48 protein-coding genes, 1 tRNA gene and 4 pseudogenes (2 of these 53 cut by a window edge) are annotated in these 57,671 nt (G+C 66.0%); 15 read left to right on the top strand and 38 right to left on the bottom strand.

All coding sequences use genetic code 11. The features are described 5' to 3' along the window. On the bottom strand, positions 1 to 380 hold the 5' portion of the coding sequence (locus ACFQDH_RS15870) for a serine/threonine-protein kinase (RefSeq protein ID WP_382403382.1). The gene continues 715 nt to the left of window position 1, outside the view; the window shows 380 of its 1,095 coding nt (coding positions 1-380); its start codon is at positions 378 to 380; its stop codon lies beyond the left edge, outside the window. A gap of 341 nt (positions 381 to 721) precedes the next feature. On the opposite strand from ACFQDH_RS15870, the gene ACFQDH_RS15865 reads away from it, so the two are divergent. From ACFQDH_RS15865 to ACFQDH_RS15835, 8 genes are all read left to right on the top strand, one after another. Further along, the gene (locus ACFQDH_RS15865) at positions 722 to 1,894 is read left to right on the top strand and encodes a cytochrome P450 (protein ID WP_382403381.1); all 1,173 of its coding nucleotides are present in this window, start codon (positions 722 to 724) and stop codon (positions 1,892 to 1,894) included. 37 nt (positions 1,895 to 1,931) lie between these two features. Then, the gene (locus ACFQDH_RS15860; RefSeq protein ID WP_382403380.1) at positions 1,932 to 3,062 is read left to right on the top strand and encodes a glycosyltransferase family 4 protein; all 1,131 of its coding nucleotides are present in this window, start codon (positions 1,932 to 1,934) and stop codon (positions 3,060 to 3,062) included. Positions 3,063 to 3,092: 30 nt separating this feature from the next. After that, a complete protein-coding gene (locus tag ACFQDH_RS15855; protein WP_382404880.1) occupies positions 3,093 to 3,686 on the top strand; it encodes a mechanosensitive ion channel in 594 nt (197 codons plus the stop codon). A gap of 157 nt (positions 3,687 to 3,843) precedes the next feature. Continuing rightward, a complete protein-coding gene (locus ACFQDH_RS23950; RefSeq protein WP_465253880.1) occupies positions 3,844 to 5,067 on the top strand; it encodes an aconitate hydratase in 1,224 nt (407 codons plus the stop codon). Continuing rightward, entirely contained in the window at positions 5,019 to 5,807 is a 789-nt protein-coding gene (locus ACFQDH_RS23945) for a hypothetical protein (RefSeq protein WP_465253879.1), read from the top strand. Before ACFQDH_RS23950 ends, ACFQDH_RS23945 begins: the two co-directional genes overlap by 49 nt. Before the next feature lie 760 nt (positions 5,808 to 6,567). Further along, entirely contained in the window at positions 6,568 to 7,392 is an 825-nt protein-coding gene (locus ACFQDH_RS15845; RefSeq protein ID WP_382403379.1) for a TOMM precursor leader peptide-binding protein, read from the top strand. Beyond that, positions 7,389 to 8,636, top strand: a complete 1,248-nt coding sequence (locus tag ACFQDH_RS15840; RefSeq protein WP_382403378.1) for a YcaO-like family protein — start codon at positions 7,389 to 7,391, stop codon at positions 8,634 to 8,636. Before ACFQDH_RS15845 ends, ACFQDH_RS15840 begins: the two co-directional genes overlap by 4 nt. A gap of 12 nt (positions 8,637 to 8,648) precedes the next feature. Further along, positions 8,649 to 9,473, top strand: a complete 825-nt coding sequence (locus tag ACFQDH_RS15835) for a SagB/ThcOx family dehydrogenase (protein WP_382403377.1) — start codon at positions 8,649 to 8,651, stop codon at positions 9,471 to 9,473. 60 nt (positions 9,474 to 9,533) lie between these two features. On the opposite strand, the gene ACFQDH_RS15830 is transcribed toward ACFQDH_RS15835, so the two are convergent. The 26 genes and pseudogenes from ACFQDH_RS15830 to ACFQDH_RS15710 all read right to left on the bottom strand — a co-directional run bounded on the left by ACFQDH_RS15830 (position 9,534) and on the right by ACFQDH_RS15710 (position 39,355). Further along, positions 9,534 to 10,817, bottom strand: a complete 1,284-nt coding sequence (locus ACFQDH_RS15830) for an IS110 family RNA-guided transposase (RefSeq protein WP_382399183.1) — start codon at positions 10,815 to 10,817, stop codon at positions 9,534 to 9,536. A gap of 403 nt (positions 10,818 to 11,220) precedes the next feature. Further along, positions 11,221 to 11,619, bottom strand: coding sequence for a VOC family protein (locus ACFQDH_RS15825; protein ID WP_382403376.1), 399 nt, complete (start codon positions 11,617 to 11,619; stop codon positions 11,221 to 11,223). Then, complete coding sequence (locus tag ACFQDH_RS15820; RefSeq protein ID WP_382404879.1) at positions 11,619 to 12,212, bottom strand: zinc-binding dehydrogenase; 594 nt, start codon at positions 12,210 to 12,212, stop codon at positions 11,619 to 11,621. The genes ACFQDH_RS15825 and ACFQDH_RS15820 overlap by 1 nt, the downstream gene beginning before the upstream one ends. Positions 12,213 to 12,385: 173 nt before the next feature. Then, positions 12,386 to 12,613, bottom strand: a pseudogene (locus ACFQDH_RS15815) (NADP-dependent oxidoreductase); the annotation flags it as partial. 122 nt (positions 12,614 to 12,735) lie between these two features. Further along, on the bottom strand, positions 12,736 to 13,485 hold the full coding sequence (locus ACFQDH_RS15810; protein WP_382403375.1) for an aminoglycoside adenylyltransferase domain-containing protein: 750 nt from the start codon (positions 13,483 to 13,485) through the stop codon (positions 12,736 to 12,738). Positions 13,486 to 13,771: 286 nt separating this feature from the next. Next, complete coding sequence (locus tag ACFQDH_RS15805) at positions 13,772 to 15,094, bottom strand: SMODS domain-containing nucleotidyltransferase (RefSeq protein WP_382403374.1); 1,323 nt, start codon at positions 15,092 to 15,094, stop codon at positions 13,772 to 13,774. Continuing rightward, complete coding sequence (locus ACFQDH_RS15800) at positions 15,091 to 16,266, bottom strand: SAVED domain-containing protein (RefSeq protein ID WP_382403373.1); 1,176 nt, start codon at positions 16,264 to 16,266, stop codon at positions 15,091 to 15,093. Before ACFQDH_RS15800 ends, ACFQDH_RS15805 begins: the two co-directional genes overlap by 4 nt. Positions 16,267 to 16,586: 320 nt before the next feature. After that, a complete protein-coding gene (locus ACFQDH_RS15795; protein ID WP_382403372.1) occupies positions 16,587 to 17,312 on the bottom strand; it encodes a uracil-DNA glycosylase family protein in 726 nt (241 codons plus the stop codon). Between the two features lie 716 nt (positions 17,313 to 18,028). Then, positions 18,029 to 18,682 (bottom strand): pyridoxal-phosphate dependent enzyme, encoded by a 654-nt coding sequence (locus tag ACFQDH_RS15790; RefSeq protein WP_465253878.1) that lies wholly within the window; start codon positions 18,680 to 18,682, stop codon positions 18,029 to 18,031. Positions 18,683 to 18,806: 124 nt separating this feature from the next. Beyond that, positions 18,807 to 18,914: pseudogene (locus ACFQDH_RS23940) on the bottom strand (cysteine synthase B); the annotation flags it as partial. A gap of 144 nt (positions 18,915 to 19,058) precedes the next feature. Then, positions 19,059 to 19,751 (bottom strand): NYN domain-containing protein, encoded by a 693-nt coding sequence (locus ACFQDH_RS15785; RefSeq protein WP_382403371.1) that lies wholly within the window; start codon positions 19,749 to 19,751, stop codon positions 19,059 to 19,061. A 251-nt stretch (positions 19,752 to 20,002) separates the two neighbouring features. Beyond that, positions 20,003 to 21,565: a hypothetical protein gene (locus ACFQDH_RS15780; protein WP_382403370.1), complete on the bottom strand. Its 1,563-nt coding sequence runs from the start codon at positions 21,563 to 21,565 to the stop codon at positions 20,003 to 20,005. A gap of 116 nt (positions 21,566 to 21,681) precedes the next feature. Further along, complete coding sequence (locus tag ACFQDH_RS15775) at positions 21,682 to 22,032, bottom strand: hypothetical protein (RefSeq protein WP_382403369.1); 351 nt, start codon at positions 22,030 to 22,032, stop codon at positions 21,682 to 21,684. 475 nt (positions 22,033 to 22,507) lie between these two features. Beyond that, positions 22,508 to 24,268, bottom strand: a complete 1,761-nt coding sequence (locus ACFQDH_RS15770) for a DEAD/DEAH box helicase (protein WP_382404878.1) — start codon at positions 24,266 to 24,268, stop codon at positions 22,508 to 22,510. A gap of 198 nt (positions 24,269 to 24,466) precedes the next feature. Next, a complete protein-coding gene (locus tag ACFQDH_RS15765; protein WP_382403368.1) occupies positions 24,467 to 25,375 on the bottom strand; it encodes a pentapeptide repeat-containing protein in 909 nt (302 codons plus the stop codon). 96 nt (positions 25,376 to 25,471) lie between these two features. After that, positions 25,472 to 25,615, bottom strand: a pseudogene (locus ACFQDH_RS15760) (pentapeptide repeat-containing protein); the annotation flags it as partial. A gap of 26 nt (positions 25,616 to 25,641) precedes the next feature. After that, entirely contained in the window at positions 25,642 to 26,442 is an 801-nt protein-coding gene (locus ACFQDH_RS15755; protein WP_382403367.1) for a pentapeptide repeat-containing protein, read from the bottom strand. 17 nt (positions 26,443 to 26,459) lie between these two features. Next, positions 26,460 to 29,555, bottom strand: a complete 3,096-nt coding sequence (locus ACFQDH_RS15750) for an NHL repeat-containing protein (RefSeq protein WP_382403366.1) — start codon at positions 29,553 to 29,555, stop codon at positions 26,460 to 26,462. A 66-nt stretch (positions 29,556 to 29,621) separates the two neighbouring features. After that, a complete protein-coding gene (locus ACFQDH_RS15745) occupies positions 29,622 to 31,823 on the bottom strand; it encodes an eCIS core domain-containing protein (RefSeq protein WP_382403365.1) in 2,202 nt (733 codons plus the stop codon). 85 nt (positions 31,824 to 31,908) lie between these two features. Beyond that, on the bottom strand, positions 31,909 to 32,283 hold the full coding sequence (locus tag ACFQDH_RS15740) for a hypothetical protein (RefSeq protein ID WP_382403364.1): 375 nt from the start codon (positions 32,281 to 32,283) through the stop codon (positions 31,909 to 31,911). Between the two features lie 404 nt (positions 32,284 to 32,687). Beyond that, entirely contained in the window at positions 32,688 to 34,130 is a 1,443-nt protein-coding gene (locus tag ACFQDH_RS15735; RefSeq protein WP_382403363.1) for a flavin-containing monooxygenase, read from the bottom strand. After that, on the bottom strand, positions 34,127 to 36,400 hold the full coding sequence (gene cofG, locus ACFQDH_RS15730; RefSeq protein WP_382403362.1) for a 7,8-didemethyl-8-hydroxy-5-deazariboflavin synthase CofG: 2,274 nt from the start codon (positions 36,398 to 36,400) through the stop codon (positions 34,127 to 34,129). The genes ACFQDH_RS15735 and cofG overlap by 4 nt, the downstream gene beginning before the upstream one ends. A gap of 52 nt (positions 36,401 to 36,452) precedes the next feature. Beyond that, positions 36,453 to 37,760, bottom strand: coding sequence for an exo-beta-N-acetylmuramidase NamZ family protein (locus ACFQDH_RS15725; RefSeq protein ID WP_382403361.1), 1,308 nt, complete (start codon positions 37,758 to 37,760; stop codon positions 36,453 to 36,455). A 146-nt stretch (positions 37,761 to 37,906) separates the two neighbouring features. Further along, positions 37,907 to 37,980 (bottom strand) — tRNA-Val (locus ACFQDH_RS15720). Positions 37,981 to 38,066: 86 nt separating this feature from the next. Next, a complete protein-coding gene (locus ACFQDH_RS15715) occupies positions 38,067 to 38,480 on the bottom strand; it encodes a TIGR02611 family protein (RefSeq protein ID WP_382403360.1) in 414 nt (137 codons plus the stop codon). Positions 38,481 to 38,524: 44 nt separating this feature from the next. Beyond that, positions 38,525 to 39,355 (bottom strand): aminotransferase class IV, encoded by an 831-nt coding sequence (locus tag ACFQDH_RS15710; RefSeq protein ID WP_382403359.1) that lies wholly within the window; start codon positions 39,353 to 39,355, stop codon positions 38,525 to 38,527. 126 nt (positions 39,356 to 39,481) lie between these two features. Between ACFQDH_RS15710 and ACFQDH_RS15705 the strand changes: the two genes are divergently transcribed. After that, positions 39,482 to 40,000 carry a MarR family winged helix-turn-helix transcriptional regulator gene (locus tag ACFQDH_RS15705; protein WP_382403358.1) on the top strand — a complete coding sequence of 173 codons (519 nt, stop codon included), beginning with the start codon at positions 39,482 to 39,484 and terminating at the stop codon, positions 39,998 to 40,000. 48 nt (positions 40,001 to 40,048) lie between these two features. Here ACFQDH_RS15705 and ACFQDH_RS15700 read toward each other — a convergent pair whose 3' ends face one another. Beyond that, positions 40,049 to 40,825, bottom strand: a complete 777-nt coding sequence (locus ACFQDH_RS15700; RefSeq protein WP_382403357.1) for an enoyl-CoA hydratase — start codon at positions 40,823 to 40,825, stop codon at positions 40,049 to 40,051. A gap of 31 nt (positions 40,826 to 40,856) precedes the next feature. Continuing rightward, complete coding sequence (locus ACFQDH_RS15695) at positions 40,857 to 41,915, bottom strand: enoyl-CoA hydratase/isomerase family protein (RefSeq protein WP_382403356.1); 1,059 nt, start codon at positions 41,913 to 41,915, stop codon at positions 40,857 to 40,859. 180 nt (positions 41,916 to 42,095) lie between these two features. On the opposite strand from ACFQDH_RS15695, the gene ACFQDH_RS15690 reads away from it, so the two are divergent. Further along, positions 42,096 to 42,341: an antitoxin gene (locus tag ACFQDH_RS15690; RefSeq protein ID WP_382403355.1), complete on the top strand. Its 246-nt coding sequence runs from the start codon at positions 42,096 to 42,098 to the stop codon at positions 42,339 to 42,341. Positions 42,342 to 42,388: 47 nt separating this feature from the next. Here ACFQDH_RS15690 and ACFQDH_RS15685 read toward each other — a convergent pair whose 3' ends face one another. The 4 genes from ACFQDH_RS15685 to ACFQDH_RS15670 form a co-directional block, all read right to left on the bottom strand. Next, a complete protein-coding gene (locus tag ACFQDH_RS15685) occupies positions 42,389 to 42,592 on the bottom strand; it encodes a hypothetical protein (protein WP_382403354.1) in 204 nt (67 codons plus the stop codon). Positions 42,593 to 42,677: 85 nt separating this feature from the next. Further along, positions 42,678 to 43,289, bottom strand: a complete 612-nt coding sequence (locus ACFQDH_RS15680) for a hypothetical protein (RefSeq protein WP_382403353.1) — start codon at positions 43,287 to 43,289, stop codon at positions 42,678 to 42,680. 218 nt (positions 43,290 to 43,507) lie between these two features. Next, a complete protein-coding gene (locus ACFQDH_RS15675) occupies positions 43,508 to 44,701 on the bottom strand; it encodes a 4-hydroxybenzoate 3-monooxygenase (RefSeq protein ID WP_382403352.1) in 1,194 nt (397 codons plus the stop codon). A gap of 70 nt (positions 44,702 to 44,771) precedes the next feature. Next, positions 44,772 to 45,557, bottom strand: a complete 786-nt coding sequence (locus tag ACFQDH_RS15670; protein WP_382403351.1) for an IclR family transcriptional regulator — start codon at positions 45,555 to 45,557, stop codon at positions 44,772 to 44,774. A 34-nt stretch (positions 45,558 to 45,591) separates the two neighbouring features. On the opposite strand from ACFQDH_RS15670, the gene pcaH reads away from it, so the two are divergent. The 4 genes from pcaH to pcaDC are packed head-to-tail and all read left to right on the top strand — an operon-like array spanning position 45,592 to position 49,367. Beyond that, on the top strand, positions 45,592 to 46,386 hold the full coding sequence (pcaH, locus tag ACFQDH_RS15665) for a protocatechuate 3,4-dioxygenase subunit beta (protein ID WP_382403350.1): 795 nt from the start codon (positions 45,592 to 45,594) through the stop codon (positions 46,384 to 46,386). Between the two features lies 1 nt (position 46,387). Then, the gene (gene pcaG, locus ACFQDH_RS15660) at positions 46,388 to 46,945 is read left to right on the top strand and encodes a protocatechuate 3,4-dioxygenase subunit alpha (RefSeq protein ID WP_382403349.1); all 558 of its coding nucleotides are present in this window, start codon (positions 46,388 to 46,390) and stop codon (positions 46,943 to 46,945) included. Further along, positions 46,945 to 48,189 carry a lyase family protein gene (locus tag ACFQDH_RS15655; RefSeq protein ID WP_382403348.1) on the top strand — a complete coding sequence of 415 codons (1,245 nt, stop codon included), beginning with the start codon at positions 46,945 to 46,947 and terminating at the stop codon, positions 48,187 to 48,189. The genes pcaG and ACFQDH_RS15655 overlap by 1 nt, the downstream gene beginning before the upstream one ends. Then, positions 48,186 to 49,367, top strand: coding sequence for a bifunctional 3-oxoadipate enol-lactonase/4-carboxymuconolactone decarboxylase PcaDC (pcaDC, locus tag ACFQDH_RS15650; RefSeq protein ID WP_382403347.1), 1,182 nt, complete (start codon positions 48,186 to 48,188; stop codon positions 49,365 to 49,367). Before ACFQDH_RS15655 ends, pcaDC begins: the two co-directional genes overlap by 4 nt. 4 nt (positions 49,368 to 49,371) lie before the next feature. On the opposite strand, the gene ACFQDH_RS15645 is transcribed toward pcaDC, so the two are convergent. The 3 genes and pseudogenes from ACFQDH_RS15645 to ACFQDH_RS15635 all read right to left on the bottom strand — a co-directional run bounded on the left by ACFQDH_RS15645 (position 49,372) and on the right by ACFQDH_RS15635 (position 51,903). Beyond that, the gene (locus tag ACFQDH_RS15645) at positions 49,372 to 50,022 is read right to left on the bottom strand and encodes a CoA-transferase (protein WP_382403346.1); all 651 of its coding nucleotides are present in this window, start codon (positions 50,020 to 50,022) and stop codon (positions 49,372 to 49,374) included. Beyond that, positions 50,019 to 50,714 carry a 3-oxoacid CoA-transferase subunit A gene (locus ACFQDH_RS15640; RefSeq protein ID WP_382403345.1) on the bottom strand — a complete coding sequence of 232 codons (696 nt, stop codon included), beginning with the start codon at positions 50,712 to 50,714 and terminating at the stop codon, positions 50,019 to 50,021. Before ACFQDH_RS15640 ends, ACFQDH_RS15645 begins: the two co-directional genes overlap by 4 nt. After that, positions 50,711 to 51,903, bottom strand: a pseudogene (locus ACFQDH_RS15635) (thiolase family protein). Before ACFQDH_RS15635 ends, ACFQDH_RS15640 begins: the two are co-directional and overlap by 4 nt. Before the next feature lie 70 nt (positions 51,904 to 51,973). Between ACFQDH_RS15635 and ACFQDH_RS15630 the strand changes: the two are divergent. Next, positions 51,974 to 52,855, top strand: a complete 882-nt coding sequence (locus ACFQDH_RS15630) for a LysR family transcriptional regulator (RefSeq protein WP_382403344.1) — start codon at positions 51,974 to 51,976, stop codon at positions 52,853 to 52,855. On the opposite strand, the gene ACFQDH_RS15625 is transcribed toward ACFQDH_RS15630, so the two are convergent. After that, positions 52,836 to 55,625, bottom strand: coding sequence for a helix-turn-helix transcriptional regulator (locus tag ACFQDH_RS15625; RefSeq protein ID WP_382403343.1), 2,790 nt, complete (start codon positions 55,623 to 55,625; stop codon positions 52,836 to 52,838). The genes ACFQDH_RS15630 and ACFQDH_RS15625 overlap by 20 nt on opposite strands. A 45-nt stretch (positions 55,626 to 55,670) precedes the next feature. After that, a protein-coding gene (benC, locus tag ACFQDH_RS15620; protein WP_382403342.1) for a benzoate 1,2-dioxygenase electron transfer component BenC crosses the window boundary here: on the bottom strand, positions 55,671 to 57,671 show its 3' portion. 705 nt of this gene lie beyond the right edge of the window; 2,001 of the gene's 2,706 nt are visible here — the last part of the coding sequence; its start codon lies beyond the right edge, outside the window; its stop codon occupies positions 55,671 to 55,673.

Raw genomic sequence — 57,671 nt, 5'->3', positions numbered from 1 at the left:
AGCGCGTCCCCGATCTGGCTGAGCAGGTCGAGGGTCCGCGACACCTCCAGCTGCCCGCGATCCAACAGCTGGGCAAGGTTGCGACCATCGACGAGCCGCATGTCCAGATAGAGGCGACCATCGATCTCGCCATACCCATGGATCGGTATGACGTGCGGGTCGGTCAGCCGAGCGACGATCGCCGCCTCACGCTGGAAGCGCGCCCGGTATTCCTCATCCGCCGCCGTCGCCGGGTGCATGACCTTCAAGGCGACGTCCCGTCCCAGCCTCGTGTCCGTGGCACGAGCGACCTGGCCCATGCCACCAGTGCCGATGACCTCGTGCAGGACGTAGTGCCCGAAACGCGCCGGCGGACGTGGCGGCCGCTCCTCGCCCGTCATGACGGCACACCTCGGCGCGGGACTGATGCAACGATCACGGCGCCACATTAACTGCCCCGCCTTGGTCGCTGTCACAGCGTGCGCGTGCCGCACCGCGAACAACGACTTCGTCGGTTACCGTTGACCTGTTGTCCGCCTTGACACAGGTATCGTGACCAGGCTGCGCGGAGACCCGCGGGCCGCTACCGCGGGGACAGCATCCACCGTATTTCCAGGAGACGAACCACAGTGAACGCGACGACATCGATCCGTCGGTGGGTCGCCCAGCGACTGCTGTCAACTGCCGCAGCAGGCCGCTCCTCGGGGCTGGCAGGTATCTCAGCGCTACCCAAAAGCTGACCATGCCGTTGCGGCGCAACGGCATGGATCCGCTCCCCGAGCTCGGGCAGCTGCGCGACCACGACCCGGTGCAACGCCTGCGCCGGGTGTTCGGCATCAACGTGTGGCTCGTCAGCGGCTACCACGAGGCCAAGGCCGTGCTGGCCGACACCAAGAGCTACAGCACCGACATCCGACCGATGCTCGGCATGGGAAGTGATGTGAAGATCGGCGGCCTCGGCTTCACCGACCCGCCCGAGCACAGTCGACTGCGCAAGATCCTGACACCGGAGTTCACCGTGCGCCGCCTCGCGCGGTTGCAGCCGTTCATCGACGAAGTCGTCGCCGCGCGGCTGGACGCCATGGAAGCGGGCGGCCCGGTGATCGACCTGGTCAACGACTTCGCGTTCCCGATCCCGTTCCTGGTCATCTGTGAGTTGCTCGGCCTGCCCGTCGAGGACCGCGAGCACTTCCGCAAGCTGGGACACGCCCGTTTCGACGTCACCAACGGCGGCATAGGCGTCTTCGGAGCGATGAGCGAGTCCCGCGAATTCCTGCAGGACGCCGTCCGTCGGCAGCGCCTGGAGCCCGGCGACGGCCTCATCGGCCAGATCATCCGTGAGCTCGGCGACGACGTCAGCGACGAGGAGCTCGGCGGCCTGGCCGACGGGGTCTTCACCGGTGGCTACGAGACGAGCGCCAGCATGCTGTCGCTGGGCACCTTGGCTCTCCTTCGTGACCGGGACAGCTACGCACGGGCCGGCCAACGCGAGCACGTCGACTCGGTCGTGGCGGAGTTGCTGCGTTACCTGTCGGTCGTGCAGATCACCTTCCCGCGATTCGCCAAGGAAGACCTGACTCTCTTCGGCAAGCCGATCAAGAAGGGCGACGTCGTCGTCGTGTCCCTGTCGGGCGCCAACCGTGACCCGGTGCTGGGCGAGGACACCGAGACGATCAACCCGCACATCGACCGGCCCACCCACCTCGGCTTCGGACACGGCTTCCACCGGTGCGTCGGTGCCGAGCTGGCCCGGATGGAGTTGCGCTCGGCATTCCTCGGACTCGTCGAGCGGTACCCGAACCTCGAGCTCGCGACACCGCTCGACCAGCTCGCGTTCCGTGACCTGTCCATCGTGTATGGCGTGGAGTCACTCCCTGTCCGGCTGCGGCCTGAGTCAAGCCGCGACGTCGCATGACCACCCCAACCCTGTCCCGTCCCGTCGCGAGCACACGGTGAGGATCGTCCACGTCGCTGACTCCTTCCCACCCGACGTCGGAGGGATCGAGCGTCAGGTGGAGGCGCTCGCGCTCGCCCAGCGCAAAGACGGGCACGACGTCTCGGTCATCACCGCGGTGAACAAGGACGGCGCCCAGGATCAGGACCAGGACCTCGACGTCCACCGCGGGCTGCGCACGCGCTGGCTGACCATCGCGTTCCCGTCGCTGAACCACTCGATGGTGGCCGAGGTCCTCGACCGCGGTGACGTCGATGTCGTGCACGCGCACTTCACCGTCGCGTCACCGATCGCCATTTATGTCGCCCGCGCCGCGAGCAAGCGCGGCATCCCGGTCGCGGTGACCGTCCACTCGGTGTGGTGGAAGGTCGCTTCGGCGCACCGCTTCGTCAGCGCGGTCTTCTTCGGCCCGTCGCTGATGCGAGTGGTCTTCTCCGGTGTCAGCACGATGATCGCGGGTCACATCAAACGGGTCTATCCCCGCTGCGGCGCCGTCTCGGTGGTGCCCAACCTGGTCGACACGCAGTGGTGGTCACCGACGACACCGTCGCTGCATCGCGCCGGCGACCCGGACTTCCGGGTCGTGCTGGTCGGCCGGCTCAAGAAGCGCAAGCACATCGACGAGTTCATCGAGATCATGTCCAGGGTCAAGGCCAAAGTGCCTGCCGGAACAGCCGTTTCGGTGTCCATCGTCGGCGCCGGCCCGCGCCACGACAACCTCGTCCAACAGATCGACGACCTCGGTCTCAGCGAATGGATTGACCTGCTCGGTCACCGGACGCCGGAGCAGATCCGTGACCTGCTGCACGACGCCGACCTGTTCGTGGCCCCGTCCCGGCAAGAAGCTTTCGGGATCGCTGCTCTCGAGGCGCGCAGCGCGGGCGTGCCGGTCGTGGGTTACAACTTCACCGGGCTGGTCGATTTCGTGGACAGCGGCGTCGAGGGCCTACTGGTCGACGACGCGGACGACATGGTTGACAGCTTGGCCAAACTGCTGGTCGATGCTGCACGCGTTGAGCAGTTGAAGAAGTCCACCCGCGCACGTCGTCCCAGCGTCACTTTCGAGGACGCGATGCGGGCCACCTACGACTTCTACGAGCGCGCGAAGCGCGAGCTCGGCGGCCGCTGACACACGTTTGACGCGGTCTCCCCTGGCGCCATACGAACGCAGAAGTGCGAGTTACGCGCGCGCAAAATAGCGCTTTTCCGGCAATTCGTCAGGGGGTTCATCACGAAAGTTGTCGCGGCCGTCATCATCCGCGGGATGAACACCCAAGGTGCACTCAACAGCGCCGGCATCGACACGAAGGACGCCGACGTCCCGAAGATCATCTCCCGCGTCGTGCTGATCGCGATTGTGCTGTTCTTCGCGGTGGCCGCCGCGAATGTGCTTCACATCCCGCAGATGACGGAGATCCTCAACACCGTGCTCAGCATCGGTGACCGGGTCGTCTTCGGTGCGGTGATCATCATGGCGGGCGTCTTCGTAACCGGCCTGTTGGCCAAGATGGTCAGCGGCCGGACCGGCGACATCGTCAAGATCGCGACGATCGTCCTGTTCGCCGCCATCGGCCTGCGATACATGGGCCTGGCGAACTCGGTCATCAACCTCGCGTTCGGCGCGGTCGTCGTCGGCGGTGCAGCAGCTGCCGCGCTCGCGTTCGGCCTCGGTGGCCGGGACGCTGCCGCTCGTCAACTGGACAAGATGCAGAACGACGCGACTGCGGCGAAGGCACCGACCGGTTCCGAGTAGCAGTAATGCTCGTCCACAACAACAACGATCGAGGAGCCCGGCGTCGCTGGCGCCGGGCTTCTTGTGTGCGCAGGAAGTTTCGGCAGAAGCGGGCTAAGTTGGGAGACCCGATCAGGTCGGGCGCCGTCGTACGGCTGCCCGCTGGAGAGGAACACTGATGGCGCTCAACGCAGCACAGAAGCTCATCCAGGACCACCTGCTGGACGGAGACCTCACCCCTGGCGCGGAGATCGCGCTCCGTGTCGACCAGGCACTGGTGCAGGACGCGACAGGCACGATGGTGATGCTCGAGCTGGAGGCGCTCGAACTCGGCCGAGTTCGCACCGAGGTCGCTGTGCAGTATGTCGACCACAACCTGCTGCAGGAGGACGAGCGCAACCCGGACGACCACGCCTTCCTGCGCTCGGCCGCACAGCGTTTCGGGTTGTGGTACTCGGGACCGGGCAACGGGGTGTCGCACCCCACTCATCAGCAGCGCTTCGGGCGACCCGGGGCAACCCTGGCCGGATCCGACTCACACACCTGCGCTGCAGGGGCGATAGGCATGCTCGCGGTCGGCGTCGGTGGCCTCGACGTCGCGATGGCACTCGCCGGCGAGCCGCTCTACCTGCGTATGCCGAAAGTCTGGGGCGTGGAGCTGACCGGCGACCTGCCCGACTGGGTGTCGGCCAAGGACGTGGTGCTGGAGATGCTGCGCCGCCACGGCGTCAAGGGCGGCGTCAACCGGATCATCGAATATCACGGCCCCGGCCTGGCCGGCCTGACCGCGATGGACCGACACGTGATCGCCAACATGGGCGCCGAACTCGGAGCAACTGCAACGGTTTTCCCGTCCGATGACGAAGTCCGTCGGTTCCTGGCCGGCGAGGATCGCGAGGACGACTGGCGGGAGCTGCTGCCCGACGAGGGGGCGTCATACGACCTCACGGAGGAGATCGATCTTTCGTCGCTGGAGCCGCTGATCGCCAAGCCCTCCTCCCCCGGCAATGTCGTCCCGGTCCGTGAGGTTGCGGGCGAGTCGGTGTCACAGGTCGTGGTCGGGTCGTCGGCGAACCCGGGCCTGCGTGACTTCGCCGTGGTCGCCGAAATAATGCGCGGTCGGTATGCCGATCGAGGCGTGTCCGTCGACATCAACCCGACGTCGCGCGAGATCCTGCAGGACCTCACCAAAGGCGGATGGCTCTTCGACCTGATCAGCGCCGGCGCCCGGGTGCACCAGTCCGGCTGTCTCGGCTGTATCGGGATGGGACAGGCACCCGCGACCGGGCGCAACAGCTTGCGAACGATGCCGCGCAACTTCCCGGGCCGGTCTGGCAGCCGCGAGGATTCGGTGTGGCTGTGCTCCCCGAGACCGCCGCGGCCGCCTCGCTCACCGGTGTGATCACCGACCCCCGGGAGCTGACCAAACAGTACGGGATCGACTACCCGCGGCCGAAGTTGCCCGAGCACGCGAGTGTCAACACCGCGATGCTGGTGGAGCCGCTGCCCGAGGACGAGGCGCGTCAGGTTGAGCTGGTCAAGGGGCCGAACATCTCCACGCTGCCCGACTTCGACGGGTTGCCGGACCGTATCGAGGCGCAGGTCGGGTTGGTGGTCGGCGACAACGTCTCCACGGACGAGATCCTGCCCGCGGGTGCCAAGGTGCTCCCCTATCGCAGCAACATCCCGAAGATCTCCGACTTCGTCTATGAAGCGGTCGACCCGGAGTATGTCGAGCGGGTGACGGCGCTGCGCGACGAGGGCGGCCACATCATTGTCGGCGGCGAGAACTACGGGCAAGGCTCATCCCGCGAGCACGCAGTCATCGCACCGCGCTACCTCGGCCTGCGGGTGGCCATCGCGAAGTCGTTCGCCCGGATCCACTGGCAGAACCTCGCCAACTTCGGGATCCTCGCGCTGGAGTTCGACGACGCCGGTGACTACGACGACGTGCAGTTGGGCGACACGCTGGTCCTCGACGACTTGCACGAAACGCTCAAGGGCGAGGGCATCGTGGAAGCCAGCAACTCGCGCAGCGAGGCGTCATACAAGCTCCGGCACCAGTTGTCGCCGCGCCAGGTCGACATGGTGTTGGCTGGCGGCCGAATCCCGTTGCGGCGCCAGCAGATCAAGGCCGACTGATCCGCGCACCTCGCCTCCTCTGTCCGTTGAGCGCGACCACTGTCAACATGCCGTCGCGACCGTTCAGGTTGTTACTACGAAGTCCCTATTGACCCGGCTTCGAATTCGGGAGGACGATTCATAGGTCACTCCGGGAGGTAAATATGGCTGGTCAGCACAAGAATCTCGCTGACGTTCACGCGGCTGCTTACCGCGCGTACGTGCAAGCAATGCAAGAGGGAATGGCAGAACTCGACATCGAGGCTCTCGACATACCCTCCGGTGGCACGGCCAACGCTACGGCGTTGCCGTCATGCCACTGCGTCGGCACGCTCTACTGCATGGGCCACTTCGGCTGTGCGGGAGGATGCGTCATGTGCGCCGGAACAGTTGGCACGATCATGTGTTATGCCAACGCGGCTGGCGAAACACCCACAAAGTCCGAGTAGTACGACATGGGCGAGTCGGGGGCCTGGGCGACGGAGCCCTTCAGGAAGCGCTTGTTCACCTGTTCGATCCGAACGTCCGGGTCCCCCAGACTCCGCGATTGGTGGACGACCTCGACATCTTCGACATGCCTGATGGCCTTGGTATCCAATTCCGAGGTGGCGCCTTCCCGGTCGTGGTCCGGGGCCGGTCGGCCGCCGGAGCTTGGGCCTACCTGCGAGTGGCGATGGACGGCAACACCTCCATTGCTGATCTGGTGTCACGGGCACCCGCAGAGGTTGGTCGTACCCCCGTAGCGAAGCTCCTTTCCTTGCTTCACAGCAAGGGACTTCTGATGCAGGAAGAAGCACCGTCCACCCAGGCCGTACAGGGTGACGACAGCACAATTCGTGACCAGGCTGTGTTTTGGGGAAGGCACCTCGGCATTGCGGGTAATGCGTCAGCCGGTAGCGAGGTGCAGAGCCGACTGGCGGTGGCTCGGGTTCTGCTGGTCTCGTCGGGCACCTTCGGGACTTGCGTGGCCGAACTGCTTCGCGGCAGCGGCGTCGGCATGGTTGAGACGGTGGACGCCGCCAGCGAGCCTCCACCATCCACGACGACTCAGCAGGCGCGTCACACTGAACGCGGCACCGTGGCAATCGACTCCTTGGCGCAGCGGGTCGATGACCTCGTATGCGACGTCGACCTCGTCGTGTGCGCGGTCGCGGGAGTGTCCACTGAGGTACCAACGCTCACGAATCGAATCTGCTGCGACACCGACACACGCCTCTTGCTCGCCGTCGTCGCCGAGTCACGAATGGATCTCGGACCGCTCGTCCAGCCCGGTGAATCCGCATGCTACGAGTGCATGCGGCTGCGCGAGCAGAGCATGAGTTCTTCGGCCATGGAAAACCTGCTCTATCGCGCACACGTCGAGGGCTCGGACACTCCGACGCACGTTCTCAGCGAGGCGTTGCCGGTCGCGGCGTTGTACGCATCCCTTGTCGTGATGGAGGCTGTTCGAATTCTGACAGGTATCGCAGCACCGACACTGCTGAACCACGTCACGTCCGTCGAGGGCGTCCGCGGGACGATGTGCACCAACCGAGTCTCACGTGTGCCGCGCTGTCCTGTATGCAGCCGGACGTCGGTGCACACCACCGCGACGGACTTCGTATGACTCGCCTTGCAGAGGAGCTGAGCGACAACAGATTCGGCCTCTTCGGGCAAGTGACCACCGAGCGGCTTGCCGCTCCCTCACCACGATGGTGGATCAGCAACGCGGTCCTCGCCCGGGCGCCGGTGGGGACGGCGTTCTCGGCGGAGCACGCCGCCAGTGCCGGAACATCCATCGACCTCAGTGAAGCCACAACCCGTGCGATCGGCGAAGGTGCAGAGCGTTACTCCGCAATGAATGCGCAGACCCCTCTGATGATGATTCCGATGTCGAGCCTGCGCATCGAAGCCCCTCGCTGCGACCCGTCAGAAGCCGGGACCGCGTGGCTCGCTCCGGCAGACGGAACCGGAGAAGTCACCGTGACGGAGTTGGTCACCCTCGCCGAGGGATCGACGGTTCTGGTGCCGGCAACCATGGCCTGCCTCAACTTCATGCCGGCAGCGCCGGAACGCCCTATCACCCTTCCAATCTCCACGGGTCTCGCGTTCGCGCCGACACTCACGGGTGCTCTTTGGCGTGGGTTGTGCGAAGTTGCCGAGCGAGATGCACTGATGCGCATGTGGTGGTGTCGCACTCCGCTGCCTCGCGTCACGTTCAAGACCTCGAAACGAGTCCCGATCACGCTTCGATTGCGGCTTCGCGAACTCGAGCGAAGCGGCCGCTCCGTGCATTTGTTCTCCCTCACCGACGACTTCCCGGCGCCTGGATGCTTCTGCGTGATCGAGTCGCCGTCGTACCCACGCATTTCGTGCGGTGCGGCAGTCAAGGACGATCTCGCGTCTGCATGCTCCAAGGCGATCGACGAAGCGGTCTCACTCCTGGCGATCGCTCCACATTGGCAGCGAGAGGGCCGCCGATCGCCTGCGGCGGCCCGCGACGTCACGACCCTTGAGGACCACGCCATGTTCTACGCAGACGGCGAGCACCGGGTCGCGTTCAACTTCTTGCTCGATGACGCGCCCGCTATCGAGTTCGATGAAGTTGCCACGACCTCCTGGAGCGAGCCGACAACATGGGATGATCTGCATCGTTTGGCCGTCTCCTTCCGCGATGCACATCATTGGGACGTCCTTTGGATGGATCTCACGGCCACCGAGGTGAAGCCGTATGGCCATGTCGTCAAAGTCGTTGTCCCGCAGATGATTCCGCTGTCTCCCGATCACAACGCCGCCTACCTCGGCACAGCTCGGATTACTCAGAACCGCCCGATCGGCGGGTTCAATGTCCACCCGCATCCGTTTGCGTGACCAGGAGGCGTCGTGCGCGTCGATGAACCGTCAATTGACCTCATCGCTCGTCGGTGGGACGAGAGTCCAAGCGATGAATTCCATGTGGCCACTCGGAACACCTCAACAGTGAAGCGTTTCTATAAGGCACACGAGATCCACTACAGCGCGGAGGTCAAAGAGTTGACCGCGTCTGCGCCGGACGCAATGTCTGTCGGGTCACCGAGGAACTTGGATGGAGACTTGATCGAGCCATCGATGCCTCTGTCCGAAGCAATCAAATCGCGGTCGAGCGAACGCGCCTTCGGTGAACGAGGTCTATCGCAATCGTGCCTTCGTTCCTTATTGTTCCACGCCAGCGGCGTCAGAACGACAACCTCGTTGGCAGACGGTACCCCCGTGTTCCGCCGCAACGTTGCGAACTCGGGAAACCTCGGCTCGTGCGAGGTATTTATAGTTGTGCACGAGGTCCAGTCACTGACGTCGGGGATCTACCACTACGACAGCTTGGCGGGCAGTTTGGGCCTGCTGAAGGAGGGCCATTTCCGCACGTGGTTGCGTGAATACGTTCTCTACCAAACCGAACTCGCCGATGCGCCGTTGACCGTCGTGCTCGCGGGTGCGGCCGGACGGCTGAAGCAGAAGTATGGCGATCGCGGCTATCGCCTTGCGCTCATCGACGCCGGGCACGTTTCGCAGAACCTCTATCTCGTGGCGACGGCGCTTGGTCTGGCGATCACGGCGACCGCAGGTTTCATCGACGATGAACTCGACCGTGCCCTGGGTCTGGACGGCCTCGACTACGCATCCCTCCTCGTCATGGCGGTCGGACATCGCGCAACCCTAGTCCGAGAATGAAGGTGACCAGGCAGGCGGCAGTTACTCGGCAGAGAGTCCGGGGTTTGCCAAGTTGGACTGTCAGGCTGCTGGTTCGATGGTGACGTGGTAGCCGAGGGCTTCCAGGCCGCGAACGTGGTTTCGGCGTTTGGCTGCGGTCGAGACGTGGCTGTCGTAGTGGTCGGCGCCGAGGTCTTTGAAGTGGCTGTCGGGGTCAGCGAGCAGATGCCAGATGATCACCAGGAGCGATCTGCCGACGGCGACGATGGCTTTCTTCTTGCCTCGACGGCGGGCGATGCGGCGGTAGCGGGCACCGAGGAAGGTGTCGGTCCGGCCGACGCCGACAGCGGCCTCGCCCAGGACCCGGGCGAGGTAACGGTTGCCGTGACCGGTGGAACCGTTGCCCTTGTTCTTGCCCGCGCTGGACTTGATTCCTGGGGCGAACTTGGCCCACGACGCAAGATGCCCGGCGGTGGGGAACCGGGTCATGTCGGTCCCGATCTCGGCGAGGATAATCGCGGCTGCGGTGGCTTTGATCCCGGGGATTTCAGCCAGTCGTGCCACCGCATCACCGAAAGGGGCCAAGTGCTGCTCGATCTGGGCCTCCACTGCCGCGATGTCGGCATCAACGGCATCGATCCGAGCCAGCATCCGAGTCAGCAAGAACCGGTGGTGCGCATCGAAGGTGCCCACTCGCAGGCCGGCAAAGGCTTCCTCGAGCAAGCCGATTTTGGGTCGCATCCGGGAGCGTGCCATGTCAGCCAGCTTCCTGGGGTCGCGTTCCCCGGCGATCATCGCGGCCATCATCGCCCGCCCGGAGACCCCGAAGATGTCCGAGGCGACCACGGACAGCTTGATGCAGGCGTCTTCCAGCAGTTTCTCCACCCGGTTCTTCTCCGCGCCGCGCACCCCGACCAGATCGACCCGGTAGCGGGTCAGGTCCCGCAACCGGCGGATCGGTGGCGGCGGCACGAAACTGGGGCGCAGCATCTGACGCTCGGCGACCTTGCACAACCACACCGAGTCCAACACGTCGGTCTTCGGGCGCCCGGGCAGATGCTTGACGTCCTTGGCGTTGACCAGCCACGGATCCAGTCCGTGGGCCTCGAACAGGTAGAACGGTGGCCGCCAGTAATCGCTGGTGGCCTCCATCACCACCCGCTGGATCCTCAGGTCGACCAGCCGCTGCGCCAGATCGCTCAACGCACCGACCATCGTCGAATGCGTGGTGACTTCCTGGATCCGACGTTTCTTGCCCGTCGGTGCGGGCAACCGGACACAGCACACGACCTCTGCCTTGCCGATGTCTAACGCGGCGACCCGTTCGATGATTTGTTCGTCGTCCTCTGATTCTGCGAAGACCATCACCTGCTCCCTTCTGTCGGTTCGGTCACTGGCACGTGTGACCGCCCGGGGGAACTGCCAGGGCATCAAGCGAATCTAGTCCTCGCGCTCACACCACGACTCCGGTGGAGTCCTGGATCGGCAGCATTGAAGGGCCCACAACACGGTTCCCCACCCGGCTAGACGACGGCCTCACAGGACCATAGGGAAAACGGCGTCGACCGGGCGGCCACCACACCATTCTCAGCCCGGAACGGGCGCCCCGACAGGGGCACTTTGGCTAGACAGCAATGTCGACCCATTTGGACCTCTCCACGAGCAGTAGGCCCAACCCGCGGACCCCCGACCGTTTGTGCAAAAGAACCGCCTGACGCGCGTGCGGAGTCAAATGTGCCAATGGCGCTTCGGTGGCGTTGTGAAACCTCTACTCGAGCCGGGCCTCGTCGATGGTCGGCTCGAAGAGTTCGACCGGGTTCCCGGACGGATCCTCGGCGATCGTCTGCTTGCCGCCGACGCCGTTGACGATGTCGTTGCGGAACCGCACTCCGTGGTTGCGTAGCTCGGCGACAAGGGACTCGATGTCGTCGACCTCGAGCGCAAAGCGGTTCCAGCCACCAGGGCTGGGCGCTGTGCCATCGACCATCGCCTGGCCGCCGCCGGGACCGCCACCTGGAGCAGAGAGCACGAGCCGCAGATCGCCGTGGGCGAGCATCGCGAAGGCCGGCGCCGGGTGCATCACCTCGGTGAAGCCCAGGCGATCGACGTAGAACGCGATCGCCTCGTCGACGTCGTGCACGATGTAACGGACACTGACCGTAGGCATCAGAGGTCCTTCCTGGTCGGGTCCTCGCCGACGCGGACGAGCAACTTGCCGATGCTACGCCCGGTGAGCAGGCCGCGGAATGCTTCGGGTGCGTGCTCCAGCCCGTCGACGATGTCCTCCAGGTAGCGGACCTTGCCGTCCCGGATCCAGGCGGACATGTCCTGTTGGAACGCCTCGTAATGCGTTGGTACAAATTCGGATTGGATGAATCCGCGCACCGTCAGGCTCAATGTCAACACCCTTCTCATGAAGCCCGGCAACTGGTCCGGACCATCAGGTCGCTCGGTGGCGTTGTAGCCGGCGACCAACCCGCACACAGGCATCCGCGCGTAGAGGTTGAGGCGCTTGACCACTGCCTCGGTGACCGGGCCGCCGACATTCTCGAAGTAGACGTCGATGCCGTCCGGTGTTGCCGCGGCAAGGTCGTCCACGAAGGTGGGCGACCGGTGATCCACTGCTGCGTCGAATCCGTAGGTCTCCGTGAGGAGTTGACACTTCTCGGGACCACCGGCGATGCCGACCGCTCGGGCGCCCTTGACCTTGGCGATCTGGCCGACGGCCGACCCGACCGGGCCCGCGGCGGCCGCGACCACCACGGTCTCCCCGCCTTCGGTCGCCCCAGCTCCAGCAGACCGGCGTATGCCGTGAACCCCGGCATGCCCAGCACGCCGACAGCAGTCGACACCGGTGCCTGCTCGGGGTCGAGGCGCTGCAGGTGCTTGGCGTCCGCCACCGCGTGCGTCTGCCAGCCGGTGTAGGCCAGCACGATGTCGCCCACAGCGAGCTTCTCGGAACGCGACTCGAGAACCTCACACACAGTGCCGCCGAGCATCACGTCACCGGGCTGCAGCGATGCGGCATACGACTTGGCGGTGCTCATCCGACCGCGCATGTAGGGGTCGAGCGACAGGTAGATCGTCCGCAGCAGCACCTGCCCGTCGGTGAGCGCGGGCAACTCGACGGTCGCCGTCTCGAAGTCGCTGTCCTGCGGCATACCGACCGGGTATGCCGCCATCCGGATCTGCGTGGTCGTTGTCATTCGTGTCCTCACTCGAAGGGTGGCTACCGGGTCGCGGTGGACCAGTTTCGAGGCTAACCAGCCCAGCTGGGACTACCTCACGTCCGGGTGCCGACTGCGTCCAAAATGGTTCGCAGCACGTGCGTCACGTCGTCGGCCGGGATGATCGCGTTCGCGTCGCCGTGGCGTTGGCGGATCGCTTGCGTGATGGCGGTCAGCGACGGATCACGAGCAAACGCCCATTCGCCCGCCTGGGGTTTGGAGCAGTAAGTGCCCTCGACGTCGACGTGCCAGATACGGCAAGCGGTGAGCACCATGAGCTCGGCGTGCTCCGCGTCGTCCGCGAGGGTGAGCCATCGTCGAAGCCAGAACATGCCTCGGTCTTTCACCCACTGGGCCGGAACTGCGCCAATCACCTGCTCGACCGGCGCACCGATCAGCGAACGGCCAGTGGCACGCGCCATCGACAACTCGACGGCAACGTCTTCGTCCGCCTGCGCTTCTTCCACGTGCATCTCGTCCGGGTAGCGGGACACCTGGAGTTCAGTCGCCGGCGTGCGACTGGGCGCACCGGCGGTGGTTGACGTGACCGCGAGGAGGTCGATCGCCCGGGCCGCACCCGTCTCTGCAGTGCTGACTGCGTGAACGATCCGGCCGCGCTCCTCCTGGGACAGGCCACCGGGTCCGGTGATCAGCAGCAGGTCGATGTCGCTGCGGCCCGATGCAAAATCACCGAGCGTCAGGGACCCGTGCAGCACAGCGGCGCGAAGATTCGACCCCAAGATCGCCGCGCAGGTCCCGGCCAATGCGGTGGCCGCAGCCGCGGCCTGAAGTACGGCGTCACCCATAGGGCCATCGCCCTCCCGCGTCTGCCGCGAGAGGCTAATAGCATTGGCACACTCCGCCCACTGTGACGCGTCACTCGCAGATTCTTCTTCGGGAGTTTCAGTTCCCACCAGTGGCAACTCGCTCGGGTGCAGGGCACCGCGGAAGCGGGGTACGCGCCACCCGGATTCCGGCGAGCGTCGGACGATCCGCACCGATGAGTGGGAGTACGGCAATGATTGACGGGCGCCGCTCATGGGCGTAGGGGCGGGGCTGTGTCCGCCGAGGGGCCGCTGGGCGGAGCCGCAGCTACTCGATGGGCACGCCGTGGCGGTCCATGGCGCGCACCTGCCCGTCCTTAACGATGTACGCCTCGACGTAGTGACGACCTGGGTAGAGGGTGTTCTCCCGCTTGGTCCGACGTCCGTCGTCGGGCGTGATCTCGCCGCGTAGTCGATGCTCGGCCACGCCCACGTTCCGGACCTTCCAGTACACGTCGTACGGCTCCTGGACGTCGGTCGTGACCTTGAAGTCGAGCTGACAGTTGCGGGCCAACCAGCGAAGCCGGCGCAAGTCCTTCTTGCGCCACCCATCCATCAGCGCGGTCGCGTCGATGTGGGCGACGTGAGTCAGGTTGATGGTGAACCCGAACTCCTCGATGTACTGCTCGTTCGGGGCCCGCTCCAGCCGTACCGGGGTCGGGGGCGCCGACTCGGACGCCGACGCCGACAAAGCGACAGCGGGCGCCTTGAAGCCGTCGCCGAACACCTTCTGCCAGGCGGCCAGGCTGATCGCCTTGTCCGGTTCGTCGTACGCCTCGCTGACCCACGCGGCGTACTTCTTCACCATGGTCGTGAAGTTCTTGTACTGGCCCTCATTCCAGCGGTGGTTGAAGTAGGTGCCCGGGCACGACGGGTCCTCGAGCCAGGGCATCAACGGGTACATGTCGAGCCACTGGTCGAGGTCGTTAAGCATGTTCTTCAGCGCCGTCGGCACGTCCTTGTAGCGCTGGTCCGCGTCCCACGACGTGACGCGTTCGGCGACCAGCAAGGTCAAGATGACCGACGGGATGGTGAAGGTCTGCTTGAAGTCACGCAGGTTCTTCAGGAGACGCAAAACCTTGCGGAGGTTCTTCAGCGCGAAGTCGTCGCGCTCCTTCATCCAGCTGGTGAATCCGTCGGGATTGGTCTCTTCGAATTTCGCCTCGGCCCAGTTCACGATGACTTGGCGCCCGTCGGAGAGCTTGATGTACGGGACAACGTCGACGTGGCAGTCGTTGTTATAGCCGATGCGGACGCATCGGTTTTTCTTGCGGACCAGTGGCTTGTAGGTCGTGGACCGCTTGAACGCGTCCCGGACGGCGGTGATGTAGTCGCGCTCGGACCAATTGGCCTGCTCTTCGAGCTCGACGAGGATGTCGGCGTCGAACTCGTGGTTGTTCAACGGCTTGATGATCGTATTGTGCGCCCAGGATCCCTGCGGGATGTGCCCGACGAGGATGTCGCCGACCTCGTCATCCTCCTCCAAGGCCGACACGATCCTGCTGACGCGGGTGCCCAGCTGGTCCAGGCGGCTGCGGTTCAGGTTGACGGTGTCCTTGAGGAACGCCTCGTGGTACGCGATGAGCTTCATACCAGGTCCAGGGCGTGCTCGTAGGTGCCGTCGTCGGTGCGCCAGTAGATGGCAAACGTCGGATGGACGTGCGGGTCGCGTGCCTGACCGAGCGCGACAGCGGCCGCGAGCGGCAGCGCGCCAACTAAGTGCAGGACGGGCATTTTCTTGTCGGAGACCTCCAGGTCGGACAGCAGGGACCGAACCGCGTGCCGGAACGCGGCGACTGCTTCCGGCGAGTTGATGACGTCCACACCAGCCTGGGTGCCGCCGACGGGCGCGAGGACGTGACGGTTGAGGCCGCGCAGGTCCTGGGGCAGCTCATCGGGGTGCACGGTGCCGGACACGTTCAAAATCAGAACTGCGGGTGAGCTGGCGGCCGCGTCGTTTGCACGCTCGGACGTCACCCCGAACCGCGGCGTCGGCGCATCCGTGTTTGGCCACGCCCATGAGTCCGTCGAGCGGTGGCGCTGGTACAGCTCGACGCCGTACGTGTCGTCGAGGCGGCTGCCGAGGTACACCAGCAGCGGAAGCCGGGCGAACGCGAACACGCTGACGTGTTGCACGGTGCCGTCCGCGACGGCGTCCTTGAGCTTGTGCTCGATGACCTCGTTGATGGCAGCCATGCCGGTCTTCCAGTACTCGTTCGTGCCCTCGCCGGGCAGCCGTTGGAGGTCGATCTCGATGCCGTGGAGGTCGTGACTCAGCGGGAAGTCAGGGAACCGGTCGTCGGATTCGAGGATCGCCGACGACGCGGTCGGCCTGGCCAGCTCGACTGTGTTACCACGGATCCGCCCCAGCATCCGCAGGACCGTAGTGCCGCGATTCCGGTCCAGGCCCGTCATCCGGTAGATCCACGCCTCGTGGTCCCGTTTGATGGCGCGGAGCTTCTCGACTGTCATCACGTCGAGGGTGCCCTTGCGGTCCAGCTCGGTGTGCTCGTCACGGCACACGAGCATCAGGTTGTCGGCCTTCTCACGTTCGCTCTTGGGGAGCGGGTTTATGCCGCGCGGCGAACCGGGCGTCTGCTTGGCGCCCACGATGTGCGCGAGCTCGCCGAGCCGCATCGGGCGACGCGTCACCGTCCCCTCGAGCAGGTACCTCCCGCACATGGCGCACCGACCTCCGGACCGCAGGTACACCTTGAACCGCTCCGTGTCGCTGATGCGACCACGGCCACCATCACCTGCCATGCCCATCTCCTCACCCATCGTCCACCGGTGAGGTTCGAAACCCCTGGGGTACCTGTTCGCGCTGACAATCACGCGATCTTGGTCGTCAAGCGTATCGACCAGGTCCGACAGGGCCCGGCCTACACCACCGCCTACCAACGCCTGCCGTACCAGCCATTTGGCTTCGTCGTCGGACACCCCATGCCGTCGCAGGCTTTGCATGGCTCGACGAGCAAGAGCCTCACTGTGGAGTGGAAGCCCTAGGGGCTTGATGCACTGTCCTGCGTCATACCGCCGCGCAGCGGACACTGCTTCGTCGTCGCGACACCGACCCAGGACGACTAGCCTCCTGCACGTTCCAGTGCTCTGACGACAAGGCCGGTTGGGTCCGAACGCGGGTTAGTCCAGTCCGCAACGCTCGGATGGCTTAGCGTCACAACCTGGATACCGTCTCGGCCATGGTGGGTCGTACTTCGCCATCGACGCTCATTTGTCTCGGTAAAGGTATCGCTTGCCATTTCGCCGTTCGCGCCGACCTGAGCCCTGATCCACTCGCCTGCCGCCCGTCCAAAACAGACGACGACTCGAACGCCCAAGGCCGAAATGACCTTCTCGTGGACAGCCCAGCAGTCACGAAGAAGTGTCTTTGTGCGTTGAGCGTCCAGACTCTCAATGCGCGCGCTCCGAACAAAGATGGCATTGCTACTCGGCACCTTGCGAAGGTCACCGACCCCGCATGCGGAGATCAGGTGCCGGACTCGCCGCTGGAACGAGACCGCGCCAGGACCGAAATCCCGCCAGTCGTCTTCGAAGCCAGACCAGTCGCGCCTCTCGGGCCTGCGGGATGCCTCCAGATCGGACGCAATCGTGTAGCGGCCTAACTCTGCCTTCGAGGGGTCTCCACCCGGATTGAATCCCAGCAGATAGATCATCGATGGCTGCTCGAACGAAGTGGCGCCGGAGTAGAACACCTCGCCAAACTCTCGATATAGCTCTGTGGGCACGAGATCGAGCAGCTCATCGAAGAGCGTCCGAGAGTCGTCTGTTCCGTCCGGGTTCGTCCTCATGCGCCCTAGTCTGGGTGCGACGCATCCCTTAGGTACGGACGTGCACCGCCGAGCGCGTCATATCGCCGGGACGGGGTTGCGCTTGAGGGGGTCTGTGATCGATTCGGAGGGGACGACCTCGTCCATCGCGAGACCGCCTGCCGACACCGCCACCGTCTCCAAGGCCCCTAGTTGCATCGAGCGCATGTCGGTGTCGCTCGGCACGATGCTGGTATGGCTAACGAACCTATCCCGATCAGTCCAGCCGCATGGCAACGCCTGCAGTCCTTCGTGGTCTTCGGATTCATTCCTTTGATGACGCTTATCGGATACGTGTTCCTCCGCGAGTCGTTCGTACCTCCTCAAGTGGCCGGCGCTGTTGTTGGCGACAGCAGGTACGTCGTGGCGAGTGTGGGGGGACACGTACGCGCTCGGCCGAAGGCTCGCGGAACGACCTAATGACCGGGAGAAGATCTTGCGTGATCTTGGCCCTGGATACTGGTCCTGGGGCTTCGTGTGTGGCGCGAGTTGGTTGTCGCTCTACTGCGTAATGCTCCGCTGAGATCATCACTCGCGGCGCGTTTTGCCCGCGTATCCGTCCATCCGCTGACTCCGCCTGCAATTGAGCCGTAACGAGCCGTTCGTCATAGCCGCAAGTCGACCTGACGTTCGCGGACGGATTGGAACTTCATGACGCGCGTTAGGGAGTGGATGTCTCCGAGCGTCAGCCCAAAATCTCAGGAGGGGAACACGCCGCTGGAGAGGTACCGGTCACCGCGATCGCAGACCACGAAGACGATCGTCGCCCCCTCGACCTCGTGGGCCACCTGCAGGGCGGCCCAGCAGGCGCCGGCCGCTGAGACACCACCGAAGATGCCCTCCTCGCGGGCCAGCCGGCGGGCCGTCTCCTCGGCGTCCGTCTGGGTGACCTCCACGGTCCGGTCCACCGTCGACGGGTCGAAGATCTTCGGCACGTACTCCGGTGGCCAGGCGCGGATCCCGGGGATCTTGGAGCCCTCCGCGGGCTGTGCCCCGACGATCTGAATGCTGGAGTTTCGCGACTTCAGGAACCGCGAGACCCCGGTGATTGTGCCGGTGGTGCCCATCGCGGACACGAAGTGTGTGATCCGTCCGTCGGTCTGGCGCCACAGCTCCGGGCCCGTCCCGTCCTGGTGAGCACGGGGGTTGTCCGGGTTGCCGAACTGGTCCATGACCCGGCCGCGGCCCTCCCGCTCCATCCGCGTGACGACGTCCCGGGCCTCTTCCATGCCGCCATCTGCAGGGGTGAGGACCAAGTCGGCTCCGTACGCCCTCATCGTCTGGATCCGCTCGGTGGAGGCGTCCTCGGGGATCACGATGACCAGTGGGTAGCCGCTGATCGCCGCCGCCATCGCCAAGCCGATCCCGGTGTTGCCCGACGTGGCTTCCAGGAGGGTGTCGCCGGGGAGATCTCCCCTCGCGCCTCAGCCCCCGGATCATGGCAATCGCCGGCCGGTCCTTCACCGAGCCGGCCGGGTTGTTCCCCTCGAGCTTGGCGAGCAGCACGTTGCCGCGGCGTTCGTTCTCCGGCCCGGGTAGGCGCTGCAGACGGACCAGCGGGGTGTCGCCGATGACGTCCTCCATCGTGGGGTACACCGGAGAGTTGCTCACGCGCCGAAGTTTACGGTGGCGCACACCGAAGAAATCGCAGCACTCACCTCGACCCCGGTTCGAGGTGACTGCGTCTCTTCGCCGCGTGCTGACCGTGCTGGCTGCCCTCGGGACTGACTATCCGCTCTTCTTGATGCGGACGGCCACGCTGGTCGTGCCCTCGTTGCGGAACTCGTAGCCCGGGAGGCTCCTCAGCACCTTGGTCCACGTGGCCTTGCCGTGGTCCTTTGCGGACTGCCCGTGATGTTGGCGCATGTGGTTCGCCACTGCGCCGACTCGGGCCCAGCCCTGTTTGTCTGCGTTCCTTGCGATCGCGCCCTCGAGTAGCTCGGGGAGGGTCGGTTGCCTTTTGGGTTCTGGCTTCGACCGACCAGCGGGCGCGTCGTCGATGGGGACGAATACGGTGCAGGCGACCCGGAAGGACTGGGCGGTGTTCGCCCGGCCGAACCCAATGACCGTCGCGCCGCGCTCGCGCAGAAAGTGGGCCAGCGGGGCGTAGTCGCTGTCGCTGGAGACCAGGGCGTACACGTCTGGCCTGATCGTGTGGTGGAGGTCTACGGCGTCGATGACCAGGGCAAGGTCGGTGGCATTCTTGCCCTTCACCGGGTCGGACTGCTGGACCGGCCGGATTCCGCGACGGTTCAACTCCGGATCCCAGGCCTTGAGCGCGGACTTGAACCAGTTTCCGTAGGCCCGGCGAACGGCGAGTTCCCCATGGTCTGCGAGCGCCGCAAGCACCTGATCGAGGCTGCCCAAGGCGGCATTGTCGGCATCGATCAAGAGGGCGGCTACGGGCGCAGCGTCGGTCACGCCGAGCACCCTAGCGACATGCGCCCTCACCAGACCGCCGGTTGGCAACATGTTCGGTCGGGTCGGCGTCACAGGGCTTCCATGAGCGAGGACTCTAGGGCGCCCCTTCCGCCGCGAGCCGCGCGCTGGTCCGGACAGCGCCCCGAGATGCGTGCATCCGCTGCGACTGGCGCGTCCGGACATTGAGCCCGCTTCGCCTGGAGTCGCGCCGTCACACGTTCAGGTCAGTTCGGACTTCGACGAGGGGGTGTCTACTCGGAGGCGGTTATCGCGTCGGGGATTCCTGGCACCTCTGTGGCAGGGAGTGTCATCTGGCTCTGGAGCAACAGAGCGAGAGAGTCCAACTCCTTGCGGCTCCTTCCCTCCGCGGCCCAGTCAGCGAACTTAAGCTTTAGATCACCCTTCGCGGTAGTGATGTCCATCCGCGCTTCAGACCGATTTGGCTTTCCGGATCCGGGCTCGTAACGCACGTATCGAAGATCGCTTAGGGGGATGTCGTCAACGATCTCTCCCCTGGCGTAGAACATCTTCTGCTTGGCGACAACGACGCGTTCGTTCGTCACAGCCAGGACGAGCCAGTCATTTTGGAGTTTCCAGGCCCAGGCGTCGCGCGAGGATGACTGGTCTTGCGCGACAGTGATCGCAAGCAACTGCTCAGCCGGATGCAAGTGCCAGCGAATAATACGCAGGCTTCTCTCCACATCGTCGCCATCTTGGCGGGCCGTGATCTTTGGTGATGGCAGTGGTGGGTCGATCAGGCCCCACGCGTCGTGCAGTGTGGCCAACTGCTGGGCAAGCGCCTTGCCGGCATACGCCACCTGCTTGGCCGCGCGGCGCTTCCTGCCGAACGGAATACTTGCCGAGTCTTCCGCCTCCACCATGGCCGAGGACCGCCGAACGAGGGCGTCTATCAGCCCGGTGGCGTCGCGGAGGTCTTGAGCGTGCTGAAGGCGGGCGTTCGCAACAACGGTGATCAGGTGTTCTTGAGCAGTTGAGTCCCTATCGCTGTTGAACCGTATGTTTCCAGCACGGATGGCCTGGTAGGTGAACCAAGCCGCCTGTGCTTGCAGCAGCCCCTGAACGTCCGCGACGATGGCATCGCCGTGGTGGTCGAGGACCTCGCGCCGTTCTGTCGGCGTACTGGCGCGGTCGAGCTTTAGTAGGTGTTCATCTACCTTCCGCCGGAATCCCTCTCGGGCATCGCGAAGAACGAACTCGTTGCCTTGGACGTTTTGCCAGATATTGTCATTCACCGCGCCGATGGCTTGAGCCTCGGCTACCATCGCCAGCATTCCCTCGTGCTGCGCCCGCACCGTGGCCCAGCTGTCTGAGCGGAGTTCGACAAGTAGTGCATCAGTCAGCCGCTTTCCTTCTTCCACGAGCCGAATGATGTTGACAAGCTGCAGCTGGATACCTAATAGCGCAAGCGCCGGGGCAATCGTGGCGGCTGCCGCTGACAGAGTGGTCGCCCCCGCAGGTGTCCACTGGATGGTCTGAACTATCTGGCCGTTGCCGTTGGTCAAGGATCCAAGGTTAAACATGCCGTTCGACATGGGGGTGGCCCCCGCGCTAATCGCCTCGACCGTCGCGGGGCTGAGGCGTACCAGCCCCTCAAAGCTCCCTAAGGCCGCAGCGGCTCGGGCGCCCACGTTTCCTGCAGCCAGCGCTGCCGAGACAGTGTCCTCGAAGGATTTCCTCGTATCTCTCGGCAGGAGTGGAGCCCGCTCGATCGTGACGCCGTCCAGATCAATCCCACCGAAGACGGCAAACTCCCCAGCGTTGACCTCTACGAGGAGAGGCTGTTTCTCAGACATGCTTCGACTCTAGAGGCCCAGCCGAGCCTAGGTGCTTCTTACCGCCGCTATGTACACACCATGCGTATTGCTGTCGCCACTGGCGTAGCCGACTCAGGTGCGCAAGCGGTGCGCCGTCAGTGGAGACCCATGTGGCGAGCGACCGCGTCGCTGGCGCGCGCTTCCAGTTGATTGAACGCGGCGGCGACGTTCAGAATCGCCTTCTCGGTGGCGGTAGCCATGTCGTAGTTGGGGCGTTGAGGGTCCTTCTTGACCGACTTGCCCCGCAGCACGTTGACGTACCCTTCCCCAGACCCGAGCCAGAGTCCATGAACGATCCTGTGCCGGTCGTCTAGGAGGGACCGGTAGGTGCGCGCCATGTCAGCAGCTTCTGGATCATCGAGGCTCGAGACTGCCTCGGCGAGTCGCTCTCCGCTGGTCCACCAGTCGCCGTCGGGCCTGTCAGCCACGCCCCGGTGCAGAATCACCAGTTCACCGAAGGTGTCCTCGCATTGCGCTGCTTCGAGGACTACGTGACCAACAGCCTCGGCGAGCGACGGCGCAAACGGTGGCCGTCCGGCTGGAGGTCTGTTGGGCACAGCGTGAACATACCTAATCGCAATGACGGCGTAGAACCGGGCGACCGATTACTGCACGTCGCCGTATCCGCTCCGCGCGCGTTGCGTTCGTTGCCCTACAGAGCCGGGAAACCTTGCGAACCGGCGCAGCCCCGGCAGCACATTGCATACGCACGTCATTCCGCCGCGAGTGCGCGCCGATGCCATGGTCCACTTTCGCCGACTAACGAAGGTGATGATCTTTTGAACAAGCCGGCACGGAAACCCGCCGTGACAGCCTCGCGCCGTCCATGCACGGTCTTCATGCGATAAGGGAAGACTGTTGAGATCTGCCGGTCCCGCACACCGACCCCGTCCGGGCCGATGTTCCGGTGAGGCCGGCCGATCAGCCCTTCTGACGGGGCGCGCGAACCGCCCGGTCCTCGGAGGACTCCGTTGACCCCTGGGTGCCGTCTTCCTTAGCCAGGTCGATCAGCCTGCCCGAGATGCGGGTGGTGCGCAGCTTGTCCCAGACCTCGGGGGGCAGGTCGGTCGGCAACTCGACGAGCGAGAAGGCGGGTCGGATCGTGATGGCGCCGAAGTCGCTGCGGCTCAGGCCGCCCTCGTTGGCGATGGCGCCGACGATCTGGCGCGGCTGCACCTTGTGCCGCTTGCCGACGTTGATCCGGTAGCTCGCGAACGTCACCCGGCCGGGCCGGACGCGGCGTTCGGGCTTGGCTCCGCGCTCGGGCCGGTCGCCGTGCTCGGCACGATTGCCCCAGCTGTGCTTGGTGCCGGCGCCGCGGTCGGGCCGCTCGGCACGGACCGGTCGCTCGGTGCGCCGCGACTTCTCGGCGGCCGGGTCGAGCAGCAGCGGCTCAGCGCCCTGCGCCACCACGGCCAGTGCGGCGGCCACGTCGACCTCGGGCACGTCGTGCTCGCGGACGTAGTGGGCCACGATCTCGCGGAAGCCCTCAATCCGGTCCGTCGCCTGCAGCGCCTCGGTGATCTGGTCGTCGAAGCGGGCCAGACGCGTGGTGTTGACGTCCTCGACACTGGGCCAGGTCATCGGGGTCAGCGGCTGGCGGGTGGCCTTTTCGATGTGCTTGAGCAGATACCTCTCCCGCGGCGTGACGAACGAGATCGCGTCGCCGCTGCGCCCGGCCCGGCCAGTGCGGCCGATGCGGTGCACGTAGGACTCCGTGTCGGTCGGGATGTCGTAGTTCACCACGTGGCTGATCCGCTCCACGTCGAGGCCGCGGGCCGCCACGTCGGTGGCCACCAGGATGTCGAGGGACCCGGCCTTGAGCTCGTTCACGGTCCGCTCTCGGACGTTCTGGGCCACGTCACCGTTGATCGCCGTTGCCGAGAATCCCCGAGCCCGCAGCTTCTCGGCCAGGGTCTCGGTTTCGTTCTTGGTGCGGACGAAGACGATCATGCCCTCAAAGTTCTCGACCTCGAGGATCCGGGTGAGAGCGTCAACCTTCTGCGGATAGCTGACCGTGAGGTAGCGCTGGGTGATGTTGGCCGCCGTGGAAGTCTTGCCCTTGACGGTGATCTCGACGGGATCGTTGAGGTACTTCTTCGACAGCCGGCGAATCTGAGGCGGCATGGTGGCCGAGAACAGCGCGACATTCTTGTCGCTGGGGGTGTCAGCCAGGATTGTCTCGACGTCCTCGGCGAAGCCCATCTTGAGCATCTCGTCGGCCTCGTCGAGGACGAGGAAACGCAGCTGGGTCAGGTCGAGAGTGCCCTTGTCGAGGTGGTCCATGATGCGGCCTGGGGTGCCGACAACCACATGGACTCCGCGGCGCAACGCAGAGAGCTGTACGCCGTACCCCTGGCCGCCGTAGACGGGCAGGACCTTGACGCCCTTGAGGTGGGCGGCGTACTTCTCGAAGGCCTCGCACACCTGCAGTGCGAGCTCGCGCGTCGGGGCGAGCACGAGCGCCTGCGGCGCCTTCTGCGTCAGGTCCAGGCGGGACAGGATCGGCAGCGCGAACGCCGCCGTCTTGCCAGTGCCGGTCTGCGCGACGCCGACGACGTCGCGGCCCTCCAGCAGCGGCGGGATAGTCGCGGCCTGCACCGCCGACGGGGTCTCGTAGCCCACGTCGCGTAGCACGGCCTGCACCTTCTCGGGCAACCCGAGCTCGGCGAAAGTCGGCATATCGCGTGCCGCCGGGGACCCGTTCGCTACATCACTCACCCGCCAACGGTAGTGGGTGAAACACCGGGCCCCATTTCCACCCACAGCGAGGTGTGGAACAACGAGGTCGCGGGCGGCTCGCGAGGCGCCAGAGACGTTCGAATGGGTTATGGGGATGCGAGCTGCCTGCTCGGCCCTGAAGTCTCCCGACGCTCCACCTCAGAGTGAGCAGGGTCCGTTGTTGCCTGCCGGGCAGGTGGTGTTGCTGGTCGTGGTCCCGAGCTGCGTCGGCCCGTAGTGGAAGGCGACCGGGACCTTGACGCCGCCGAAGCCGCTGTAGATCTTCTCGAAGTCACCCCCTGACGTCGAGACGGTTGCCTCGCGCATGTTGAGCCCGTCCATGTTGGCGCCGGAGAAGTTGGTGCCCTCAAGGTGAGCGGTATAGACGCTCGCAGGGGTGTGGGTCGGGTCGCTGGACGGCGTGAGCGAAGTGGCCGTGGCCCCGTTGTCCTGGAAGCTTGCACCGGTGAGGTCGGCAGCGGCGAAGGAGGCAGCCGACAGCTGGGAGCCGTTGAAGGCGGCCAGCACCACCGAGCATCCGTCGAACTTCGTGAAATTCATGGTCGCTCCGACTGCGCTTGCCGACTGGCTTCCGCTCACCGCTGCCGCCGTCACGAAAAGCGACCCGGAGAAGTCGACACCGTCGCAGTGCGCACCGTTGAGAATCGTGTTGAACAAGAATGCGTCGGTGACCACGGCTGCCTCCAGTTTGTCCCGCAGCGCGGCCCCGGGCTCCACGCCCAGCGATGCGCCGGGCGGGCTTACCAGCGGCGCGCCCTCGGCGATCAGGTAGGCGCTGTCCAGGTTGGCGAGAGTCAGGTTGGCGCCGCTGAGCTTGGCGCCCCTGAGCAGTGCGTTGCGCAGGGTGGCCCCCTGCAGGTTGGCCCCCTGCAACTGAACCTCATACATCCGGGTGCTCACGAAAGATGCTCCCGTCAGATCGACCCCTTCCAGCCGTAGGCCGTTGGGCAGCAGGGCATGGTCGGCCACGAGATGGCGTATGGCAGAAGGGATCTGGGTGATGTTGGCGCCGGTGAGGTCCAGGTAGGACCAGTCGGCGGCAAGCACCGGGAAGGGCACCGTCGAGCCGACAAAGGTCGTGCGAGAAGTGGTCGAACGAGCGAAATGCGGCGCGGGGTCGAACTGCGCGGTGCTGAGGTCTGACCCGTCGAAGTGGGCGCCCTGCAGGCTCGCGCCGTGCAGAACCGTCCCGCCCAGATGAGCGCCGTCGAGATGTGCACCCTCGAGGTGCGCGCCGGTCAGGTTGGCGCCGGTCAGGGTCGTGCCTCGCAGCGACGCCCCTTGCAGGAACGCCCCTGCGAGGTTGCGGCCGGTCAGGTTGGCGTTGTCCAGGACCGCTCCTCGAGATGAGCCGAGGCTGCCCCGGCGATCGTGGTGAGGTCCGAACCGGTGAAGTCGGCCTGTGCCCAGGTCTTCGCGGTGGCCAGGTCATGGCCCCCGAGATGTATGCCGCGCAGGTTCGCACTCGTGAAGTCCGCGCCGGAGATCGACGTGACGGCGGTCAGGTTCGCACCGGCCAACCCGCACTTGACCAGGTTCGTTGCCGCCAGACTGAGCGCGCCGAGGTCGCGGCCGCTGAGGTCGGTGTCATAGCCGGAGTTGGTGATCTGCAGGAGCGGGAGCAGATCGCCGCTGACTCGGATGGGAGCCGGGCTTGGCGAGGAGATGAAACTGCCGTCGCCGACACTCCACTCGTGGGGATACCAGCCGCCCGACTCGGCGGAAAGGTACTGACCCGGGAACGAACCGGCCGTTGCCTGCAGCGAGATCCTCGCCTGGCCGAGATTGGAGACCCGGAAGGTCTGCTCGGGCCCGATGCTGTCGGAGGAGTATCCCCCGTTCACGCCATACCAGAGCAGCATGCTGCCATTGCGGTAGCCGCCCGGCATGGCCTCGTACGAGTTCCAGTAGTACGTCCACACGTGGTTGTCCTGGTCCGCCACACCGGCCGCGAGCGCGACCTCACTGTTGCCGAGGTTAAAGACGGCCCAGCCGTCTCCGCTCCCTCCGAGCACTGCAATGACGAACCCGCCGGCATACCGGTACTCGCCGGTGCCGATCTCCGCGCTGCCGACACCGTCGACCGAGAGCTGCCAGGTTGTGATCGGATCCATCGGGTGCGTCTCCTCGGTCAGTGGGCGGGCGTGTGTGGCAGGTATTCGCTGAGTGAAGGCTCGGTGCGCCCGCCCGGGCCTGCGATCTGCTGGAAATTCAACGTGTAGATGTTGCGCCACAGGTCGACGGTGAGCCCGCCGGCGACGAGCCCCTGTTGGTGAACCAGGTGTTGTCCCGTCGGGGTGTAGATGTCCAGGTGGAAGTCGGACGGGTCGTAGCCGTTGCCGTTCTGGCTCAGGACGTAGGCGTAACCCGCGACATCCGCGCTGAGCGACAAGTAGACGACGCTCGCGCCCTTCGGCGCGTGCGGTACGAGCGGAACCCAATAGGGCGTGGGCGTGCCCGGGAAGGCCGGCACCGGATGCCCTCCCCGGCTGAAGGCCTGGATCCGTTCGTTGCGTGCCTCCAGGACGAGGATCGTCTGGTCCGGTCTGATGCAGGTGAGGGCCGGGGCTCCGAGTCGTCCCGGTCCCGTGCCCGGACCGAGCGGCATACAGGCCCACGGAGCTTGTCTATCTGGGGTGCCGGTAGTGGCGAGCCGAAGGATCTGCATGTTGTCGGCGGACGGATTGACCCCGACGACATAGCCGTTGGAATGTATGGCGAGCGAGGTCGGCATGCTGGCGAAGCGGCCCCAGCTCGTGCCGCGCGAGAGGTCGAAGCGGCGCGACGGGTCGTCAAAGGGAACACGCGGGCTCGTCACCGCGCTGACCTGCCTCAGGTGGTAGCCGGTCTGCGGGTCGCCCGTCGGGTCCAGGAAGAACAGGCCCGGCCCGGAGAGCGGATCGCCGCCCGCGGTTCGCACGTAGAGCAGCATGGGTGTCTTGGAGTAGCCCTCGGGTGCAGTCATGTAGCCGGCCTGCGGCCACGTCGGGCTGCTGTCATCGGCGAGCGCCTTGAGGCCGATGTTCTGCATCGTGCTCAGCTCGGTATCGGCGTCCGTGTCGATCGGAGGTATGCCGAGACCGGAAGCCTCCCAGCCGTAGCCGAGGATGCCGAGGTCGTCGCTGATCGTGATCGCGTTGAGCGCCTCGAGGACGTGCCCGGCAGGCCCGCTACCGAGGTTCTCGGCGGTCTCGGTCGGTGCGTCGGGAGTCTCGTGCCACTCGTAGCCGGCGCCATCGGTGTACGTGAGGAGCTGGTTGTGCACGTAAGCGGTGTCGGCGCCGATCGGATAAAGCTGCTGCTGCACCTCGATGCCGAGAGCCAGTACGCCGCTCTTGGCGTCGTTGATCTCGTTGACCACCGTGTCCGACTGACCCTTGCCGACGCCCCAGCCCTCCGCCGAGAACATCGCGACGACGAAAGTGACCTTGCCTCCGACGGGCACCTTGTCCCAGCGGATCACCAGTGATGCCTCTTTGCCGACATCGATCGGGCCCGACCAGGTGCGCGTCGTGTTGTCGCTGTACTGCGCGGTGACCGTGACGTTCGTTGCCGTTGCGGGGAACTCGCCGGCGTGCCCGTTCTCGTGTGCTGGGGTCAGGGTGATGACTGCGTCCATGGTGACCGTCAGGTCGAACTCGACGACCCGTGGCGAGGAGACGACCTCGCCGATCGTCTGGGCGAGCTGCATCGCGGCGGCCTCCATCGCCAGAGCCTTCAGTGCCCAGCCGACATACGGAATGGACTCCTCCGCCTCCTCCAAGCCGAAGTAGAGGGCGAGTTGTGCTGCGACGTCGGCGGCGGTCAGCACCTTGGTCACGATGGTGCTCGTCAAGGAGATGAGGGCGTCCTTGATATCCGCCCCCGTGTTGGGGTCGTCCGTGAAGATGTCTTTGCCGATGGTGTAGACGTCGAGTGCCAACGTCGCGAGGAACGGCACGTTCTTGAACATCGAGTCGAAGAGGGCGTCGCTCTCCTCGCCAGCGGTCGAGATCAGGGCGTAGGTAGGGATGGCCAGGTCGATGATCGACGTCATCGCGATGCCGATCCAGGCTGCCAGCGGATCCCAGTCGTTGCCGGACGTCGTGCCGAGGCTGCCGACGAGCAGGCGGACCTTTCCCACGGTGCCCTCGTCCTTGGGTAGGGCGAAGGTGAGGTTCTTGTCGACCTGCGACACCGGGATGCCGAGGAACGTGGTCTCGGCCCCGACAGTGCCGCAGAACTTCAGGGTGTTGTCGTGGCTCTCGATGAGGTCGAGCAGCTCCTGGCCGAACTTGTCGTCGAGGCCGAGGGCGAGCCAGGCATCGACGAGTGGCTTCATCGCGCCCTTCATCAGCTCGGTCCAGATGTTGTCGGGCACGACCATCGCGGTGCGGCCGTCAGCCTTCAGGAAGCTGACGAAGACCGACAGGTGGCGCAGATAACTGTTGGTCACGGTCAGGTCGAGGACGAAGTCGTCGCTCAGGCCGTTGACGGTGAGCCCCACGCCGTAGTTCGGGCCGCCGTCGGCCAGGCTGACGTGGTAGCCGGATGCGTTGCCGGCCGCGGCCGATCGGGCCGGTGCGGCATGCGGGCTCATGTCGATGTGGCTGACGCCCGGGTTCAGGTGCCAGCGCGCGCCCTGCAGAGTGTCGTCGCTGTAGATCGCAGCCTTCGATTGCCCGCTGACCGGCACCGCCGAGTTGGCGACCATGGGCGCGAGTTCGTAGGTGTAGTAGGGCTTTCCGTTCGATTTGAGGATCGGATGTCCAGCTTCGTCAACCATCGGCACCGGGTCGTTCCAGTGCGCGCCCATGGCCTCGATCGCGAGTCGCAACCCCGGCAGGTTCGAGGCCGCGGTGAGGTGGCCGAGCACCTTGTCGGCCGTGCCCGGGGTGAGCACCGAGACACTCGGGTTGAGGAAGACGACGGCCTGGGCGACGTCGGCGGCGGTGAAGATCCTCGATCCACCAGGGGTCGAGACCGCCAGAGCCGCGAGGGTCGGGAAGCCGTGCGCGTCGGGCGGACCGAGGACCTGGTAGAGCCCGACCTTTCCCGGCTTGGCGGCGACGGCCTGCGCGAGATGCGTGGGCGGGGCACACCCGAACCCATTCAGGCCCGCGGCGTCCAACGTCTCGGGAGTGTGCCGGGCAAGCGGGTAGGAGTTGCCGGCGAAGCGGAGTCTGTAGTCAGCGCTGGCGTGCGCGTCGCCGAGGAAACTCAGGTCGAAGTGGACGGTTTCGGTCACGGCGTCTGCTCCTTTTTTCAGAGACCTAACGTGGTGAGAGCGAGCCGGTGGCAAAGGCCACCCGGGTCAGCTCCACTCGATCTTTACGATCCCCGGGTCCGCGCTGTTGAAGGCAACGGTGTGCTGCAGCTTGTTCGCCCTGAAGATGCTCAGGGAGTAGCGGTCGCCGGTGCGGTCGGTGAAGTAGAGGTACATCGACCCGGAGAAGGCGCCGTGCGGGCCTTCGGCGACGACGCTGACGACGTAGCTGTAGAAGCCGGACTGCTTGGCCAGTTTCACGCTGTAGACCTTGGCGCCGCTGTTGCCGACGATGCAGGAGCTCAGGTCCTCACTCTCGTTCATCACCACGCTGCCGCCGGGCTGCAGGCAGCCGATCTCGGATCTGCTCGTCCCGCTGGTCTTGCCGGCGTCGTTCGTGCTGAACGGGGCGGTGCTGCCCGGCGGGACCCAGCTGCCGGACTGGTCGACCGACACGACACCCAGGTCCGGCATTAGGTAGGACCCGCCGCCGAACGCCCAAGTCTGGTTGGAGTTGAACACTTGGTCGGACCGGCACAGATTCCACAGCTCTCCGCCCGGCGCGTGCCAGTCCTCGAGCGAGACGAGTTTGCCGTTGCTCTGCACCTTGCTTGGGAAGAGCGCCTGGATCTGCTGCACGGTGGTGTCGGTGCCGCCACGCGCGAGGATGTCGGCGATCGACTGCTGCGACAGCTGGGCTGCGGCACTTGCAGCCGCGGCCCCCGTGCCGCCGTTCAGCATGGTGTCGTCACCCCAGATCACGTAGTCCGGACCTTGGGCGGAGGCCGCGGCGACCGATCGTCCGTTCAGGACGTCGTGCAGTTCGTTGGTGACGATCTGCACGATCGGGCTGTCGAGCATGGCGAGATAGGACTGGTAGGCCTGGTTGACGTCCTGCCCTGCGGCCGCCACGACGCCGGAGTTCGCCATCCGCTGGGCGAGAGTGGGCTGTTCCTCGGTGGTCTGCGGATCGGTGCCGATCCCATCATACGCCGGCTCATAGAGATGGCGATTCGTCAGGCCCGACTGGTTGGCCGGGGTCAATGTCTTGAACGCGTCCCAGTTGTAGACCGGCAGCAGCGGGACTCCGGTGGCCCACTCGATGAACCACTGCATGACCAGCGTCTTGTTGACCAGATGCCCCGCGGCGAAGGAGTCCTGCAAGAAGTGGTCGGCGTAGCCGTGGGCGAGCCACGCTTGCCGCACCAACTCGCTGTTCCCAGTCTGGTAGGCCTGTTTGGCGGTCGTCACGGCAACGGAGTAGGAGGCCTTCCATCGCCACCAGGTGTATGGCGCGAAGTGGCAGGCGTTGCGGGCCAGTGACCCCTTGTAGTGGTCGCGGCCACTCGGGCCGAGGCCGTGGGTCAGGGAATCCAGCTGCTCTGTCTCCAGGATCGCGGCCACCGAGCCGGGGCAGAAAGACTTGAGCCACGAGACGAAGTCGGGCTGCTTGTCGGGCGTCGTGCGCAGGGCGTTGAGCTTCTCCCAGCCTTGGTGACGGACCATCTGCAGGATCGGCAGCATGATGTCCACCGAGAGCTCATCGATCTCGGCCGCTCCGGTCAGGAAGTCGGCCATCGTGTTGAGCTCGCCGTAAGTGACCTTCAGCCCGCTACCCGTGAGGGTGACCATCCGCACCGGGAATCCCGCCAGGGCGGACACCTTCGCGGGGTCGATGTTGGTCGGGTTGGCGCCGAGGTAATCCAGCAGCGCGCAGGCGCTGGCCAGGCCGGCATCGCGGTCTCCCGTGCTGCCCTGTCCGGCAACAAGGGCGCTGAGCAGGTTGGTCGGGGTGTCCCCGAGCAGCCGGTGCTCGAACGAGTCGTGGCCCTGGAGTCGGCATACCGGCGCCTCAGCACGACTGCGGCGCGGTGGCAGAGGCCGGTCGTATGCCGCGAGCTGCCCGAGTGTGTCCGCTTCGGCCTCCATGGCCGCCGGGGAGTCGTCGCGTCGGTGCCAGCGGGCACCTTCGGTCTGCTGTAGGACGTGAACCAGCTCGTGCGCGAGCACGGCCCGCCGGGCGGTCGGGCCGACCCGGAAGAGTGCGCTGCGGTCGAGGTAGACCGTCGAGCCGAAGGTTGCGGCGACCAACCCACGACCGCGCAAAGCGGACGAGATGCCAGGCCCGCCTACCCATCGGATTGCGGCCGGATCGACTCCCACCCGATCAGCCAGTGCGGCCAAGCTGCCGCGGCCTTGAGCGGGTTCGGCGTGAGCGGTATAGGAATTCCCGGTGTCGAACGCACGCATATGTGTCGCCCCGTTTCAGTCGGTGAATCGCGAGATAGTCCGAACAAGAGATAGCCCGGACAAGTATTCGGCGCCTAGGTGACGCTTACGAACCCCACTCGATCTTGACAATTCCTGGATCGGAACTGTTGTAGGCGACAGTGTGCTGTAGCTTCTCCGACTTCCAGATGCCCAGGGCATATCGGTCGCCAGTGCGGTCGGTGAAGAAGAGGTTGAACCAGCCGGAGCCGAAACCATGCGGGCCTTCGGCGACGACAGTGACGACGTAGTTGTAGAACCCGGACTGCTCGGTCAGAGTGACGGTGTAGAGCTTCGCGTTGCTGTTGCCGACAATGCACGGGCTGAGGTCGATGCTGCCGTTGATCTCGACCTGATCCCCGGGGTTGAGCGGTCCGCCGACGGGGACACTCTCACCGCTCTTGCTGCCACAACTGTCGTTCTTGAAGGCGACATTGCCCATGAAGGGACTTCCTCTCGGAGACGGCCACGGCGGGTTCAGTGGGAGCTCGTCGAGTCTTCAGAATGAAACACGGAACAGGTCAGAGGTATCCCCGCGAAAACATGAGTCAATCGCCCGAGTCAGCTCCATCCCGTCCCCAAATTGTGCGCCCTCCAAAGGACCGTTGTCAACGATCCTGTCGGGTTTCGAGGTTCTCACAATATTTGATGCTTCTGCGGCGCGCATGCACTCGGGATGGAACTGCCAATTAGTTTCCACTCGGGTAAGTTGGCTACTCAGCGGCAGTAAAGGAGATACTGCTTCCCGGTCCGCTCGAACGCCGTCTCGAAATCACCGTCCTTCGGCATACCGGGCGGGTATGCCGCCATCCGAATCTGCGTGGTGGTTGTCATCATCTCGGGCCTTCATGGAGATATGAAGACCGTCGGGTCGAAGGTGCTGTTGAGACTGCGGAACGTGGTGGCGCGTTCGGGCCACACCAGGGTCAGTCGGTCGCTCGACCCGTCCCGATACCAACTGGAGCAGTTGCCGTGCAGCCACACCGTGCGGGCCGCCAGCCGGTCGATGAGGTCCGTGTAGGACTGCTCGGCGGTCTCGGTGACCTCCAGCGGATGCCCGCCTGCCCGTAGGTGATCGAGCGCTCCGAGTACGTAGTCGAACTGCGCCTCGATGACCTCGAACGCGGAGTGGTGGCCGAGCGCCGAGTTGGGTCCGTCCAACACGAAGAGGTTGGGAAACCCGTGGACCACGGTCGAGGCGTAGCTGGTCATGCCGGTGGACCAGTGCTCCGCCAGGCTGCCGGTGCGGCCGGTGACGATCCGCGCGAACGGCGGCCGGGTCGCCTCGAAGCCGGTGGCGAAGATCAGCACGTCCACCTCATAACGCCGCCCAGCTAGTGACATCACGCCCGTCCGGTCGACCGCTTGCAGTGCCGATGCCTCCAGGACGACGTTCGAGCGCTGCACGGCAGGAAAGTAGGTGTTGCTGAACACCGCCCGCTTGCAACCGATTTCGTAGTCCGGCGTCAGAAGGTCCCGCAGCCGGCCTGCCGGGACCTGCCCGTGCAAATGCTCTCGAGCGGTCCGTTCCAGCTCGGCCGCCGCTGGCGAGCCGTGCAGCCGTGCGGCGAAGAGCTCTTCGGCGTCGCGAGCGAGTTCGGACCGGCTGGGCCGCGCTTCCGTGGGCGTGTAGGCGCGGTCGTTCCTCGGCAGCACCCAGGCCGGGCTTCGCTGGAAGACAACCAAAGACTCGACGTCCGAGGCGATTTCGGGGATGAGCTGGACCGCACTCGCGCCGGTTCCGACGACGCCGACCCGCAGCCCGGCCAACGAGCGGTGATCCCAGCGGGATGAGTGAAATGCCCTCCCGGCGAACTCGCCGAGCCCGCTCACCTGGGGCATGCGCGGCTCACTAAGTCGCCCGGCGGCCATCACGAGTGCGCGCGCCGTGATCGGACCCTTCGCCGTGTCCAGCTGCCAGCACTCGTGATCGGGGTCCCAGCGGGCCTCGTTCAGAGCGCAGTTCAGTCGCAGGTGTGGCAGGAGCCCCTCCTGCTCGGCCGCCTCACGCAGGTATTCATGTATCTCCGCACCGGGCGCAAAACGCCGTGACCACAACGGATTCGGTCGGAACGAGTACTCATACAACGTGCTCGGTATGTCGCACGAAGCCCCCGGATAGACGTTGTCCCGCCAGGTGCCACCGACGTCCGCGCCACGCTCCAGGATGACGAAATCATCCTGACCGGACCGCTTGAGGCGTATGCCGAGTCCCAGCCCGGCAATCCCCGCGCCGACGATGGCGACCTGCCGCATCGCCGTGCCCGCTGCCGCGCTCTCAGCGGTCATGTCACGTCGTCATACGTGGTTGTTCGCTGCCGGGTGGGGCGTCCGATCTCGGCGGCGAGTCGCTGCACGTCCGCCACAGTCAGTTCACGACCCTGCTCCGGGCCGGCGAGCGGGTCCAGGTCCCCGTCCAGCAGCACCCCGCCTACGTCGTCCGCTCCCCCGGCGAGCACCAGCTGAGCGCCGCGCAGGCCGAGCTTCGTCCACGCCGCCTGAACGTGATCGATGTGGCCGGTGAGCATCAGCCGGGCGACCGCGTGCACCGCCCGTGACTCCCGAAGCGTCGGCCCGCCACGATGACCCTCCACCCGGACCGGCGACTCCGTCGGCAGCCACGGCATCGGAATGAACTCGGTGAATCCGTTGGTACGCATCGCAATCGACGCGATCCGCCGCAGGTGTTCAACCTGCTGTGCGGGGGTCTCGACGTGCCCGTAGACCATGGTCGCCGTGGACCGCAGCCCAGCGCCGTGAGCCGCGACGATGGCGCGTTCCCACTCGCTGACCGGGATGTCCTTGCCCGCGGTGAGACGGGCACGCACCGTGTCGTCCAGGATCCGGGCGCCGGTGCCGGGCACGGTGTCGACGCCCGCACCCGCCAAGGTGGTCAGCCATTCGGACAGCTCCAAACCGGCACGCGCCGCGCCGTCGAGCACCTCGACCGGACGGAACGCGTGCAGATGCACCGGTCCGGCCCGCTTCACCGCCCGCGCGAAGTCCAGATAGCCGGCAGCACCGAGGCGTGCTGGCACAGGTCCCTGCGCGCAGATCTCGGTCGCGCCCAACGACATTGCCTCATCAACGAGTTCGGTGATCCGCTCCTCCGACAGCCCGAGCGAGGAGTCGAGGTTGCGGTTCACGGCATACGTCACCGAGTCACCGGCATGGGCGGCGCGCACCCGATCAGCCAGTGCGGCGAGCGCCTCCAAGTCATCACCATCGGCATGCAGGAGGGCGACATATTCGGCGTCGCTGAGCCCAGCCGGATCCGCTTCGGCCCGCTGCAACACCGACTCCAGATAGGCATCCCGCCGGGCCAGCCCGTAGCCATCAGCGAGAGCCGACACCCGAGGGAACAAGCGGTCGTCGAACCAGCCGTCGCCGTGCCCACCGGCCGTGCCGCGAGCGTCCCGGATGTAGTGCGGATGCGTGGTGAGCCGCTCGCGCAGTGCGTAACCCTCGGCTGCCGTGTATTCGGCCAACTCGGTGATCTGCGGCCAGGGCCGTTCCGGGTTCACGTGATCCGGGGTCAACGGACTCACGCCACCCCAGTCGTCGATGCCGGCCCGGACCAGCAGCGACAGCTCGGCCGGGTCGGTCAGGTTCGGAGGTGCCTGCACCCGCATATCCGGGCCGAGCAGCAAGCGGGTGACCGCGACCGTCGCGACATACTCCTGAGTCTCCAGATCGGCGCTGCCCATCATCGCGGTCGCCGGTTTGGCGCGGAAGTTCTGGACGATCACCTCCTGGATGTGTCCATAACGGGCGTGTGATTCACCGATCGCGCGGATCGCGTCCACTCGCTCCGACGGTGTTTCACCGATCCCGAGCAGCACGCCGGTGGTGAACGGGATCGCCGAGCGACCCGCGTCCTCCAACACCCGCAGGCGCACCCCAGGGTCCTTGTCGGGAGACCCGAAGTGCGCTTCACCCGGGGTGTCCCACAGCCGGGTTGAGGTGGTCTCGAGCATCATCCCCATCGACGGAGCGAAAGGCTTCAGCCGTTGCATCTCCGACCAGGACATGACTCCCGGGTTGAGATGTGGCAGCAGCCCCATCTCGTCGAGGATCAGCTTCGCCATGGCCCCCACGTAGTCCAGCGTCGAGGCGTACCCGTTGCTGTCCAGCCATTCGCGAGCGCTCGCCCACCGGGTCTCGGGGCGGTCGCCAAGAGTGAGCAGCGCCTCCTTGCAGCCCAGCTCCGCGCCGGCGCGAGCGACCTTCAGCACGTCGTCCGGACTCATGAACGGGCTTATGCCGGCAGCTGCCAACTTGCCGGGCGACTGGACGAAAACGCAGTAGTGGCAACGATCGCGACACAAGTGGGTGAGGGGAAGGAACACCTTGCGCGAGTAGGTGATCACGTCGCTGCGACCAGCCCGCGCCAAGCCCTGGTCGCGCACGGCACCAGCCACGGTCAGCAGTCGTTCGAGGTCCTCACCACGGGCGCCGAGCAGTGCCGTCGCCTCCGACTCCGACAACTGGCTCCACGGCTCAGCGAGGGTCTCCAGCCGCTGGATGGCATCGGCAGTCAGGTCGGCGCATCTCCGCATTGATCCACCGTAGTCACGCTGCCATGTGCGCCGTCCAGTGCCCGCAGCCCACTCAGCGGCGGTAGAGCAGGTACTGCCTCCTGGTCCGGTCGAACGCCTGCAACTCCGGCTGCCAGGCCGCGACGATCTGCGCTGCGCTGTCGCCGGCGGTGAACATCTTCAGGAAGCGGTCCGACCCGGTCAGCAGGTTGATCCAGCGGCCGGCATCGCCGCGCCAGTCGAAGCCGTCATACAGGTCGCGCAGTGCCGTCATCATCGTGGTGGCCGTGCGGATCGCGTCGACCCGACCCGCGTCGATGATGTGCACCTGGACACCACCGCAGACCTTCCCGGCGTTCTTGGAGAACGTCGGGTTGAAGTAGGCCTCCCGGAACTCCACGCCGGGCAACTGCTCACCCGCCAACTGCTGCGCCCACTTGTAATCCACATAGGGCGCACCGATCAGCTCGAACGGCCGTGTGGTGCCGCGGCCCTCGGAGAGGTTGGTGGCCTCGAACATGCACAACCCGGGATAGAGCAACGCCGTGTCCGGCGTGGGCATGTTAGGTGAAGGCAGGATCCAGGGTGCGCCCGTGTCGGCATACAACTCATCCGGCGACCAACCCTGCACCTGCACGACTTCCAGATCGGCGACCTTCTTCCCGGCGACAGTCGTCATGAACTCGCCGTTGAAGAACCGTGCGAGCTCACCCGCGGTCATGCCGTGCTGCTGGGCGATCTTGTCGAGGCCGACGCCTGAGGTGAAGCCGTCCTTCAGGACCGGTCCTTTCGCCTGTCCCCCAACGGGATTCGGCCGATCCAGCACCACGAATCGCTTGCCGAGCTTCGCTGCGGCAGCCATCGCGTTGTACATCGTCCAGATGTAGGTATAGAACCGCGCGCCGACGTCTTGTATGTCGAAAACGATCGTGTCGACCCCCGCCGTGCCGTAATAGCTCGCGAACTTGTCGATCGTCGCGCCATACGCGTCATACACCGTCACGCCGGTGCGCTCATCGACATACGTCTCCTCTGACTGGCCGGCCTGGGCGGTGCCGCGGAACCCGTGCTCGGGGCCGAATACCCCACCGATCTCGACCTTTCCGGACTCGACCATCACGTCGACGATGCTGCGCAGCCCGTCCCTCACGACCCCGGTCGGGTTGGTGATCACCCCGATCCGCTGACCGGCGAAGACCTTCCAGCCGTCGGCGGCCGCCACATCGGCACCACATTGGAATCGATGCCGGCCAGGTCGAGCCGTTGCCGCGCTCGCCTGCTGCGTGCCGCCGATCGTCAGCGCTCCCGCACCGCTGAGCGCCGCCGCACCCAGGAAGCCGCGCCGGCCAAGACGCCTGTTGTCATCGCTCGTGTTGTTCATCCACCGAGCCTGCCGCACCGTTACGACATATGGGGCGAACCGTCGTAATTGTTTGTCGGCGAACGAGGATGCAAGAGAAAAACTGCCACGAGACGACGCCCAGCCCAACGCGAAGAGCCCGGCCGACCGGCCGGGCTCTCAAGGGGTGGATGTGAAGGGACTCGAACCCCTGACCTCTCGCGTGTGAAGCGAACGCTCTAACCAGCTGAGCTACACATCCGGGTGCCGCGCCGAACCGTCATACAGTCCACGCTGCGAGCGCCAACATTAGCCGACGCCGGGCGCCGCCGCATAATCGGGTGACGCTCAGAGCCCCGGCAGGTAGCCGAGCCAGTCCTTGACCTGCGAGGGCAGAAAACCGGGCACACCGCTGACCAGGAAGACCAGCCAGAAGCAGGCCGCCACCAGCAGCACGACGGCCAGGCCGACCAGTCCGCGAACGAACCAGTTCTGGCGACCCATCCAGGTCGTCCACAACTGGACCTTCGCCTTGGCGAACCGAAGCAGCCGCCTGGCCCAGGTGAATTCGGTCGCCCAGATCCCGAGGCCGACGAAGATGATCACCCACCCCGGCCCGGGCAGTGGCAACAGGATGATCCCGGTGACCACGACGAGCAGCCCGAGGATCCCGATCCCGATGCGATAGAAGAGGTATGTCGTGGGATTCGCCCGGATCCGGGCGCGCCAAGCGAACCGGTCCTCGAGGAGCTTGTCGTCCACGGAGCGATCCATCTCCTGAGGCGGCGGGCCGGCCACGGTGCTCCTCAGTCGCGACCCGCGGCCGACGCGTCCGCGAAAGCCTTGGCAGCCGCAGCGGTGACCGGTCCCGGTGCAGGCAATTCGCGATCGCCGACTGCGGAGACGGCTTGGACGTCCCGGGTGGACGAGGTGATGAAGACCTCGTCGGCGGTGTCCAGCACGCCGATGGGCAGGACCTTCTCGCGCACCGGGATGCCGGCCTCGCGACTCCACTCGATGGTCAGCGCGCGGGTGATGCCGGCCAGTGGCCCACACTCCAGCTTTGGTGTCAGCAGCTCGCCGTCCACGACGACGAAGATGTTGGAGCCGGTCCCCTCGCACAGCTCGCCGCGGTTGTTGGCGAAGATCGCCTCCGTGCCGCCTTCCTTCTTCGCGGCTGCCAGGGCAACGACGTTCTCGGCATACGAGGTGGTCTTCAGGCCTGCAACGGCACTGCGCTCATTGCGGGTCCACGGCACGACGACGATCTTGGTGGCCGCCTCAGGGCGGGCGACCGGCATCGAGGCGACGATGTAGGTCAGCGGGCTGTCGCTGCGGTCGGACCCGAGCGGGCCTTCACCGGCGGTCACCGTGTAGCGCAGGCGACCGAACTCGAGTGGCTCGGCGAGGACGGCGTCGAAACCCTCCTGCAGTCGGGTGCGGTCGGCGGACGGCAGGCCGAGGCCGTGCAGGGAGCGATCGAGGCGGTCATTGTGTCGATCGATTGCGAACGGCTTGCCGTCGACCACCTTCGCGGTCTCGAACACCCCGTCCCCCACAGTGATTCCGTGGTCCAGCGCTCGCACACTGGGCAAGCCGCCGACCAGCTCGCCGTCCACCCAGACCCGCACACTCATGTCACCCTCCAAAGCTTGTGATTGGTGCCTTCATCCTGTCACTCCGGCGCGGCGTGGTGCCGGCTGGTTCGGCTGGACACGGCACGTCGGCTCGGCATACGGGCCGATGATGGAACAATCACCGGCATGCCGAGCCCGTTGCCCCAGGACCCGATCGCCGAGGCACGCCGACAATGGAGCGCGCACGGGTGGGGTGAGTATGCCGACGGTATGGCGGCGATCACCTCGGTCATCCGGGCGCAGCAGATTTTCCTGGCGCGGGTCGAGGAAGTCCTCAAGCCGCTCGGCCTGACGTTCGCGCGTTACGAGTTGCTGACACTCCTGCACTTCACGCGCACCGGCGCACTGCCGATGGCCAAGGCGAGCGCCCGCCTGCAGGTGCACCCGACCAGCGTTACCAACGCCGTCGACCGATTGGAGGCTGTGGGACTAGTGCGACGCACTCCCCACCCGACCGACCGGCGCACGACGTTGGTCGAGCTCACCCCTGAAGGCCACGAGTTGTCACTGAGGGCGACGCAACAGCTGAACGAAACCGTCTTCGGAGAACCGGGCCTCGCTGACGAGGACCTCGAGCCGCTGCTGCGCATTCTGGCCCGATTGCGCCAGGGAGCAGGCGATTTCGACGGCGAAGCCAACTGGTAGGCGCCGAGGTTTCGATACGCTCCTTCGTCGCTACTCAACCCGCAACTTTTAAGAATTGGTGAACTTCGGCGAACGCTTGTCGACGAAGGCCGCCATGCCTTCCTTCTGATCGTCGGTCGCGAATGCCGCATGGAATGAACGCCGTTCGAGTCGGACGCCTTCGGAGAGTGTGGTCTCGAAGGCCGCGTTGACCGCGTCCTTGGCGAGCATCGCGATCGGCAGCGACATCCCGGCGATCTTGTTGGCGACCTCTTGAGCGGTGGTCAGCAACTCGTCGGCAGGCACGACTCGCGCGACCAGGCCCGAGCGCTCGGCCTCGTCCGCGCCGATCTGCCGGCCGGTGAGCACCATGTCCATCGCCTTGGCCTTGCCGACGGCGCGGGCCAGCCGCTGCGAACCACCCATGCCGGGTATGACGCCGAGCGTGATCTCCGGCTGGCCGAACTTCGCGGTGTCCGCAGCGATGATCAGATCGCACAGCATGGCCAACTCACAGCCGCCGCCGAGTGCGTAGCCGGCCACTGCCGCGACGATCGGCGTGCGCACCTGAGTGAGTCGCTCCCAGCCCCAGAAGAGGTTGTCGCCATACACCTGGGAGAAGGTCTTGGTGGCCATCTCCTTGATATCCGCGCCGGCCGCAAAGGCCTTCTCAGAGCCGGTGATGACAATGGCGCCGACGTCTGCGTCTCGGTCCAGTTCCTCGGCTGCGGCGACCACTTCGTTCATCACTTCGGAATTCAGCGCGTTGAGGGCCTTGGGCCGGTTGAGCGTGATCGTCGCGGTGCGGCCGTCGCGCTCCACCAGAATCGTCTTGTAGTCCGTCACCCTCGCGATCGTAGTTCAGTCAGTGGCCCAGCTAGTTCCTGCCCAAGCCGAGCTCGTGGTCCACCGGCGCGAAGTAGGCATCGACCATCGCAGCGTCGACTTCTGCCAGCGTTGCCGGCGACCACCGCGGGTTCCGGTCCTTGTCGATGACCTGCGCCCGGATACCTTCGGCCAGGTCGTGGGTTCGCAGCGCGTGCGACACGGCGCGGAAGTCCTGATTGAGCACGTCCTCAAGGGAATCGGTCGCTCGTGCCTCCCGCAGCGATCGGAGCGTGGCTTTGAGTGCCGTCGGCGACTTTCCGGCGAGCGCTGCTGCCGCGGCCTGCGCATCGGGCTCGGTGCGTCGCCCGAGTCGTTCGGCAATCTCCTCGACGGTGTCGGCGTCATACACCTCGTCGATCCAGGTACGCGCGGCGAAAACCTTTGACTGGTGGGGTGTTTCGGCATACGCGAGGATGGCTGCGTCCACACCGTCGGCAACGACCGCAGCAGTGAAGGTGTCCAGTGCACTCGACGGCACGAAGTGATCTGCGAAGCCGAGAGCGATCGCATCCGCACCGTCCATCTGACCGGCGGTCAGTCCTAGATGGGCGCCGGTCTCCCCCGGTGCGTGCGCGAGCAGGAAGATGCCTCCGACATCGGGAACGAAGCCAATCCCGGTCTCGGGCATGGCGATCCGCGACCGTTCGGTCACGATCCGGGTGTTCCCGTGCGCGGAAACGCCGACGCCGCCGCCCATCACGATGCCGTCCATGATCGCGACGTACGGCTTCGGAAACTGGCTGATCGCGTGATTCAGCAGGTATTCGGCACGCCAGAAGTCCAGAACCTCGGTGCCGCCGCTGACGGAGTCGGAGTGCATTGCAACGACGTCACCGCCTGCGCAGAGGCCTCGCTCGCCCGCCCCGTCGAGCACCACGGCGGTGATCGCCGGGTCCGACGCCCACTCGTCGAGGTTGCGCTGGAGGACGTCAACCATTTCGGCGTTCAGAGCATTGATCGCACGCGGCCGGTTGAGGGTCAGCCGGCCAACAGATCCTTCGACCCGGACCAGCACGGTGGGTTCTGCCGCATCGCGCGTTGACGTCATCAGTCCCAGCTTTCGTCGATGTTGGTGGCGTAAAATTCGCAGCCGCTGCCAGCACGGTAACGACCGGTCTGAATGCAGTCCGATCCGACATACCGACGGGTGGGGGCGCGTCCGGGCGGCTGGTCTACAGTGCCGAGCGGTCGGTCCCTCCGGCCCGTTACCGACTCAAGGAGAAATCAGATGGTCGACTTCGGAAGCCTTCTCAACAAGGCGAAAGACTTTGCTCGCAAGAACCCCACCAAGGTGCGTGACGGCCTCACCAAGGCTGAGGACACCATCAGCTCCAAGACCGGTGGGAAGTACGACTCGCAGATCCACTCCGCCGGGGACCAGGTCGAGAAGCAGCTCGGTGTCGACCCGCAGCAGGCTGACAAGCCGGCTCCGGACGCGGGCACGCAGTCCGGCGACACCCAGGGCAGCAACTAACACTGCCGGGCTGCGGCGGCCGCCTTCGGTGCCGCCGCAGCGGGCCGTCATCGATTGCCGGAGCGCTCGTTCCCGTGCTTGTAATTGCCGGTCACCCGGGCCATGAGGAGTTGTTCGTCGCCCGCGCCGACCTGCTCAAGAAACTTCGCAGCCGCCTCACCACGTAGCGTCGACGCTCGTCGTCCGTGGTGATAGACCACGACGTCTTCTCCGGCGCTCTCCCACCGGAATCCGTTGGCCCCGTTACTCATTCGTATCCTCTGCCATCGGGTTCCGCCAAAGAGAAAACTGGAGCGTCGACCAACGGTCGACGCCCCAGTTCACGGTAGTGCTCGATCAGGAGAAGTCCGAGCCGCCGTTGCCGTCCTGGCTGCCGTTCCCGTCCTGGCCGCCGAAGCCGCCGCCGGACTGGCCTTCGTCCTGCTGGCCGCCGAAGCCACCACCACCCTGGCCCTGGTCCTGCTGGCCGCCGAAGCCGCCGTCACCGGAACCCTGCTGGCCACCCTGGTCCTGACCGCCCTGGTCCTGACCGCCAAAGCCACCGGAGTCACCCTGGCTGGAGTCCTGACCACCCTGGCCGGAGTCCTGCTGGCCACCCTGGTCCTGACCGCCGCCGAAGCCGCCGTCGTTCTGGCCCGAGTCCTGACCACCCTGGTCCTGACCACCCTGGTCCTGGCCACCGTCGTTCTGGCCTGAGTCCTGGCCACCCTGGTCCTGACCACCAAAGCCACCGGAGTCACCCTGGCTTGAGTCCTGACCGCCCTGGTCCTGACCGCCGCCGAAGCCGCCGTCGTTCTGGCCCGAGTCCTGACCACCCTGGCCAGAGCCCTGCTGGTCACCCTGGTCCTGACCGCCGCCGAAGCCGCCATCACCGGAACCCTGCTCATTTCCCTGGCCGGACTGGTTCTGGTCGGCCTGACCCTGCCCGAAATCGTCGTTTGAACTCATGGGGGTTGTGCCCTTTCGTAGCGAGGTTTCTACTTACGCCGAGTCACCCCGGCGGCTACCCACGCTATAAGCGCAGTTACGGAAAAGTAACCGTCAAGACCTTCAAGACTTCGTCAAGAACTGGGTTGTTATCGCCCATCAACCCGGCTTTCGCGGTACGCCCGGCTGTCAGCAGTTTCACAGCGTCACGGACTATGGACGACGACGACGCCTCACAGTCACTTGCTCCCCGGCCACCCCGTGTATGCCTCCGCCAGATACGTGGAGCCGGCGACCGACCCGGTGACCGAGGCGAGCTCACCCTCCTGGCGACGTGTATCGAAGGGGCTGGCATCGGGCAGCGTGTGCAGCATCGTGGTCATCCAGTAGGAGAAGTGCTGAGACTTCCAGACCCGGGCAACGGCTCGCTGCGTGTACGTGGCCAGCGGCGCCGCGTCGTGCGAGCGAACCGCTCGCTCGAGCTCCTCGGCGAGCACCCGCACATCGGCGAGTGCAAGGTTGAGTCCCTTGGCGCCGGTCGGTGGGACCGTGTGAGCGGCGTCGCCGGCGAGCGCCATACGGCCGTGGTGCATGGGCTCCTGCACGAAGCTGCGGAAGGGCAGCACGGTCTTGGAGGTGATCGGCCCCTCCTTGAGCGTGTAACCGTTGGCGCCCAATCTCGTTTGTAGTTGGTCCCAGATTCGGTCGTCGGACCAGTCGTCGACGTTCTCGCCCGGATCACACTGGAAATACATGCGTTGCAGCTTTGAAGTGCGTTGGCTGATGAGCGCGAAGCCGTATGGCGAGTGGTTGTAGATCAGCTCGGGAGCACTCGGTGGTGCCTCGGTGAGGATGCCGAACCAGGCGAACGGGTACTCACGGAAGTACTGCGTGCACTCGGCCTCGGGGACCTGATGGCGACAGAGGCTGCGCGACCCGTCCGCGCCCACCAGGAAGTCGGCCCGGATCTCGTGAGCGGCACCGTTCGAGTCCGTGAATCGGATGGTCGGAGAATCCGAGGTGAGGCCATCGACCGAGACGTCGGTGACCGCGAACCGCACATCGCCACCGTCGCGTTCACGCGCGTTCGCCAGGTCGATGAAGACGTCTGTCTGCGGATACAGCTGGGTCGACGCGCCGGCCAGACCCTGAAAATCGATACGGTGGCCACTTCCACCGAAGGCGAGCTCGATGCCGTTGTGCCGGTAACCATCGCGGTGCACCCGATCGGACACGCCGCGGTCGACGAGTAGGTCGACGGACCCCTGCTCGAGGATCCCGGCGCGGTGGGTGTGCTCGATCTCGTCGCGGCTGCGCAGGTCGATCACGATCGACTCGATCCCGGCACGACCGAGCAGATGCGACAGCATCAGTCCGGCAGGGCCGGCACCGACGATGCCGACCTGAGTGCGTTCCGGGGTGCATGTTGGCATGTGTCGCATTCTGGGGAGGCTGGTCCGCCCGCGCCATCCAATGCTTCCATTCAGTGGAAGCGGTCCGTGGTCACGCCGACCGCAGGCTACGTCCGATCCCCCGCGCCGCGACCTGCATCGCACTGACCAACCGCGCCTGGTCCCGCTTGAGCGTTGGCACCACAACGCCGAGCGCTGCAACGACGGATGCACCCACCCGGATGGGTACCGCAGCCGAGCAGGCGCCGAGACTCATCTCCTCCTGGGTGGTCGCGAAGTCGTCCTCCCGAACCTTGTCCAACTGCCTTTGCAACCGGCCGGGTTCACTGATCGTGTACCTCGTGACGCGCGGGAGGTCCGCGAGGACCTGTCGGTGGATCTCCTCGGGCGCAAAGGCCAACAGCACCTTTCCCACGCCGGTCGCATGCATCGGAAGCCGGGAACCGACCGTGCTCACCACGGGCACCGAGGCGTGGCCGGACAATCGCTCGACATACAGCACGTGCGCACCGTCGCGGACGGCCAGATGCACGGTGGCGAGGGTGGCGCCATACAGGTCATGCAGGTATGGCGCGGCGACCTCGCGCAGGCCGGTGTTGACGGGGGCGAGGAGACCGACGTCCCACAACCGACGTCCGACCACGTAGCCCGACGGCGTGCGCGCCAGGGCGCCCCAGTCCACGAGTTCGCTCACCAGTCGATGTGCCGTCGCCAGCGGAAGGTCGGATCGCGCTGCGAGGTCGCTCAGGCTGAGCTGACGATGACGCTCGTCGAAGGCGCCGAGCAGCGCGAGCGCCCGACTCGTCACCGAGCGTCCCGCGACGGATGAATTTCCGGCCATGCCGACCATGTTTCCGGCCAGTGGAAGATCAAGCAAGCCCAGCGCACCTCATCGCGGCTACCGTCGCAGCGTGAGCGAGAACAAGAAGCAGCCTGCACCGGCTGACGACTCCGACTCGGCGTCGTCCAGCCAAGCGGACATCACCGCCGAAATCGCAGCTATTGCAGACGGATACGCCCGTCAGGCGACTGTCGAGACACAACCCCGGTTGGACTACGCGCCATACCGCAGCAGTCTCCTGCGCCATCCCACCAAAGCGATCCAGCGTGCCGACCCGGAGACGATCGAGCTCTATGCCCCCGTCTTCGGCCAACGCGACATCGGCGCCGCCGAGGCAGACCTGACCATCCAGGCGAGCGGCGAACCCATCGGTGAACGGATCGTCGTCACGGGCCGTGTTCTCGACGGTGACGGGCGCCCGGTCCGGGGCCAGCTCGTCGAGATCTGGCAGGCGAATTCGGCGGGCCGCTACATCCACCTGCGTGATCAGCACCCGGCTCCGGTCGACCCGAACTTCACCGGGGTCGGCCGCACGATCACCGACGACGCGGGCCGCTACACCTTCACCACGATCAAGCCGGGGCCCTACCCGTGGAAGAACCACCACAACGCGTGGCGTCCCGCGCACATTCACTTCTCACTCTTCGGCACCGACTTCACCCAGCGGCTCGTCACCCAGATGTACTTCCCCGGTGATCCGCTCTTCGCGCTCGACCCGATCTATCAATCGGTCGTGGACCCGGTCGCACGCGAAAGACTCGTCGCCACCTACGACCACGACGTGACACAGCACGAATGGGCCACGGGCTACGCCTGGGACATCGTGCTGACCGGCAGTCACCCCACGCCGATGGAGGAGTCCTGAGATGAATCAGCTGGCACCCACGCCCGGACAAACCGTCGGCCCATTCTTCGGCTATGCCCTCCCGTATGACGGAGGCGGCGACCTCGTCCCCCTCAGCCATCCACACGCGATCCGACTGCACGGCACGGTGTATGACGGCGCCGGCCTGCCGATCCCGGACGCACTCATCGAGATCTGGCAGGCGGACGAAAACGGCGTGGTGCCAAAGGAGTCGGGATCGCGATCGCGAGATGGCTGGACCTTCACCGGCTTCGGCAGGGCTTCTGTCGATCCCGAGGGCCACTACTCCTTCACGACCGTCCTGCCCGGTCCGACCCGGGACGGGGCCGCACCGTTCTTCGCAGTCACGGTTTTCGCCCGCGGCCTGCTGCACCGGCTCCTGACCCGCGCCTATCTACCGCTCGATGACGTTGCCGCAGCTGCGGATCCGTTCCTGTCGTCGGTGCCGGACGATCGACGAGGCACGCTCGTTGCACGCGTCGATGAGCACGGCTTGATCTTCGACATACACCTGCAGGGCAACGACGAGGCCGTCTTCCTCAGCTTCGGCAGCGACTGATGGCGGACCTGCGCTGGCCGGGTGACCACCGGGCCGGAGACCTCTTCACGGACACGGAACTGATCGGGGACATGCTGCGTGTTGAGACCGCGTGGCTCGCTGCGCTGACCGCTGTCGGCGTCGCACCCGCGCAAGCCGCGGTGGTGGACATCGAAAACCTGGTCGGTTCCATCGATCCGGACGAGATCGCGGTGCAGGCGGAGGCAGGTGGCAATCCGGTCATCCCGCTGCTCGCCGTCGTCCGTGACCGTCTGGCGGACGACCATCCCGTGGCTGCACGGTGGCTGCACCGTGGGCTCACCAGTCAGGACACCCTGGACACAGCGATCGTCCTCGGACTTCGTCGGTGCGTCGGTTCCGTGCTGGAGCTGATCGATGACCAGGTGACCGCGCTGGTCGGTCTCGCCGAGGAGCATCGATCGACTGTTATGGCCGGCCGGACTCTGACCCAGCACGCAGTGCCGATCACGTTCGGGCTCAAGGCAGCTCAGTGGCTGCAAGGCATTCTCGACGCCCGTGACGACCTGCGGGATGCCCGCGATCGGCTCCCAGCACAATTCGGCGGCGCGGCCGGCACCTTGGCCGGTCCCGGCCTGCTGCTGCAACTGACCGGTGGGACCGGCGACGCCATCTCGCTGACCCGCGTTGCCGCAGACCGTCTCGGTCTGCCGTGGGCGCCGCCGTGGCACACGGCCCGGGCACCGATCACCCGGGTCGCCGATGCGCTGACACGTACGACCGACGCGTGGGGACGGGCAGCCCGCGATGTCCTGGTGCTCGCCCGTCCGGAGATCGCCGAACTCGCCGAGCCGGTGGAGTCAGGACGTGGCGGGTCGTCCACCATGCCGCACAAGGTCAACCCGATCCTGTCGGTGCTGATCCGTCGGGCTGCCCTTACCGCACCTGGGCACGCCGCCCAATTGCACCTAGCCGCAGCCGATTCCGTCGACGAGAGAGCCGACGGTGCGTGGCACACGGAGTGGTCGACCATCGCCACACTCGGTCGCCATACGGTGACGGCTGCATCGCAGACCGCGGAGCTGCTGACCGGCCTGCACGTCGACACCGGACGGATGGCCCGACTGGTCGACTCGGCCGGCTCGACACTGCTCGCCGAGCAACGCAGTTTTGCCGGCTTCATCGGCACGACCACCGACGACTTCGACCCTGCTCACTATCTCGGCAGCTCGGACGCGATCATCGATGTGATCCTCGAGCGCGCCCGCTCAGGAGGCTCCCGATGACTGTCCCCTCGATCGCCGGAGTGCAGCTCGGTGGGTCGGCCGACCTGCCGCTCCTCCTCTGCGGGCCGTCGCTGGGCACGTCGGCGACGGCCCTGTGGTCGACGACCGCTGACCTGCTCAGCGCTGAATTCCATGTCGTGGCATGGGATCTGCCCGGTCATGGTTACAACAATGCAGCCTCCGAGGGCGGGTTCACGTTGGGCGAGCTGGCCGACGGTGTCCTGGCGTTCATCGAGGGTGTCCTCACCGAGCGCGGCGAGCCGGCCGGAAGTTTTGTCTATGCCGGCGACTCCGTCGGCGGTGCGGTCGGACAGCAATTGATGCTCGATCACCCCGAACGCATCCGCGCGGCCGTCCTCGCCTGCAGCGTGCCGCGCTTCGCGGATGCGGCAATGTGGCACGAGCGTGCCGAAAAGGTCCGGACCTCAGGCACTCCCGTCATGGTCGAGGGTTCCGCCCGTCGGTGGTTCGGTCCCGGATTCCTCGACCGGCAACCCGATCTGGCAGCAGCGTTATTGCATTCGCTGCAGGAGACGGACCGCTTCGGGTATGCCGCAGTGTGCGATGCGCTGGCCGACTTCGACATTCGATCCGAGCTGCACCGCATCACGACACCGATGACCGCGATCGCCGGCGCGTATGACGAAGCCGCACCGGTCGCCGGCGTCGCTGCACTGGCGCACGGGGTGGCCGATGGACGACTCGTCGTACTCGACAGGGTGGGCCACCAAGCACCCGTGGAAGCATCGGAAGAGATGGCACGCGCGATACGCCATGCCGCGGGAATCCCGGTGTCCCCTAAAACACTTGCCGGACGCATGGACGCGGGTATGGCGGTTCGACGCGACGTCCTCGGCGCCGCCCATGTCGACCGTGCGAACGCAGCCGCAACCGATCTGACCCGCGACTTCCAGTCGTTCATCACCGACTACGGGTGGGGCGGCATCTGGACGAGGCCAGGTCTCGCTCGCCGCGACCGTTCGATCGCGGTCCTCACCGCCCTGGTGGCGCGTGGGCACCACGAGGAACTCGCGATGCACCTGCGGGCTGCGCGCACCAACGGGCTGACCGTCGATGAGATCAAGGAAGTGCTGCTGCAGAGCGCGATCTACTGCGGCGTGCCCGACGCCAACACGGCGTTCCGGATCGCGCAGGAAGTGCTTGAACAGACCGACTGACCGCTCATAGTCCAAGTCGCTCGATGAGTTCGGCCGCGCTGATCCCCCACGTCTGCCGGATCTGCGCTCCGGCGGGTCCGACGTCAATCACCGCTTCGTTGCTGTAGATCCGACATACACAGCCCACCCCGGTCAGCGGATAGGTGCACTCACGCACCAGCTTCGGTTCGCCGGTCTTGGTGAAGAGCGACATCATCACGAAGACCTGCCGCGCTCCGATGGCGAGGTCCATCGCGCCGCCAACGGCCGGTATGGCGCCCGGTGCGCCGGTGTGCCAGTTGGCCAGGTCACCGCCAGTCGACACCTGGTACGCGCCGAGCACACAGACGTCGAGGTGACCGCCGCGCATCATTGCGAAGGAATCGGCGTGATGGAAGTAGGCGGCTCCCGGAAGCTCGGTCACCGGGACCTTGCCTGCGTTGGTCAGATCCGGATCGATGTCGTCCCCGACCGCCTTCGGCCCCATCCCCAGCATGCCGTTCTCGGTATGCAGAGTGACCCCTTGCTCCGGACGAAGGTGATCCGCAACGCTGGTCGGCTGACCGATCCCGAGATTGACGAATGCCCCGGCCGGTATGTCGCCGGCGACGACCGCCGCGAGCTCGCTCTTGTCGAGTGGACCTCGATCGAGATGCTCGACGGTCTCGCCGCTCATAGCGCTCCCTGGACGGTGTACTGGCGGGCCGCGACCGGTACGATCCGGTCGACGTAGATCGACGGTGTGACAACGGCTTCCGGGTCGAGCGACCCAGTCGGAAGCACTTCACCGACCTGCACGATCGTCGTCGTGGCAGCGGTCGCCATCACCGGTCCGAAGTTGCGAGCTGTCTTGCGGTAGACCAGGTTTCCCATCTCGTCCGCCCGATGCGCGGAGATCAGCGCGTAGTCGGCCTTGATCGGATGCTCGAGCAGGTACTCGCGCCCATCGAAGACCCGGATCTCCTTGCCTTCGGCTAGCGGAGTGCCGACTGCGGTCGGACAGTAGAACGGGCCGACACCCGCACCGGCGGCTCGCATCTGCTCGGCGAGGTTGCCCTGCGGGACGACCTCGAGCTCGACCTTGCCGGCGCGGTAGAGCTCGTCGAAAACGTACGAGTCGACCTGTCGTGGAAAGGAGCAAACGACCTTACGAACTCGGCCCGCCTTCAACAGCGCAGCCAGACCGACCTCAGCGTTGCCGGCGTTGTTCGACACGACGGTGAGGTCCCTCGCACCCTGTCGAATGAGTCCGTCGAGGAGGTCGAACGGCATACCCGCGAGTCCGAATCCACCTACCAGCACGGTGGATCCGTCCTCGACGCCCGCTACGGCCGCGTCGACCGACTCGTACACAACGGCGGCACTCATCCGGACACCTCCGGGTTCTCCAGGACGACGGCCAGCCCTTGGCCGACGCCGATGCAGATCGCGGCGACGCCGTACCGCAGCTTGTCCTCACGAAGGACCTTGGCGAGCGTGCCGAGGATGCGACCACCGGACGCGCCGAGGGGTGCCCGATCGCGATCGCACCACCGCGCGTGTTGACGATCGACGGGTCGATGGGCCAGGCGTCGACGCAAGCCAGCGACTGGACGGCGAACGCTTCGTTCAGCTCCACCCGGCCGACCTCGTCCCAGCCGATGCCGGCACGTGCCAGCGCACGGTTGGCTGCCTCGACCGGTGCGTAGCCGAAGGCTTGCGGTTCGAGAGCCATGATGCCGCGACCGACGATGCGCGCGGTCGGATCGCCGAGCGTCTTCGACGCAGCTTCCGAACCGAGCAGCACTGCCGAGGCGCCGTCGTTGAGCGGAGACGCGTTGCCGGCGGTGATCGTGCCGTCCGGACGGAAAGCCGGCTTGAGACCACCCAACACGTCCACTGTCGAGGTGGGGCGGATCGACTCGTCGCGGACGACGGGATCTCCCTTGGCGGGTGAGACCGCAGTGACCAGATCGTCGAAGAAGCCGGAATCCCATGCGGCGTGCGCGAGTTCGTGGGATCGCGCGGCGAATTCGTCCTGCCGCTCACGGGAGATGCCGAAGCGCTCTTGTAGTTGCTCGTTGCCCTCCCCGAGGCTGACCGTCCATTCCTTCGGCATCGCCGGGTTGACCAGACGCCAGCCCAAAGTGGTTGACACAGCGGTCACGTCGCGTGCGGGGTACGCGCGGTCCGGCTTGGGCAGCACCCACGGCGCACGGGTCATCGACTCGACGCCGCCGGTGAGCACTATCTCGGCATCGCCGGTCTCGATCTGCCGGCTCGCCATCATCGCCGCATCGAGCCCCGAGCCACAGAGCCGGTTGATCGTCGTGCCCGACACCGAGGTCGGCAGGCCGGCAAGGAGGGCTGCCATACGACCGACGTTGCGGTTCTCCTCCCCTGCGCCGTTCGCATTGCCCCACACCACGTCATCGATCGCGGCCGGATCGAGCCCGGGAACGTCGGTCAGCACCGCGCGGATCGCGTGCGCCCCGAGGTCGTCCGGGCGTATGCCGGCCAGGCCTCCGTTGAACTTGCCGAACGGCGTCCGGCGCGCGGCGTAGATGAATGCACTCATATCTAGAAGCTAGCCTCTTCGTCAGATATTCTGAAGTATCGCCTTTGTCTCCGATTAAGAGTCTGTGCATATGGATATTCGACACCTGCGGTACTTCATCGCCGTCGCCGAGGAAGGGCACTTCACCCGCGCCGCGGAGCGCCTGCACATGGCGCAACCCCCACTGTCACAGGCGATTCGGCAACTCGAGTCCGAGCTCGGTGTCCAGCTGCTGCAGCGCAGCACCCGCCACGTATCTCTCACCGCGGCAGGTCACGCATACCTCGAGCGAGCACGCGGCATCCTCGAGGAGCTGAGCAATGCCTCCGAGCACGCACGACGCGTCGCGGCCGGGTCCGTGGGACACCTGGTGATCGGATGTGTCGGGTCGGTCACCTACTCGTTGCTTCCGCAGTTGTCGCGTGGCCTGGCCACCGAGCTGCCCGGCGTCGATTTCGCCTTTCGTGGCGAGATGCTCGTCCCCGACCAGGTGGAGGCGTTGCGCAACGGGCAGATCGACGTCGCCCTGCTGCGGCCGCCCATCGCCGACCTCGGGTTGACTGTCGAACCCGTTCGGCAGGACCGACTCGTGGTGGCACTGCCCGAAGGTCATCCACTGGCCTCGACCGAGCGCGTGCGGATGAAGCAACTCGCCGGCAGCGACCTCATCGTTCACTCCGCCAACCGACGATCGATGATGTATGACGTGACGTTGGGCCTGCTCCGCGGAGCAGGAATCGAACCGCACATTCGGCACGAAGTCGGCGAAACCTCAACACTGGTAACGCTGGTCGCTGGTGGCCTCGGCGTCGCGATCGTTCCGGAGCCGGTCGGCGCACTGCGGTTGGACGGCGTGGTCTACCGACCTCTCGTGCAGCCGGCGACGACGGTGCCGCTCGCCGTGGCACACCGCTCCGACCGACACGAGCCGCACTTGGCTCGCGCGGTCGGCGTCATACACCGGCTGACGTAGGGCTGTCCGCGTCACCCGCAGACCACTGTGCCGCCAACTGTGACCGCGAACGTATGCCGAGCTTCGCGTAGACGCGAGTCAGGTGGTACTGGATGGTCTTCACCGAGAGGAAGAGTTCGGCCGCGACGTCCTTGTTGCTGCGTCCCTGGGCCACGAGCGCGGCCACGGCCGACTCCTGCGGGGTCAGCACGTCGGAGTGGGCATCAGTCGTGCGCGGCGCGTTGACGCCGCCGGCCGCGAGCTCCCGGTCACACCGGCTCACGTACGTCGCAGCGCCGAGGCGGGCGAATTGCTCACGGGCGGTGGACAACACGGAGTCCGCCTCGGCGCGGCGTCCGGCGCGACGAAGCGTCTGCCCGAAGGCGAAGTGCACCCGTGCGAGGTCATACGGGTAGGTCATCTGCTCGAGCCGGTCGATCGCGGCGGTGAAACGCTCCCGCGCCGCATCCAGGTCCCCGTGCTGACCGTGCCAGCGCCCCCTCGCATACGCCAGTCTGGCGATGGTCGAAGCGTGCTCGGCATCGGCGGCGCGCTGCTCGAGCGGCCGCAGGAAGGCGTCGGCCTCGTCCAACCGGCCCGACACGACGAGTGCGTTGGCGTAGACATCCGCCCACGGCCAGAATCCCGGGCTGTTGACCCACTCGTGCGCCCACGGCTCGGTCAGGAAGGTGAGGGTCCGCACCACGGCCGGGTACTCCGCTCGGGACTCGTGCCAGGAAGCTTGGGCGAGTGCGGACGGTATCCGCATGATCGCGTAGTCCTGCCCACTGGCGTTGCCCTGTCGCAGACACAGCTCGGCCTTGGCCCAATCGCCTCTGAGAGTGTGCACTTGCGCGCGCGTCCACTGCAGCAGCGGCATCAGCAGCGCCATACCCGACTGCTCAGCGAGGCTCGCGCCCGCCGTTGCCGTGCGCAGGGCTGCCTCCCAGTCCCCGGTCAGGAACTGAACGCGTGCCAGCCAGGCACGTGCCCACAGCGAGATCCGCAGCGAGCCGCCGAGGTGGTCAGTGGGCACGGCACTCTCGAGTTCTTCGCGCGCTTCCTCCGTGTTGTCGGTCGCCAGATGCAGCCAGCCGCTCGCCATCCGCACGCGCGCAGCGACCGCGCCCTCGGGAACCGAGCCGACAAGCGAGGCATAGCCGGCCAGTGCAGCCTGGGGTGAACCGACGACTGCATTCGCCAAACCACGGATCGCGGCGGCCTCGACGGCCGCGGGAGTATCTGGCGGGACAAGACCCATCGCTCGATCGGCCCACGAAATCAGTTCCAGCGCTTGGCAATTGGCCAGACTGTGCAGCACGTGACGCTGAGCCACCAGTGATGCGCCGATCGGGTCGCGCCTCGGGTTGATCAGCTCCCAAGCACGCCGCAGTCGACTGTCGGCTTCGCCGGACCGACCACGCACGACGGCCACGTAGCCCAGCACGGCGTTGCGCTGCGGTGTCTCTCGCAATGACTCGAGCTGAGCAAGGTGCCGCGTGGCACCTGCGACGTCCCCCGCACCCACCTGCGCATCAGCGGCCTCCAGCAGTCGATCGCCCGCGAGGTCCGGATCACTCGTGGCTCGCGCCGCCAGGTCGAGAAGTTCACCCGTGCTCGCCCAGGAACCGGACTTGGCCTGCACGGCCGCTTCGGCGGCCAGCCGATCCGCCAGCCGGTCATCCGGCAACTGCGCGGCCGCGAACCAGCTGTGCCGCAACTGCGCCGCCTGCCCACCGACCACAGCGGCAGCCGTCGCATGCAGGGACCGTCGTTCCTTCGAGCCCAACTGATCGAGAACAGCGCAGCGGGTGACCGCGTCCCGCATCCGGACCAGCGTCTCCTCGGTGTTCAGCGGTATGACGAGGCCGCTGGTGAGGACTTCTGCGATCGCCTCGGGTGTGACAGCTTCGCCTGCGACCCGTGCTGCGGATCGTGCGGATATCGCACCGGTCAAGCTGTCCGCCTCTTCCAGCACCGCCACCGCATCGACGAACCGGGCCGCCGGCTGGGACAGTGCCCTCCGCCGCGCACGGACACCGCGCCGCACACTCGACGGCGCCGGGAGTGACAGGTGCGCAGTCGTCCAGTCCGTCGGCGCAACCTCTCGCAGCAGCTCGACCACGGATCTCGTGTTGCCCGCGGTGTGCCGCAGCAGATGCGCGATCGCGGTGGACGGCACCAATTCAGCTGTCTGCTCTGCCAAGACGGCGACATCGTCGGCGGTGAGCGGTGTCAGGTTGACGACGTGGTCGGCGGCCGACCGCACATCGTCGTAGAGGTCGTCCCTCACCGGGTTCCCGTGGTCGTGGGCGGACAGCGGCAGTCCCCGGCGCTGCGGCTCGGTCCAGTCGAGCACCACCAGCAGTCGTGCCCGCGCCGCATCGCGGGTCACACTGACCAGCGCCTCGATCGTGAGTTGATCCACCAGATGCGCGTTCGTGACGAGCACCACCGCATCCCAGCGGTGCGGACCGGTCTCGACCGTGTCCGCGAAGCTCCGCGCCACGTCTCGTGGATCGAGTGGCGCGTCCGCGACCCACGGCATCAGCGCATCCCCAGGATGTCCCTTGGCCCACGGAAGGCCGGTCAGGCGGCGCACCGATCCGGCGTCAACCCTGCCACCAGGGGCGCAGACCTCACCCAAGCGCTTCGCGAACGTGCTGGATCCGCAACCGGACTCACCGGTGATCAGCACCAACGCGGACGCCGCCGTGTCGGACAACACGCTGCGGACGACGTCATCGAGCTGCAGCCATCGGCTGGGCGCGATCGTCGAGGAGTTGTCCACCGTGTCACCGTACGGCCACCTGAGGAAGTGGCGGGTGGACACTGATCAGCCCAGATCCCCGCCGGCGACCGGCAGCACCGTGCCGGTGATGTATGACGCCTCGTCGGATGCCAGGAAGGTGATGGCCGCTGCCTGTTCGTCCAGCGTGCCGTAACGGTGCATCGGCGCGGACGCGAGCGTCTGGTCGATGTGTGCCTGGAACCAGGCCTTCTCGTGCTCGGTGCGCGCGGCCGGGGTGCCGCGCGAGATGCGGCGCGGGGGCGCATCGGTCCCTCCCGGCGCCGTCGCGACGACCCGGATGCCGCTGTCGGCATACTCCAGGGCAAGCGACTGGGTGATCGCGTTGATGCCGCCCTTGGCAGCGGAGTACGGGATCCGATGGATTCCGCGGGTCGCCGCGGACGACACGTTGACGATGACTCCCCCACCCTGCTCGACCATGCCCGGGAGAGCGGCCCGGCACGCGAACAGCGTTGTCATCAGGGAGCGTTCGACCTCTGCACGAATCTCTTTGTCTGTGAACTCGGTGAACGGCTTGAAGTTGATCGCTCCGCCGACGTTGTTGATCAGCACGTCGATCCGCCCGAACTCGGAGATTGTCCGCTGCACCAGATCCGTTGCGCCGCCATAGCTCTCGAGGTCACACTCCACTGCGAGGCACACGGCCCCGTCGCGCAACTCGGTCGCGATCTTCTGCACGAGCTCCGAGCGATCGGCAACGACCACCTTGCCGCCCTCTGCGCTGACCCGTCGGGCGACCTGTGCGCCGATGCCCTGAGCTGCTCCGGTGACCACGACGACCTGGCCGGCGAACCTGCCCGGCGTGATGAAACGCGGTCGTGTCTGCGCAGTGGTCTCCGCCATCGCACGACGCATGGTCTCCTTCGAACGACCGGCGTGCTCCACGATGAGACGTTGTGCGGTGGCGCGGTCGCCGGTCTCGAATGCCTCGACGATCTCGACGTGGTCGGTCGCACACCGCGGGTTGCACCAGGTGGCGTTGACGAGCACTTCCGACATACGACCCTTCACACCCAACGCCTGGTAGGCACGCAACAGGTGCTCGTTCCCGGTGAGCGCGAAGAGGTAGTCGTGGAATGCTGCGTTCGTGTCGGTGTATGCCGCGGCGTCGACGAAGCGATCACCGTCGACATACGGCAGGGTCGACTCGGCGAGCAGGCGGTAGCCGGTGAGCTGGCCGGATGACAGTCGGCCGATCACCAGCTCCAGCGCGCCTAGCTCGAGTGCCTCCCGCGCTTCGAAGATCGCGTCGGAGGAGCTGATGTCGGGGTGCTCCTCACCGATCTGATAACCGTCCGAGGTTGTCTCTTGGACGGCGGCGCTCGGCGCTGAAACCGCCTGCGCCGGCTGCGGTTCGGCGGTCGAAACTAGTTTCGGAAGAGCTCCGAACAGTTCCTGCCCACCGATGGTCCGCCCGGCATGTCCCGAGATCAGCTCGGCGGACTCTTCGAGTTTCGAGGCGGTGCACGAGCTGTCGCCCTGCACAGGATGCAGCAGTTGCCCACCCACGGTTCGTATGGCGTCACCGTCGTCGACCGCTGCCGCGGAAGCAGTGAGCGGCGGAACATCCTTGTCGGGCAGCACGTCCCGCCCTGCGATGCCGCGGGCATCGGCCGCGAAGAGCAACTCCTCGACCTCGGGGTGCTCGGCGGTGACCGCGACAGGAACGGCGGTCGCTGCGTCTGCGCCACCGGCTGCGGCCGCCAGCGCGAACTTCTCGTAGTAGAAGCCCGTCGGTTCGACCCCGAGCGACGAGACGCCCTGACGCACCGACTCGACCATTGCGGGCGGCCCGCACAGATAGACCGCCACGTCACCGTCATGCAGATGCTCTCCGCGGATCAGATCGGTGACGTGCCCCTTGTTGTCGGCGAGGCTTTCCTGCGCGGAAACGCAGTGGTCCCAGGTGAATCCGGTCAGCCTGTCGGCCAGCATGCGCAGTTCATCCAAGGAGACGAGATCGTCATCGGTGCTGACGCCGTAGACCAGGTGTGCCGTGCGGTCACTCCCATCGGCGTGCAGTTT

It is taken from the genome of Flexivirga alba (genome assembly GCF_042661025.1).
Lineage (GTDB): Bacteria > Actinomycetota > Actinomycetes > Actinomycetales > Dermatophilaceae > Flexivirga > Flexivirga alba.
The sequence above is the reverse complement of the archived record's forward strand: the minus strand, read 5'-3'. Positions and strand labels throughout refer to the sequence as shown.

Bases quoted from the DNA above. Each gene is read 5' to 3' on its own strand.
- ACFQDH_RS15865 (WP_382403381.1), top strand. From the start codon at position 722: ATGCCGTTGCGGCGCAACGGCATGGATCCGCTCCCCGAGCTCGGGCAG.
- ACFQDH_RS23950 (WP_465253880.1), top strand. From the start codon at position 3,844: ATGGCGCTCAACGCAGCACAGAAGCTCATCCAGGACCACCTGCTGGAC.
- ACFQDH_RS15845 (WP_382403379.1), top strand. From the start codon at position 6,568: ATGCAGGAAGAAGCACCGTCCACCCAGGCCGTACAGGGTGACGACAGC.
- ACFQDH_RS15840 (WP_382403378.1), top strand. From the start codon at position 7,389: ATGACTCGCCTTGCAGAGGAGCTGAGCGACAACAGATTCGGCCTCTTC.
- ACFQDH_RS15830 (WP_382399183.1), bottom strand. From the start codon at position 10,817: ATGGTCTTCGCAGAATCAGAGGACGACGAACAAATCATCGAACGGGTC.
- ACFQDH_RS15825 (WP_382403376.1), bottom strand. From the start codon at position 11,619: ATGCCTACGGTCAGTGTCCGTTACATCGTGCACGACGTCGACGAGGCG.
- ACFQDH_RS15810 (WP_382403375.1), bottom strand. From the start codon at position 13,485: ATGGGTGACGCCGTACTTCAGGCCGCGGCTGCGGCCACCGCATTGGCC.
- ACFQDH_RS15805 (WP_382403374.1), bottom strand. From the start codon at position 15,094: ATGAAGCTCATCGCGTACCACGAGGCGTTCCTCAAGGACACCGTCAAC.
- ACFQDH_RS15800 (WP_382403373.1), bottom strand. From the start codon at position 16,266: ATGGCAGGTGATGGTGGCCGTGGTCGCATCAGCGACACGGAGCGGTTC.
- ACFQDH_RS15795 (WP_382403372.1), bottom strand. From the start codon at position 17,312: ATGAGGACGAACCCGGACGGAACAGACGACTCTCGGACGCTCTTCGAT.
- ACFQDH_RS15790 (WP_465253878.1), bottom strand. From the start codon at position 18,682: ATGGCGGCGGCGATCAGCGGCTACCCACTGGTCATCGTGATCCCCGAG.
- ACFQDH_RS15780 (WP_382403370.1), bottom strand. From the start codon at position 21,565: ATGTCTGAGAAACAGCCTCTCCTCGTAGAGGTCAACGCTGGGGAGTTT.
- ACFQDH_RS15770 (WP_382404878.1), bottom strand. From the start codon at position 24,268: ATGCCGACTTTCGCCGAGCTCGGGTTGCCCGAGAAGGTGCAGGCCGTG.
- ACFQDH_RS15755 (WP_382403367.1), bottom strand. From the start codon at position 26,442: ATGGATCCGATCACAACCTGGCAGCTCTCGGTCGACGGTGTCGGCAGC.
- ACFQDH_RS15745 (WP_382403365.1), bottom strand. From the start codon at position 31,823: ATGCGTGCGTTCGACACCGGGAATTCCTATACCGCTCACGCCGAACCC.
- ACFQDH_RS15740 (WP_382403364.1), bottom strand. From the start codon at position 32,283: ATGGGCAATGTCGCCTTCAAGAACGACAGTTGTGGCAGCAAGAGCGGT.
- ACFQDH_RS15735 (WP_382403363.1), bottom strand. From the start codon at position 34,130: ATGACCGCTGAGAGCGCGGCAGCGGGCACGGCGATGCGGCAGGTCGCC.
- cofG (WP_382403362.1), bottom strand. From the start codon at position 36,400: ATGCGGAGATGCGCCGACCTGACTGCCGATGCCATCCAGCGGCTGGAG.
- ACFQDH_RS15725 (WP_382403361.1), bottom strand. From the start codon at position 37,760: ATGAACAACACGAGCGATGACAACAGGCGTCTTGGCCGGCGCGGCTTC.
- ACFQDH_RS15710 (WP_382403359.1), bottom strand. From the start codon at position 39,355: ATGAGTGTGCGGGTCTGGGTGGACGGCGAGCTGGTCGGCGGCTTGCCC.
- ACFQDH_RS15705 (WP_382403358.1), top strand. From the start codon at position 39,482: ATGCCGAGCCCGTTGCCCCAGGACCCGATCGCCGAGGCACGCCGACAA.
- ACFQDH_RS15695 (WP_382403356.1), bottom strand. From the start codon at position 41,915: ATGACGTCAACGCGCGATGCGGCAGAACCCACCGTGCTGGTCCGGGTC.
- ACFQDH_RS15690 (WP_382403355.1), top strand. From the start codon at position 42,096: ATGGTCGACTTCGGAAGCCTTCTCAACAAGGCGAAAGACTTTGCTCGC.
- ACFQDH_RS15685 (WP_382403354.1), bottom strand. From the start codon at position 42,592: ATGAGTAACGGGGCCAACGGATTCCGGTGGGAGAGCGCCGGAGAAGAC.
- ACFQDH_RS15680 (WP_382403353.1), bottom strand. From the start codon at position 43,289: ATGAGTTCAAACGACGATTTCGGGCAGGGTCAGGCCGACCAGAACCAG.
- ACFQDH_RS15675 (WP_382403352.1), bottom strand. From the start codon at position 44,701: ATGCCAACATGCACCCCGGAACGCACTCAGGTCGGCATCGTCGGTGCC.
- pcaG (WP_382403349.1), top strand. From the start codon at position 46,388: ATGAATCAGCTGGCACCCACGCCCGGACAAACCGTCGGCCCATTCTTC.
- ACFQDH_RS15655 (WP_382403348.1), top strand. From the start codon at position 46,945: ATGGCGGACCTGCGCTGGCCGGGTGACCACCGGGCCGGAGACCTCTTC.
- pcaDC (WP_382403347.1), top strand. From the start codon at position 48,186: ATGACTGTCCCCTCGATCGCCGGAGTGCAGCTCGGTGGGTCGGCCGAC.
- ACFQDH_RS15645 (WP_382403346.1), bottom strand. From the start codon at position 50,022: ATGAGCGGCGAGACCGTCGAGCATCTCGATCGAGGTCCACTCGACAAG.
- ACFQDH_RS15640 (WP_382403345.1), bottom strand. From the start codon at position 50,714: ATGAGTGCCGCCGTTGTGTACGAGTCGGTCGACGCGGCCGTAGCGGGC.
- ACFQDH_RS15630 (WP_382403344.1), top strand. From the start codon at position 51,974: ATGGATATTCGACACCTGCGGTACTTCATCGCCGTCGCCGAGGAAGGG.